This is a genomic window from Streptomyces sp. NPDC127098 (assembly GCF_042722465.1).
GTDB classification, from domain to species: domain Bacteria; phylum Actinomycetota; class Actinomycetes; order Streptomycetales; family Streptomycetaceae; genus Streptomyces; species Streptomyces millisiae.
Genome location: NZ_JBHXFJ010000036.1, coordinates 1 through 57671, shown reverse-complemented (window position 1 = coordinate 57671; position 57671 = coordinate 1). Strand labels below are relative to the sequence as shown.

The window sequence follows — 57671 nt, the reverse complement described above, 5'->3', positions numbered from 1 at the left end:
GCGGTGTCGGCGGGGAGTTCGCTCGGCGGGTGGAGCGGGAAGGTGACGGCGTCGCGCCGGCGGAGGAAGTCGAGGCGGTCGGTGCTGCGGTTGGCGAGGGTGACGGTGGCGCCGCGGGTCTGAGCGAGGGCGGCGATCAGCACGCCGGCGGTGCCGGCGCCCAGCACGGTGAGGCGGCTGCCGGCCAGGTCGCGGTCGAGGTGGCGGGCAGCGGCGGTCAGGCAGTGGTGGGCGCAGGCCAGGGGCTCGCCGAAGACGAGGCGGTGGGCGGGCGCGTCGGGCGGCAGGGTGGGGAGGGCGTCGCGCAGAGCGGTGGCCGGTCCGGCGGCCCACAGGCGGGTGGCGAAGCCGGTGGAGCGCGCGACGGGCACGTTGGGGTCGAGGCCGACGCGGCGTCCCTGGGGCAGGTCGGGGAGGGTGGACTCCTCGACGGTGCCGACGATCTCGTGGCCGAACTGGCTGACGCCGTGCCGGTTACCGACGATCTCCTTGAGGTCGGAGCGGCAGACGCCGGCCAGTTCGACGCGGACCAGGACGGCGTGTTCGCCGGCCGGGCGGGGCGGCGGGCTGGTGAGCGGCAGCGGTCCGTGCGGGCCGAGTTCGACCCTCACGCGGCGGCCTCCAGCAGTTCGAGCGCCTCGCCGAAGCCGTCGGCGATCAGGTGGGCCTCGGCGGGGGTGAGGATCAGCGGGGGGCGGAGCTCGATGACGTTGCCCTGGCCGTGCTCGGAGACGCGGGTGAGCAGGCCCCGGGAGTGCAGGGCGCGGTGCAGGGCGTGGGTCCTGGCGACGGCCTTGCCGCCGTCGGGTTCGACGAGTTCGACGCCCAGCATCAGGCCCAGGCCCCTGGCCTCCCCGATGACCGGGTGGTCCCGGGCGAGCGCGGTGAGCCGGTCGAGGAGGACGGCGCCGGCGGCGCGGACGTTCTCCAGGAACCCCGGGCGCTGGATGATCTCCAGGGTCTTGACGGCGGCCGCGGCGGAGAGGGTGTGGCCGCCGTAGGTGAAGCCGTGCAGGGAGCGGTCCCAGCCGGCCATCCGCTCCTCGGTGAGGATGGCGGCGAGCGGCAGGCCACTGCCGGTCATGCCCTTGGAGAGGGTCATCATGTGCGGGGAGACGCCGAACTGTTCGGCCGCGAACATGGTGCCGGTGCGGCCGAAGCCGGTCTGCGCCTCGTCGAAGACCAGCACGATGTCGCGTTCGTCGCAGAAGCGGCGCAGCTCGGCGAAGTAGCCCGGCGGGGGCACGATGTTGCCGCCGACGCCGCTGACCGGCTCGATCAGCAGGCAGGCGACGCTGCCGGAGCTGGCGTGGGTGATGAAGTCGTCGATGCGCTCCACGCACAGCATCCCGCAGGTGGTGGGTTCCTCGCGGTAGAAGCAGCGGTAGCAGTAGGGGTCGGGGACGTGGACGGCGCCGGGCAGCCACAGCGGGAACGGGGCGCGCATCCTGCTGTGTCCTGCGAGGCTCGCGGTGGCCATGGTCTGGCCGACCTGGCCGCGGAAGGGCACGATGACGTCGCGGCGCCCGGTGAGGTGCTGGGCGATCTTGATGGCGCCCTCGTTGGCGGTGGAGCCGCCGGAGCTGCGGAGGTTGACCCGGGTGAGCCCCGGCGGGGCGAGGGCCACCAGTTGGCGCATGACGTCGTTGGTGGGGCCGGTCTGGAAGGAGGAGCTGGCGAAGACCAGTTCCTCGGTCTGCTCGCGGACGGCGGCCATCACCTCGGGGTGGTTGTGGCCGAGGATCAGGTTGAAGGTGCCGGAGACGCAGTCCAGGTACTCGCGCCCGTCCGAGTCCCAGCAGCGCACGCCGTCGCCACGTACCAGCAGCGCGTCGCCGAGCTGGTACTGGGCGACCTGGGTGGGGTCGGCGAGGGGGTCGGGGGCCGGCTCAGGCATGGCGGTCGCGGTGGTCGGCGTCGAGCCCGTCGAGTTGGGCGCGTACCCAGCTCTCCAGGGTCCAGGGGCGGGCGGCGGCGCGCCTGCGGTGGGCGGCCTGGCGGCGCTCGTGGGGCTGCGCGGTGAGGCCCGCGGCGATGGCGTCGGCCTGCTCGCGCAGGTCGAAGGGGTTGACGGTGCGGCAGACGGGGGCCAGCACCTCGGCGGCGCCGCACATCTCGGAGAGGATGACGTCGGCGTCGCGGGTGTTGACGAGCGGGGCCTCGAAGGTGGAGAGGTTCTGGCCGTCGACCGTGGAGTTGAACATCAGCAGGTCGGCGCGTTGGAAGCAGGCGATGGTGTGGTCGACCTCGTTGTCGCAGTGCAGCCGGACGGTGTCGGCGCCGAGGCGGGCGTTGGCGTCGGCGACGGCCTCCTCGACGCGGCGCACGTAGTCGGCGTTGGCGTCGACGTAGAGCCGGTTGGGGTTCATCCGGACCAGCATCCGGGTGCCGCGCAGCCGCGGGTCGGTGCGCAGGGCCAGGACGAAGGCGCGGACGGCGCGTTCGGCGTTCTTCATCGGGTCGGTGCGGCCACTGTGCACGACGAGCGGGTCGTCGCCGGCCCATTCGGCGATGCCGTCGGGGAGCTTGGGGTCGCGCCCCTCCAGGGTGAGGGGGCTGTAGCCGAGCGGCATGGTGCGGACCCGGCTGCGGTGGCCGCGCCACTCGACGGTGCCGGCCTCGCGGTCGACGCGGGCGTCGGGCAGCAGGTCGGCGACGCAGTCGAGGAAGTTCCGGCACCAGCGGTCCGCGAAGAAGCCGATGGTGGTGGCGGGCAGCATGCCCTCCAGCAGGCCGGTGCGCATGCGCCTGGGGAGGATGCGCCAGTAGTCGGGCGAGGGCCAGGGTATGTGGACGAACAGCAGGATCGGCGCGTCGTGGCGGGCCTGGCGTAACCGGGCGGGGACGCCGACGAGTTGGTAGTCGTGGACGAGGTAGGCCGGTTCCGCGGTGTCGGCCGAGGCGTCGAGCAGGGCGCGGGCGAAGTCGTCGGTGAACTCGGCGAACCTGTCCATCGCCTCGTGGGTGGCGTCGTCGAAGGCGGGGGTGGTCCAGCGGTCCCAGCCGTAGTTGTTGGCGGCCCACAGCAGTTCGGCGGTGAGGTGGTTCTGCACGATCTCGAAGGTCCCGCGGTCGTGGCGCAGCAGTCGGATCGTGATGTCGTGCCCGGAGGGCAGGCCGAGGGTGAGCCCGGTCGGGTTCTCGGTGGCGGCGCGGTGGTCGTCGTCGGTGTCGGCGCTGGCTATCCAGGACACGTCGAGCACGCCGGCCTGTTCGGCGACGACGTTGCCGGTGCCGCCCGGGGCGAGCCAGGGGCGTAGCCGGCCGGTGTCCGGGTCGGGCGCGTAGGAGACGGCGGCCCGCTTGCTTGCCAGGAACAGGTGTCGGTCGGTCATGGCGGCTGCTCCTCTCCCGCGGCTATCAGCCGGGTGCTGGCCTCGCGGACGTCGACGGGGTCGAGTCCCGCGAGTTCTGGGATGGTGGCGGCGCGTTCGCTGTGCAGGCAGGCGTTGCGTGGACGGCAGGCGTAGGCGGTGTCGTCGCGGGGCGCGGGGCGGGCCAGGGCGGGGTCGGCGCCCTGGGCGCGGGCGATGTGGCGGGCCCAGTCGAGGCGGCTGAGCCGGGTGGGGCCGCCCAGGTGGAGCACGCCGGTCACGTCGGAGGTGAGCAGGGCGGCGGTCCAGGCGGCGACGTCGTCGGCGAGGACGGGGGTGTTCCAGTGGTCGTCAGGGACGCTGACAGGTTGTCCCGCGGCGAGGCGGAGGGCGCAGGTGGTGAAGAAGTTGGGGCGCAGGCCCGCGGTGTCCCAGCCGTAGACGAGGCTGACGCGGAGGGCGAGGGCGTCGCCGGTGGCGAGCAGGGCCTGCTCGGCGGCGAGCTTGGCGCGGCCGTAGGCGTTGGCGGGCGCGGTCGGGTCGGACTCGCCGTAGCTGGGGCGGTCGCCGGGGAAGACGTTGTCGGTGGAGATCATCAGGGCCCGGCGGCCTTCGAGGAGGGCGGCGAGGCGGCGGGCGCCGCCGTGGTGCGCGGCGTCGGCGGCGTCCGGGTTGGCCTCGCACCAGGTGATGTCGGACGGGCCGTGGACGGTGACGACGGCGTCGGGTCGCGCGGTGGCGAGGAGCCGGTCGAGGGAGTCGTGGTCGAGGACGTCGGCGGGCAGCCAGTCCAGGCCGCGGGTGCCGGGTGTGTCGGGCCGGTGTCGGGAGCTGAGCACCGGGTGGTGGCCGAGGGCGGCGAGGCGCCGGCCGACCTGCCCGGCGATGTACCCGGCGCCGACGACGAGGACCCGACTCCCGCCGCTCATACCAGCGCTCCGGCCCTGGAGTCGCTGGCCCTGGGGTGGAGGAGGCGGGTGGTGCGGGCGCCGGCGACGACGAGCAGGCCGCCGATGGCGACGAGGCCGAGCGCGGTGGGCAGGCTGAGCCAGCCGGCGAGGGAGCCGACCAGCGGCGGGCTGGAGAGGAAACCGGCGTAGGAGGCGGTGGTGACGGCGGATACGGCGGTGGCGCGCTGCCCCGGCGCGGCGGCGCGTCCCGCGGCGCCGAGCAGGGTGGGCAGCACGGGGGCGAGACCGATGCCGGCGACGGCGAAGCCGGCGAGCGCCAGCCAGGCGGTGTCGGCGAGGGCGGCGGTGGCGATGCCGAGGCCGCCGAGGGTGCCGCCGAGGGTGGCCAGGGTGCGGTCGCCGAGGCGGTCGCCGCGCCACTGGGCGAGCATCCGGCCGCCGGAGAGGCCCGCCATGTAGGCGGCGGGGCCGAGGCTGGCGAGCAGTGGCCCGGTGCCCAGTTCCTCCTCCAGGAGGATGGCGCCCCACTGTTCGACGGCGTTCTCCATGAACAGGACGGCGGCGCCGACGACGGCGACCAGCAGCAGCGGCCCGGTGAGGAACGCGCGGGTCCCCCGGGCCGGGCCCGGGTGGTTCTCACCGGGTGCCTCGGCCCGCTCCTGCCAGCCCCGCGGGTCGACGGCGAGGACGGCGCTTGCGGCGACCAGCAGGGCGATCAGGGCCAGGACGGTGAGCTTGGAGGCGCCGAGTTCGCGGCCGAGGCCGACGGCCGGCGCGGCGAGCACCATCACCAGCGGGGTGACGGCGTGCACCTTGTTGAACAGCCGGGTGCCGTCGCGCGCCTCGTGGGCGGCGGTGGTGGCGTTGAGCGCGACCTCGATGGCGCCGCTGGTGGCGCCGACGAGCAGCAGCGCGGCGGTGAAGGTCCACCGGTCGGGGGCCAGGCCGACGACGAGGACGCTCACCGCGAAGAGCGCGGTCACCGCGGGCAGCACCCGGTGGCCGAGGCGGCTGGCGAGCCGCCCGGTGAGCAGCATGGCCGGCACGGCGCCGACCGGCACCGCGAACAGGGCCAGGCCCAACTGCTGGTCGCTGAGATCGAGATCGGACTTGATCTGGGGAATGAGCGGCGCCCAGCCGCCCCAGAAGAGACCCCAGCTGCCGGCCACCGCGAGAAGTCCTAAGACCCCGCCGTTCCCAAGCCGCACTCCACGCTCCGTTCACCCCGTTGTGATCCAGGTCGCACACCACTATCGCGCAGCCCCTGGTACAAAGCCAGGCCGCCTCGTAGCGTGAGGTAATGGACATGCCACCGACGGCGGCGGAGGCACCATGGACGATCGGGAAGACGGACGGTTCTGGGCGATCGACGCGGGGGGCAGTTCCACCACCGCGGCCCTCGACGACGGGTCGCGCCTCAGACGCGGCTCGGTGAACCCCGCCTCGGTGGGGGCGGTGGCCGCGGAGCGGGTGCTGCGTGAACTGCTCGGCGAGGTCGCGGCGCGGCTCGGCCCAGAGGGGGCGCGTACGGCGCGCGGCTGGTTGGCGACGGCGGCGCTGGACGCGGGCGCGGCGGCGGCGGACGTGGCGCGGATCGTCGCGTCGGCGCGGGCGAGCGGTCTGACGGGGCCGCTGGTGGTCTCGCGGGACGTGCTGCCGCTGCTGCTCGCTCCCCCGCTGGCCGGTCGCGGGGTGGCGGTGGTGTGCGGCACGGGCTCGGGCTTCCTCGCCTCGGACGGCTCGGGGCCGCCGGTGTCGGTGGGCGGCTGCGAGTACCTGGGCAGCGACGAGGGCAGCGCCTTCCAGCTCGGTCTCGACGGGCTGCGGGCGGCGGTGCGCGCCCTCGACGGGCGCGGCGCGCCGACCGCGCTCGGCGCCGAGCTGGCGGCCGAGTTCGGCTCGCCGGTACGGGAGTTGGCCAGGGAGCTCGCGGCGCGGCCGTTCCCGAAGTCGGCGGTGGCGGCGCTGGCCCCCGTGGTGTCACGGTGCTGGCTGGCCGGCGACGAGGTGGCCGGCGCGGTGGTGACGGGGGCGCTCGACGAGCTGGTGGCCGGGGTGCGGGCGGCCCGGGACCTGGCCGGTCTCAGGGGCGAGTGGCCGGTGGTGTTGAACGGCGGGGTGTTCCGGGGCTCGCCCGAGTTCGCCGCCGCTCTTGGACGGCGCCTGGCCGCCGAGTTGGGCGCCGCGGCGCCGCCGGAGCGGGTGGCCGACCCGGCCGGGCGGGTCCTCGCGGCGCTGCGCGCGCGACCGGCCGGCCCTTCGGAGGTGCTCGCCGGCTGGGCCTGGACCGTCGAGCGGGAGGCCGGGGAAGGGGTACGCGGATGACCGGGGATACGACGGAGGTGCCGATCGAACTCGGCCTGTGCCTGGCCGCGTTGGCACCGGCCGGACTGGACGGCGCGCTGGCGGCGGCCGGCCGGGCCGGAGTGCGGGTGGTGGACCTGCCGGCCGACTCGACCTTCGGTCTGGTGGCTGCCGACCGAGCCGAGGACCCCGGCTACCACGCCGAGTTGCGCGCACGCCTGGCCGCCACCGGCGTCGAGGTGGGCTGCGTCAGCAACAGCCGGGACACGCAGCTGCTGCTCGGCCCGCACGGCCCGCACACCGACCCGGTGCTGGCCGGCCCGGCGGAGGCCAAGCGGGCGCACGGGCTGCGGGCCGCGCTGGCCACGGTGCGGCTCGCGGCCGGCCTCGGAGCGCCGCTGGCGCGGCTGATGCTGGGGGTGCCCGACCTGTCGCGGTGGCTCTCCTGGTGGGGCAGCGACGTGAGCTGGCAGGACAACGTGGACGCCTGGGCGCGGGCCGCGGAGCCGATCCTGGAGTTGGCCGCCGCCTCCGGGGTGCGGGTGGTGGTGGAGCCACACCCCAAGCAGGTGGCCTATGACCCGGCGAGCGCGCGGGCGTTGCTCGCGGCGGCGGCGGGCGTGGGGCTCTGCGTGGACCCGGCGAACCTGGCGGCGGTGGGGCACGACCCGGTGCGGGCGGTGCGTGGCTGGGGCGAGCGGCTGGCCGCCGTGCACGCCAAGGACCTCCAGTGGTGGCGCGAGCCGGGCGACCCGGCGGGTGCCGGCTGGTCGCGGTACGGCCCGGGGCCCGCGATCAGGTTCCGGGCGCTCGGCGCGGGCGAGCTGCCGTGGCCTTCGATCGTGGCGGCGCTGCTGGACGAGGGCTACCGGGGCGTGCTGTACGTGGAGCACGAGGACGCGCTGCTGCCGACCGCGCAGGGGGTGGCCAACTCGCTCGCGTTGTTGCGGGGGTTGCTGCCGCACTCCGCCGCCGAGGGGCGGACGTGGTGAGCCCCGCGACGGGTCTCCCCGGGGTGCGTGGGGCGCTGCTGGCCGGCGGTCTCGGGCAACGGATGGGGCCGTTGACCGCCGATGTGTGCAAGCCGCTGGTGCCGTACGCGGCGGCCTGCCGGCTCGTCGACTTCAGCGTGGCCAACGCGGTGCGCTCGGGCCTCGGCGAGCTGGTGCTGCTGTCGTTGCACCGGGAGTCGGACCTGGTGGACCACCTGCTTCGGCACTGGGACCACCACCCGGGCACCCGGCTGCACTTCGGGCCGCACGACGCGCTGCTGCGGTCGGGCGGCGGCCTCGGGCCCGCCGGTCGGCTGCCGGCGCGGCCGGCCGAACGCGGCACGGCGGACGCGCTGCTGGCCAACGCCGAGTACCTGTTCGCGCCGGGGGCGAGCGACCTGCTGGTGCAACACGCCGACCACGTCTACCTGTTCGACTACGCGCCGATGCTGGCGGCGCACCGGGAGTCCGGCGCGGACTGCACCATCGGGGTGCAGCGCGTCGAGCGACGCTACGTACGGCTGTTCGGCATGGTGGAGGCCGACGAGCGGTGGCGGGTGCGGGCGCTGGTCGAGAAGCCGGAACACCCCACCTCCGACCTGGTGTTCACGGCGTTCTGCCTGTTCCGGATCGAGGCGCTGCGCGAGGTGCTCGACGCGTTGGCGGGGCGCGGCGCGGACGGCTGGCAGCACGACATCAGCCGGGACGTGCTGCCGGAGATGATCGCGGCGGGCCGCCCCGTCACGGCGTTCCCGGTCGCCGACTACTGGGCCGACATCGGCACCGTCGAGCGCTACCACTCCGAGCAGCTGCGGCTGCTGCGCCGGCCGCATCCGCTGCCGCCCGCCCTGCTGCCGCGCACCCTGTCGGGCGCGGCGCCGCGCTACGCGCCGGAGGCGGACAGCCTGCTCGGCACACAGCCGCCGGCCGGCGCCACGGTGCGCGGCAGTGTGCTCCACCCGGGCGCCCGGGTGGGGCCGGGCGCCCGGGTGGAGCGTTCCGTGGTGCTGCCGGGCGCCACGGTGGCGGCCGGGGTGAGCGTGCGGGACAGCGTGGTGCTGGCCGGCGAACGGCTGACGGCGGACCGCCACGGGCTCGCCTCACTGAAGGGCTGACCTCACAGCGCGGCGACAGGTCGTAGCAGGGTCGCGGCGAACTCCTCGAAGGCGTCGGGGAGTTCGTCCGGTGGCACGCTCGGCGGGTAGACCAGGGCCCGGGTGACGCCGAGTGCCGCGAGCTCCGCCACCCGCTCCGGGGTGGCCGGGGCGGCCTCGGCGATCAGCTGGATGGCGTCCGGGTCGCGGCCGGCGGCCTCGGCCGCCGCCCGGCACTCGGCGAACAGCGGCACCGGGTCGGCCACGGCCGGGAAGTAGCCGTCGGCGAGCCGGCCGGCGCGGCGGGCCCCGGCCCGGGTGTGGCCGCCGAGGACCAGCGGGATCCGCCCGGCCGGCTTGGGGTGGCAGCGGGCCCTGGTGAAGCGGTGGTAGCGGCCGGCGAACGTCTCGTCGTCGCTCCACAGGGCGCGCAGCACCGCCACGTACTCCTCGAACCTGGCGGCCCGGTCGTCGAAGTCCACGCCCACGGCGGCGAACTCCTCGCGGAACCAGCCCATGCCGAGGCCCAGGTCGAGCCGCCCGCCGGAGAGGTGGTCCAGGGTCGCGGTCTCCTTGGCGAGCACCACCGGGTTCCGCTGGGGCAGGATCAGCATGCCGGTCACCAGGCGCATCCGGCTGGTGAGCGCGGCGGCGTGGGCGAGCCAGGTCAGCGGATCGGGGTAGGGCCACTCGGCGGGCACCGGCAGCCGGCCGTCGTCCGCGTACGGGTAGCGGGTGGTGTGGTCGGCGGGCAGCACCACGTGTTCCGGCACCCACAGCGACTCGACGCCGTGCCGCTCGGCGAGGACCGGGAGCAGGCGCGCGGCCTCGGGCGAGTGGTGCGGCGGCATGTCGGGCGAGAGCAGTCCGATCCTCATGCGGCGGCCGCCCCCGTCGTGATGCGCTCGGCCAGCAGCGAGGCCACCGCCACGGTGGTGAGGTGGGTGTTGGCGCGCGGGATCACCGGCATCAGCGAGGCGTCGGCGACATGCACGTTGGCCAGGCCGTGCACCCGGCCGTCCGGCCCGGCCACCGCCGTCGGGTCGTCCTCCGGGCCCATCCGGCAGGTGCCGACGGCGTGCCAGTAGCCGCTGGCGGCGGCCCGGACGGCGGCGGGTTCGCGGTCCGCCTCGACGGCCGGCGGAGCGGCGGCGAGCGCGGTGAGGCGCGCGGTGGCGGCCAGGTCGCGGGCGAGGTCCAGGCCGTCGAGCACGACCCGGACGTCATGGCCCTCCGGGTCGGTGAAGAAGCCGTGGTCGATCTCCGGCGAGGCGGCCGGGTCGAGGGAGGCGGCGCGGACCCGGCCCCGGGACCTGGGCGCCATCACGAAGACGTAGAGGCCGGCGGTGAGCGGCCCGTTGTAGAAGCCCTGGGCGTCCTCGGCCGGGCCGGCCGAGGGCACGATGTGCAGGTCCCAGTCCTCGTCGGCGGCCTGTCGTGAACGGGCCTTGACCAGGCTCTGCGCGAAGTAGCCCTCGGCCGCGTCCGGCATCCGCTCGGCGAGGGCGTCCGTGGGGGCCAGCATCAGACCGAGCGAGGAGTGGTCGGTGAGGTTCTCCCCCACCCCGGGCAGCGGCAGCGCCACCGGCGCGCCGATCCGGCGCAGTTCGGGCTCCGGGCCGACGCCGCTGCGCACCAGCAGCGGCGGGGTGCCGTAGGCGCCACAGGCCAGCACCACCCGGCCGGCGTGGACGGTGACGGGGCGGCCGGCGTGCACGGCGGTCACGCCGGTGGCCCGGTCGCCGGCCAGGATCAGCCGGTCGGCCAGGGTGTCGGGCAGGACCCGCAGGTTGGGGCGGTCCCGGGCCGGGTCGAGGTAGGCGAACGCGGTGTGCCAGCGGGTGCGGTCGACCGCGTTCAGCGGCACCCAGCCGATGCCCTCGCGGGCGTCGGCGGCGTTGATGTCGGGTAAGAACGGCAGGCCGAGCGCGCCGGCCGCCTCGATCACGGCGTGGTGCCAGGCGGTCTGGTCCCGCTCGGGCACCGCCCGCACCCGCAGCGTGGCCACCGCCTCGTCCAGGTGGCGACGCAGCGCCCGGTGGTCGAACGCGCCACCGGATGGCGGGCCCCAGGCGTCGTAGTCGGCGGGGGCGCCGACGGTGGCCCAGCAGCCGTTGTGGGCCGAGGAGCCGCCGACGACGCGGGCCCTGGCGCAGCAGGGCGGGGCGGTGAGGTCCCAGTCGTGGCCGCGGGCCGCCGAGCGTGCGTCGAGCAGCTCGGCCGGCCAGCGCGTCGGATCGAACGGGCCGTAGTCGGGGCCGGCTTCGAGGAGGAGCACCCGGTGCTCGGGGTCCTCGCTGAGCCGGGCGGCGACGACGCAGCCGGCGGCGCCGGCGCCGACGACCACGGTGTCGGCGGTCAGGGTGTCGGGGGTCTCTGGGGTCGGTGGGGTGTCCGTGGGAGTGTCGGTGCCGTGCATCGGGGCTCCCTTCCGGGCCGGGGGTCAGGACAGTGCGCGGGCCAGTTCCTCCTCGTCGATGAAGGAGGCGTGGGTGCCGGCGGTGGAGACGGCGTGGGCGCCGGCCGCCGAGCCGGCCCGCATGGCGGTGGGCCAGTCGGCGCCGCCGAGTCGTGCGTACAGGAAGCCGGCGACGTAGCTGTCGCCGGCGCCGTTGGTGTCGACCACCCGGCCGCCGGGGACGGGCGAGGCGGGCAGCCGGCGCAGCGGCTGCCCGGGCAGCGCGAGCAGACTGCCGTCGCCGCCGGCCATGGCGACCACGGCGGAGGCCCGGCCCTTGGCGAGGATGTCGCGGGCGACGTCCTCGACGCGGTCGCCGAGCCCGGCCGTGGAGACGAAGACCAGGTCGGCGCCGTAGGCGAAGTCGCGGTGGTGCTCGTTCTCGCCGTCCCAGTCGTGCAGGTCGGTGGAGGTGGGGAGGCCGGCCGCGACGGCGTCGGCCAGGGCGTGCCTGGCCCAGTCCATGATGGAGACGTGGACGTGCCGGGTGCGGCCGAGCGCGGGCCGGTAGAGGTCGGGGTCGACCGTCATCCCGACGGGCTGCCTGGCGTCGTAGAGGGAGAGCCGGTGGCCGTGCCGGTCGACGAGGTTGACGCTGCGTCGGGTGCCGCTGGGGTGGATCCGGTGGTCGAAGGAGAGCCCGGCCTTGGCGTAGTGGGCGGTGATCAGCTCGCCCTCGAAGTCGGCGCCGATGACGTCGGCGAGGTGGGTGCGCAGGCCCAGCCGGTGGCAACCGAGCGCGACCCCGTTGCCGGTGTGCGCGACGTACCGCTCGATGGGCGGCACCATGACGGAGTCGCGGAGCGGCAGCGGGAGTTCGGGGACGCGGACGATGGTGTCCACGCCCACTCCCCCGATCACGAACACGTCGAACGGCGGCGTCCGGTCGTCCCGGGCCTGGTCCCGATGGGTCACGTGGCGTCCCTCTCCTCGTCGCGCGCCGCCCCCGGCGCGTCCAGCACCTCCCAGCCGACCCGGCCGTCGGCGCGGGTGATCAGCAGCACGACGGCCGGCTCGGTGGCTGCCGGCACCGTACCGGTGAACGTGCCGTCGGCGTCGGCCATCAGCGGCGATGTCGTGGTGCCGCGCACCACGTCCACCGTCCTGGCGCCGGGGGCGCGGTACGCGACGTGCCATCCGGCGGCGCCGGCCGGCCGCACGGTGCCGGTGCCCGGCGCGGGCGGCACGGGTGCCGGACCCGGGCGGTGCGGCGTCAGGGTGCCGGCGCGGACGCCGGTGAAGACGGCGTGGAAGGTGGCGGCCACCCGCTCCCAGGTGAAGGCGCGCGCGGTGTGGATCGCGTTGGCCCGCAGCCGGGCCAACTCCTCGGGCGGCGCGGCGAGCAGCCGGTCGACGTCGGCCCTGATGGCGGCGGTCAGCGCGGGGTCGTCGGCGCGGAAGGAGCGGGGCAGCGCGGCGCCGGTGGCCTCGGGGTGGTCGGGGGGCCTGGTGTGACCGAAGTGGGCCATGCCGAGTTGGGCGGTGGCGACGGGCACGGCGCCGCAGGCCATGGCCTCGCCCATGGCGAGCAGGAAGGTGTCCATCTCGAACTTGGAGGGGAACAGGCAGAGTTCGGCGGAGCAGGCCAGCTCGATCAGTTCGGCCTCGGGGATCGGTTCGGTGCAGAGCCAGACGGCGTCGGGGTGGGCGGCGGCCAGCCCGGTCAGTTCGGGGTCGGTCGGCGGCAGTGGGCTGAGGCAGTGCAGCACGGCGTTGAACCGCCGTCCGTCGTCCAGGAGTCGGCGCAGCGCGCGGGCGAGCTCGCGCTGTCCCTTGTGGTGGATGGCGTACCGGGCGTTGTGGTAGATCGTGGGCCGCGCGGGGTCGAGGCCGCGGCGGCGCAGCACCGCGTCGCGGTCGACCCGGGCCCGGTCGGCGGCGAGCCAGGCCGGGCCGACGGCGCAGCCGCCGACGACCAACCGGTCCCGCGCGGCGGCCAGTTCCTCGCGCACCCGGAGCCGCCCGAAGAGGGCCTGGGCCGGGGTGTCGCGCTGGGTGGTGACGTGTTCGAGCTGCCCCGGGGAGAGGAAGTCCAGGGCGGAGGCGGTCCTGGCGACCAGGGCGAGACCGCTGACGTAGTCGTGTCCCGGACGCTCCGGGTACTCGTTGTAGAGGTGGGTGACGGGCAGGTAGGCGCGCATGGCCCGCTCCAACGGGCTGTCCAGCGGCGGGTCCTGGAGTCCGGCCACCGGCGCCTCCGAGGCGCCGAGGTAGCGCAGCAGGGCGCGGACCTCGGGGCCGTAGACCTTCTTGTTGACCGGCATGTTGCTCTGCACGGTGCAGACGGTCTCGGCGCCGGCGCGACGCAGCGGGGCCGGCATCAGGTAGTGGTAGTAGGGCTCGTGGAGGTGGACGACGGTGCCGGCCCGCACCGTCCCGGCCAGGTAGCGGGTGGCGGCGAGCTGGAAGAGCAGCGGCTTGAGGAAGCCGAGGTCGCGGCCCTTGGACTCGTAGGGCGGGTAGAAGGTCTCGGGGTGGGCGTCCAGCAGGCCGCCGGCGAGCAGCACCACGTCGATGCCGTCCACGGTGATCCGGTGGGCGGTGACCTCCGCGGTGAGCCGGGCGGCGGGGCCGTGGTCCGGCCAGACGGCGGGGTCGAGCGGGACCTCCACGTCGACGGTGTCGGCGTGGTCGAGGTCGGTGACATGGTGGTGGCGGCGCAGTTCGGGGAGGGTGCCGTGGGCGGCGGTGAGGCCGCTGACGCGTAACCCGCGAGCGCGCAGGGCGCGGCTGAGGTTCCACAGGTAGACGGAGATGCCACCCTTCACGAACCGGTGGTCGAAGCCACCGAACTCGAAGTGGCACTCGACGACGTGGATCGGCTCGGCGGCGGTGGGTCCGGTCACGCGCGCGGGCTCCTTCCGGTGGCGGCGACGAACGCCCGGAGCGAGATCCAGGTGAGGTCGGCGTAGTAGTCGGCGTCCTGGTCGCCGGCGCGTTCGCCGTGGTGGCGCAGCTCGTGCAGGGCGCGCAGCAGGTAGGGGACGCGCAGCGCGCCGGGCGCGGCGCCGGCGGTGAGCGGGGCGACGGCGCGGGCCGCCCAGTCGGCGCCCGGCGGCGGCAGGGGCCGGGCCGCGGTGACGGGGGCGAGGGCGAGGCGGCGCAGCGCGGTGGCGTACCGGTACTTGTGGTACGCGCGTCGGCGGGCGGTGCGGGCGACCTGCTCGTCGGCGGTGAAGCACTCGACGGCCCGGACGAGGGCGGCCAGGTCGTCGAGCGGGCCGGCCTCCGGCGCCGGCGCGCCGGCCGGGTCGACGAACCACACCCGGTCGTCCGCGTCGACGAGCACATGGCCGAGGTGCAGGTCCCCGTGGACGGGCCCGACCGCCTGGAAGGCGCCGGCGGCCCACCGGTCGGCGAGCGCGGCGCAGCGGTCGAGCAGCCGGGGGCGTGGCCCGGTGGACTCGGGCAGGGTGCGGCGGACGTCGGCGATGGTGACGGCGAGCCGCGGCAGCCGGTCGGCGAGCGGCGCCGGCCGTGGCGGGCGGAGTTCGGCGAGGGCGTGGTGCAGGTCGGCGAGGGCGGCCCGCACCCGCTCGAGCAGCGGGTCGAGCGGCTCGTCGGGGACGGTGCCCGCCCAGTGGGCGCGCAGCGCGGCCCGCAGCGGCACGTCGAGGGGGACGCCGGGCGCGGCGCGGGTGACCAGGGCCAGACAGCCGCCGGGACGGCCGTCGGGCGCGACGTACTCGAGGTGGCCGACGGCCTCGGGCAGCGGCGCCCGCCGGCCGGCGAGCCGGGAGAGCATGGCGAGTTCGCCGGCGCCGTCGCCGAGCGTCCGGAACACCTTGAGGACCAGCTCCTCGGGCGGCCGACCGGCGGTGACCCGGGCGACGGCGTTGGTGACGGTGGCCGTGAGCTGGGCCCCGAGGCGGGCGGCGGTCAGCGGTGGGCCGTGCCAGCGCACCCCGCCGCCGCGCGCGGTGGTCCAGGCCGGGCGGGCGGCCAGCGCGAGGACGGCGGAGAGCAGCGCCGCGTCGTCCTCGGCGAGCACGAGCACGGCGGCGGGCGCGCCGGCGCCGTCGGTGCCGTCGACAGCCGCCCAGGTGACGGTGGTGGGGCCGGCGCGCAGGTGGTCGAGCGGCCGGAGGCTCGCCGGGTCGAGGGTGGCGCGGGAGAACCAGGGGGCGCGCGCCACGGCCGCGCGCAGCCGTTCCGTCTCCGGGGTCACGGGCCCACCGCCTCGAAGCGCCGCACGCCGAGCGACCAGACGCGCAGCGCGAGGAGGGTGAGGGCGGCGCTGATCGGCACGGCGAGCCAGGTCAGCGCGGAAGGACCGTGCAGGAGGTGGTCGGCGGGCACGAAGCCGGTGAGCGCGAACGGCAGCAGGCTGGTGAGCAGCGCCCTGGCCGGCCAGGGGAAGACGTCCAGCGGGTAGCGGGCGGTGTCGGCGAGCTCGTAGACGGCGGTCATCACCTGGAGGCTGGTGGTGGTCCAGAACGCCAGCGCGGCCAGCAGGAGTTTGACGGCCGCGAGCACCAGCGCGCCGGCGAGCAGCAGCACCGCGAAGACCGCGATCCGGGTGGGGTCGAGATCCAGGTCGAGGCCGCCGGCCGCGTAGCCGATGACGGCGAGTCCCGCGACGGCCTCGCCGATGCCCTCCGGGTAGCAGAACCGCTCCGAGAGCAGGCTGAACAGCGGGTGCACGGGCCGCACCAGGTAGCGCACCAGCTCGCCGCGGAGCACCAGCTTGCGGCCGAGCTCCCACAGTTGGTCGGTGAAGGCGTGGTCGAGGCCGCGCACCAGCATGGCGACGCCGAGCAGCAGCACCGCCTCGCGGAAGGTCCAGCCGGCGATGTCGGTGACGTGCCGGTAGATCACGCCGAGCAGCAGCGCGTGGAGCACCACGCGCAGCGCGAACGCGCCGACGCCGACCAGGAAGTCGGCCCGGTAGGAGACCAGTCGGCGCAGCCCGACGCCGGTGAGCAGCGCGGCGAGGCCGGCGTACCTGCGCAGGACGCTCATCCGCCGCTCACCTCCCCCCTGCGCAGCGCGGTCCGCCAGGCGAGGGCGCAGGCCAGCACGCCGAGCGCCGTCCACAGCAGTTGGAGGCCGAGCGCGCCCCAGGCTGCGGTGCCCTCGACCCGGCCAAGGAGCAGCCGAACCGGGGTGGCCACCATGGCGGTGAACGGCAGCCACTCCAGGGTGGATCGGGCGGCGGCCGGCATCAGTTCGAGCGGCACCAGCTGGCCGGAGCAGAAGGCGACGACGGTGCCCTTGAGATAGCGCACCCCCCAGGTGCTGGTGGTGACGAAGCCGGCGAGGCCGACCAGCAGGTTGAGCAGGATGCCGAGGGTGGTGGCCAGCAGCGCGGCCGGCAGGAACCAGGCGAGGCCGGCGGGGGCGGGCGCGGCCAGCGTGACGGTGCCGAGGGCGCACAGCAGCAGCGGGGCGACGACCAGGAGCAGCCGAACGGCCAGGTACGGCAGGGCGATGGCGGCGTGGGTGCCGAGGAAGCCGATCGGGCGGAGCATGCCGGTGACGTGGTCCCCGCGGTAGATGTCGCCGGAGAGGGTGTCGTCGACCCGGTTGGACAGCAGCACGGCCAGCAGGTTGCCGGCGAGCAGGTAGGTGGTCATGCCCGTGACGTCGTAGTCGGCGATCTCCCGCTGGTCGGCGTAGACGGCCTGCCAGACGGCGAGTTGGATCACCAGGGAGAGCGCGGTGGTGAGCGCGGTGAGCAGCAGCGCGCCCCGGTAGGCGAGGGCCGTCCGCCAGCCGGCGCCGAGCAGCGCGCCGTAGCCCCTGGCCCGCGCCGCGGTTCTCATCAGCGGCCCCGGCTCAGCTCGGGGGCGACGTACAGGGCGCGCAGCACCTCGCCGAGGGTGGGCTCGGGGGCGACCAGGTCGGTGACCGCGACGAGCGCCGAGGCGGCGGCCAACACCCGTTGCGGGGTGACGAGTTCGGGCGGGCCCTGGACGGTGACCCGACGTCGCCCGGCCGCGCTGACGGTCACCGGGCCGCCGAGTTCGAGCTCCAGCAGGCGGGCGAGCGGCTCGGCGTCGAGGTCGGCGTCAGCTTCGACGGAGTACTCGAACCGCACGGTGCGGGTGGGGGCCTGCCGCAGCAGGTCGTGCAGCCGACCGGTGTGGACGACCCGGCCGGCGTCCACCACCACGACGTGCTCGCAGATGGCGCTGATGTCCGCGACGTCGTGGCTGGTGAGCAGCACGGTGGTGCCGCGCTCGGCGGCCACCCGGTTGACGAGCTGGTGCACGGCCTCCTTCAGCAGCAGGTCGAGGCCGATGGTGGGCTCGTCGAGCAGTAGCACGGCGGGGTCGTGGAAGAGCGCGGCGGCGACCTCGGCGCGCATGCGCTGACCGAGGCTGAGGGTGCGCACCGGGCGGTCGGCGAGCTCGCCGAGGTCAAGGAGCTCGTCGAAGAGCCGCAGGTTGGCCTGGGCGACGGCCGGCGGCAGGTCGTGCAGCCGGGTCAGGATCCGGAACGAGTCGGCCACCGGCAGGTCCCACCACAGCTGGGTGCGGTGGCCGAACACGACGCCGACGGCGCGGGCGTGGGCGTAGCGGTCCTCGCGCGGCTCACGGCCGGCGACCAGGCAGCGCCCGGAGCCGGGGGTGAGCACCCCGGCGAGGATCTTGATCGTGGTGGACTTGCCGGCGCCGTTGACGCCGAGATAGGCCGTGCGTTCGCCGGCCGGCACGCTGAAACTGACCCCGTCCAGCGCGCGGACCTCGGTGGTCTCTCCCGTGAACAGGCCGCGCACCGCGCCCCAGAGCCCGGGCCGGGTGGCGCGCACCCGGAACACCTTGGTCAACTCGTGTGCCTCGATCATGCCGTGGTTCATGCCCTTCCCCGGTGTACGTCGTCGATGGCCCGCCCCAACCGGCGTATCGCGTCGGTGAGTTCGTCGGGCTCGATGACGAAGGGCGGCGCGAGGCGCAGGGTCTGGCCGCCGGGCATCACCCGCACTCCGAGGTCCAGCGCGCGCCGGTACACCCGGTCGGCGGCGGCCGGGTCGGGCGCCCTGGTGGCCCGGTCGGCGACGAGTTCGACGCCCCACAGCAGGCCGAGGCCGCGCACCTCGCCCACGGCGGGGTGGTCGGCGAGCTCGCCGAGCGCGGCGGCGAGGACGGCGCCGAGCTCGGTGACCCGGGCCAGCAGGTCGTCGCGGCGCAGCACGGTGAGGGTGCTCGCGGCGGCGGCCAGGCCGACGGCGTGGCCGCCGTAGGTGGAGCCGGGGCCGCCGGCGGCCCGCCAGGTCCGCTCGTCCAGCACCCGGTTGCTGCCGGCGAGCACGGCGACGGGGTGTCCCGAGCCGACGCCCTTGGCGAGGGTGACCAGGTCGGGGCTGAGGCCGTAGTGCTCGGCGGCCAGGAAGCGGCCGGTGCGGCCGCCGCCGGTCAGCACCTCGTCGGCGATCAGCAGCACCCCGTGCTCGGCGCAGGCCCGGCCGACGACCTCCCAGTAGCCGGATGGCGGCACGATCACCCCGGCGGCGCCCTGCACCGGTTCGGCGAGCAGGGCGGCGACGTCGGGCCTGGCGACGGCCTGCCGCACGGTGAGGCGGGCGCAGAGCAGGTCGCAGGAGGGGTAGGTGGCGTCGAAGGGGCAGCGGTAGCAGTACGCGGGGTAGCCGAGCAGCGCGGGCGCCGGCGGCTCGGTCCCCACGTCCCACTGGACGGGGGCGCGGGCGCCGCGGGTCTTGCCGTGGAAGCCGCGGCGCAGCGCGGCGATCCTGGTGCGGCCCGGGGTCGCGGCGGCGTGAGCGGCGCGCAGCGCGGCCTCGACGACCTCGGCGCCGGTGGTGAAAAAACCGAGGGCGCCCAGGTGTTCCGGCAGCATCCTGGCCAACGCGCGGGCGGCGGCGAGCCGCGCCGGCGTCGGGTTGTCGTGCACGTTGACCAGCCGGGCCGCCTGCGCGGTGACGGCCCGCACCACCTCGGGGTGGCTGTGCCCGAGCGACTGCGTCATCGTCCCGGCCACGAGGTCCACGTACTCCCGCCCGTCCACGTCCACGAGCGTCGCGCCACGCCCGTAGGCGAACACCCGCCGCCCGAGCGACGTCTCCTGACTGGCCGTCGGCGGCAGATGCGCGGCCTCGGCGGCCAGGTGCGCCTCACCGGCGGCGCCGGGGAACGCGTCGTCGTGCTGTCCGCCGTCCGTCCCTTCCGGTGCTGCCGCGGGCGGTGTCATCGGGGGGTGCCCGTCAGTTCGGCGTGGAGGAGGCGGCGTTCGATGGCGGGGGCGGTGGCGGGGTCGGCGGCCGCCTTCCAGCGGCGCACGGCGGTGCGGAGGGTGGCGGTGTCGGCGTGCCGGAGCGCGGCCGTGAAGCGCGGCAGGTCCGCGCCGCGGCGGGCCGCCTCCGGGGTGGGCGGTGGTCCGGTCGGCGGCGGGTCTGCGATCGGGGGGCGGTCGCCGAGGAGCGCGGGGGCGAGCTCGGGGGAGAACAGCGGCGTGAGTTCGCGCCGCCGCTCCGTCGGGGCCAGGACGCGCAGCAGCTTGACGGCCAGCGCCTCCTCCGGATGGCCGGCGACGCCGCCCCAGGCGGCGATCGCCGCGGCCGGCAGGGTGCTGAACGCGGCGAGCAGCGCCACCGAAGCGGCCGCCGGGTGGCCGCGCAGCGCGCGGCCGGCGCGGTCGCACCAGTCGGCGAGCCCGGCGCCGGGTCCGGCGGTGGCCGTCGGGAGCAGACCGAGCAGCATCTCCCAGCAGTCCAGCTGTACTTCCGGCAGCTCGGCCGCCACTCCGGCGGGCAGCGGCGCGGGTTGGACGTCGGCGTAGAGCAGCCGCACCAGGCGGTGCGGGGTGCGCTGGACGCGCCAGCAGTCCTCGTGGGCGTGGTCGGCGAGCAACTCCTCGACGGTGACCGGCTCGGCGGACAGGTCGGTGCGCACCCGCCCGTCCCCGGTGGCCTCGAAGTGGTACAGCTCGTCCGGGTGGCTGCCGCCCCGCAGCGGGGCCGCGTGCCGCTCGATCGCCGCGAGCAGCGCGTCGCCGCGCCGCAGCAGCGCGCCGCGGCGTTCCCCGGTGAGCGGGCCGGCGTACCGCTTGAGCCGCAGCAGTTCCTCGGAGAACGCCTGCACCAGGAAGGGGGTGGTCAGCCGGTGGCTCATGGCCAGGCCCAGGTAGGGGAAGACGGCGCAGGAGCGGCAGCCCGGACGCCGCCCGACCTCGTGGTCGCGGACCCGGATCAGTTCGGGGTCCTCGACGAGCTGACGATAGGGCCGGTCCCAGGGCAGCGAGGCGTCCCACTCGTGGTAGCAGGGCAGCATGACCCGGCCGTCCGGGCCGACGGTCAGGATCCGCGTGTTGGCGCCGCAGTGGGTCTCGGTGGTCGGGTCGAGGGTCCGCAGGTGGTGCAGGAAGGCGAGGCTGACGACGGTGTACGGCTCGTAGCGCAGTTCGCCGACGCGGCGGGCCAGTTCGGCCGTCGGCAGGCTGGGCGGCGGCGGGGTCGCCGGCTCGGCGGCCGGGTTGGCGCGGCCGTTGACGGCGGCGAGCTTGAGCATCCGGACCGAGCCGGCCGGGCGCAGCTCGCGTTGGGCGGCGAAGTAGCTGAACATCGGCGACAGGTAGACCGGCACCCGCGCCCGCTGCGCGTAGGAGACGATCTCGGGCAGCTCCGCCGCGTTCTGCCCGGACACGACGCAGATCAGCTTGAGGTTGTCGGCACCCGCCGCGCCGAGGTCCCGGACCAGGTCCAGGGTGCGGTCGAGCGTGTCGGTGCCGCGGATGCCGTGGTAGCGCTCGGCGTCGAGGGTGTCGAGCGAGATGTTGACGGTGCCGAGCAGCGGCACGATCTCGCGGGCCGCGGCCGGGAAGCGGATGGCGTTGGTGGTGAGGTCGACGGACATGCCGAGCTGGTGGGCGTGGCGGACGGCGGCGGTGACCTCCCGGTGCAGCGCCGGCTCGCCGCCGGTGAGGTCCACGTAGGTGACGCCGAGTTCGGCGAGCTCGTCGAGGCAGCGGCGCAGCCCGTCCGCGGTGAGCTCCCGGTGGCCGTCGAAGACCGGGTCCTGCCAGACGTTGCAGTAGCCGCAGCGCGCGTTGCACCGGAAGGTGAGGTAGAGCCGGGCGTGCCGGAACCGGCTGGCTGCTGGCGCCATGCGGACCTCCCAGGTGTGCGGCCCCCGGCTGAGCGGGCGCGGCGCGGACGCGGTGGAGCGGTGTGCTCGCGGGTCAGCGCGGCTCGGTGGTCAGCGCCGTGTGGATCTCGGCGTCGCTGACGTCGTCGGCGATCACCGTCTCCCCCAGGTCGACGGGGAGGACGAAGCGCAGCCGGCCGTCGCGGATCTTGCGTATCTGGCCGAGCGCCGCGACGGTGGCGGCCGGGTCGACGGGCGCGGGCAGCGCGCCCAGCGTGACGGGCAGGCCGACGGTGGCCAGCAGGGCGGTGATCCGCCGCAGGGTCGCCGGGTCGAGCAGGCCGCGCCGCTCGGCGATGCGGGCGGCGCAGGCCATCCCGAAGGCGACGGCCTCACCGTGCAGGACGGGACCGTAGCCGGTGACGGTCTCGACGGCGTGGCCGATGGTGTGCCCGAAGTTGAGGGGGCGGCGCAGGTCGTTCTCGTAGGGGTCCTTGGCGATCAGCCGGCACTTCACGGCGCTGGCGCCGTGCACCAGCGCGGCGCTGGCGTCCGGGTCGGCGGCCAGCAGCTCCCGGTACCGGGTCTCGATCAGCTCGAAGAGGGCGGGCGAGGCGATGACGCCCTTCTTGATGGCCTCGGCGAGGCCGGCCCGCAGCTCGCGCTCGTCCAGCGTGGCGAGGTAACCGACGTGTGAGACCACGGCCTTGGGCTGGTGGAAGGCGCCGATCAGGTTCTTGGCGGTGGCGTGGTCGACGGCGACCTTGCCGCCGAGCGCGGCGTCGACCTGGGCGAGCAGGGTGGTCGGCACGTTCACGTACGGGAGGCCGCGCATGTAGGCGCTGGCCACCCAGCCGACGGTGTCGGTGATCACCCCGCCGCCGACGGCGAGGATCACGTCGCGCCTGGCGAGGCGGGTGCCGGCCAGCCAGTCGAGCAGGGCGGCGGCGGTCGGCAGGCTCTTGCTGGCCTCGCCGGCCGGGATGGTGGTCGAGGCGACGTCGAGGCCGGCGGCGGCGAGGCCACCGGCGAGCCGGTCGGCGTGCAGCGCGGCCACGTTGTCGTCGGTGATCAGGGCGACGCGGCGGCCGTCGATCTCGGTGCGTAAGCGGTGCACCGCGGCGGCCTCGTCCTGGCACACGTGGACGGGGTAGGTGTCGTGCCGGGTGGCCGCGCCGATGATCGGGTCGTCCGGGTCGGCGGGCAGGTCGAGCCGCTCGGATACGCGGACATACGTGGTCATGTATCCCCCAGACTCGGTGGTCAGGGCCGCCTCATCGCAGCCACCAATTCTCACCTGAGAACGTTCCGGGGGCAACACTGCGGGCGTGCGCGCACCCGGCGCGCGCTGACCGGCCGTCAGTTCGCGGCGTCCTCCGCCTCCCCGGCGAGCTCGGCGAGCGGGACGGGGACGGCCAGCGGACGGGAGGCGGTGGCGCGCGCGTCGCCCTCGTCCGGCGACCGCCCGTCGAGGGCGGCGGTGAGGCAGGCGGCGGCGAAACCGCAGACCCGCCCCTGGCACCAGCCCATGCCGAGCCGGGTCAGCATCTTGACGGTCCTGGCGTCCGCCGCGCCGAGCTCGGCGTGCGCGGCGCGCACCGCGGCGTGCGGGACCTCCTCGCACCGGCACAGCAGCGTGTCGTCGGTGAGCCAGCGGTGCCAGCCGGCGGGGACCGGGTGGGCGCGGTGCATCGCGGCGGCGAACGCGCGGTGCGCGCGGATGGTGGCGCGCAGCCGGCGGACGCCGGGCTCCTGGGGGCCGGCGCCGGCCAGCACGTGCCCGGCGAGCCGGCCCTCGGCCAGGCTGAGGGTGGCGCCGCCGACGCCGGTGGCCTCGCCGGCCACCAGGACGCCGGGCACGTCGGTGCGTTGGTCCCGGTCGACGTCGACGACGAGCGAGCCGTCGACGTCGAGGCGGGTGGCGACGCCGAGTTGCAGCGGGAGTTCGAGGGCAGGGGTGAAGCCCCAGCCGAGGGCGACCAGGTCGACCTCGACCTCGCCGGGCACGGGGCGCGGCACGCCGTCGCGGCCGACGACGGCGCGGCGGACGGCGCGCACCCGGTCGGTGCCGAGGATCTCGGCGACGGCGGTGCGGGGGCGGTACGGGACGCGGTGCCGGGCGAGGGCGGCGGCGTAGCCTGCGGCCTCGGCGAGCTTGCCCGGCACGGGGAGCACGGCGCGGGCCTGCCGGGCCCAGCGGAGCGGCGAGTTGGCCTCCCAGACGCCGACGACGCGGGCGCCGGCACGGGCAAGACCGGTGGCCACCGGCAGCAGGAAGGGGCCGGTGCCGGCGACCACCACGCGCCTGCCGGCGACCGTGCGGTGCCCCTTGAGCAGCGCCTGCGCGCCGCCGGCGGCCACCACACCGGGCAACGTCCACCCGGGCACGGGCAGTTGCCGGTCGGCACCGCCGGGGCACAGGACGACGGCCGCGGCCTCGACCGGCCCCGGCAACGGCCGGACGCCGTCGTGCACGGGCGTCGTCTCGACCCGGAAGCGGCCGTCGTCCTCGCGGGTCACCAGCCACACCTGTTGCCCCGGCCGGTAGTCGATCCGCCCCGCGGCCACCTGCGCGCGCAACCGCCGCCACCAGCCGGCGAACGGACCGCGGACGTCGTCGTCCGCCGCGTGCCGCCAGTACTGCCCACCGGGCCGCTCCCCCGCGTCCAGCAGCACCACCGACACCCCACGCTCCGCGGCCGTCACCGCGACGCCGAGACCTGCCGGCCCGGACCCGACGACCACCACGCCCGCCGAAGGCGGGCGATCGGCGACCGGCCGGTCCCCGGCCAGGGCCTGCGGCGCGGAGGTCAGCGGCGCTGCGCCCGCACCCGCCCCTCGCCGGTGGCCGGCGGCCGGCATCCGCGGCGCTGCGCCTTCGGCGCAGGCCGGTGCCGCCGGCGGGCCGGAAGCGGCGTTGGCGTGCTCCTTGAGCGTGTCCGCCTGAGGCCCGGCGGGCTCGTCCGCGACAGCCTCGGCGTTCCCGGCCGGCGCGCCAGCGCCGGCGGGCGTCTCCGCCTGGGGAGTACCGCCCCCGGCGGCGCGCCGCGGCGCGCCGCCTCCGGCGAGGGCTGAACCGGAAGCGACGCCGGCGTCATCCGGGGGCGCGGCCGGGCCCTCGCCGCCGCGGGCTCGCGGATCGGCGGCGGAACGCGCCGCAGGCGGACCGGCCGCCTCGCCGGAGGTGGACGGGCTGGCGGGCGAGGGCCGCTCCGGGGTGCCGGCGTCGGCGCGCGCCGTGGCAAGCCCGGCCGCACCATCCGCCGGTGGCGGGGACGGGGCCGCAGGCCCCGGAAGTTCAGGGACGGGGGTCGACGAGACCCGCATGCCGTCCCGCACAGGGACCACGCAGGTGCGTTGGGGTGGGGCATCGTCGATGGTGGCGAGGCAGTCGTGGCAGGAGCCGATGCCGCAGAAGAGGCCGCGGGGGCGGCCCGCGTGGCGGGTGGTGCGCCAGGCGGGGATGCCGGCGGCGATGAGCGCGGCGGCGACGGACTGGCCGGGGCGGGCGGGTAGTTCGCGGCCCTCGTAGAAGATTCTCACGCGACGGGCTCCCAGCGTTCGGGCGCGAACGGCGCCAGGTCGAGGGTGGGTTCGGCTCCGGTGAGGGCCTGGGCGAGCAGCTGGCCGGTGCCGGCGGAGAGGCCGATGCCGGCGCCCTCGTGGCCGCAGGCGTGCCAGAGTCCTGGCAGCCGCGGGTCGGGGCCGATGACCGGCAGGTGGTCGGGGCAGTAGGGGCGGAAGCCGTGGTAGGCGCGCAGGGCGCGGACGCCGGCGAGGACCGGGAAGAGGCCGACGGCGCCGCGCGCCAGCAGGGCGAGCGCCTGGCGCGAGGGGCGGCGGTCGAAGCCGACGCGCTCCCGGGTCGAGCCGATCAGCACCGTGCCGGCCGGGGTGCCCTCGACGACCGGCGAGGACTGGAGCGCGGCGTCGGAACTGCCCACGTCCCCCACGTACTCCGCCGCGTAGACCTTGTGCCGGATGACCAGCGGCAGCGGCTCGGTGACCAGCACGAAGCCGCGCCGCGGCAGCACCGGCAGGTGGACGCCGGCGAGGGCGGCGACCTCGCCGGCCCAGGTGCCCGCCGCGTTGACCACGGCGGGGGCGTCCAGCCGCCGGGACGGGGTGGTGACGCCGACCACCCGGCCCCGGGCGCTGCGGATCTCGGTGACCGGGGCGCCCGTCAGCACCTCGGCGCCCGCGGCGCGGGCGAGTCGCAGCAGGTGGGCGACCAGCAGCACGGGCTGCACCTGGGCGTCCTCCGGGTAGTACGCCCCGCCGGCCAGGTCGGGGCGCAACAGCGGCTCGACCGTGCCGAGTTCGCCGGCACCGAGGTCGTCCACGCGGACGCCGGCGGCCCGTTGGCGGTCGGCCAGGGCGCGCAGCGCGGATAGGGAGGCGTCGGTGGCAGCCACCACCAGGCCGCCCTTGGACTCGAACTCCCAGTGGTGGCCGTGCTCGGCGAGCTCCGCGCGCCACACCCGCTGGGAGTGGCGCGCGAGGTCGAGCTCGGGCCCGGCGTCCTTGTCGGAGACCAGCACGTTGCCCTCGCCGGCGCTCGAGGTGCCGCCGCCGATCGGGCCGCGGTCGACGACCAGCACCCGCAGGCCGGCGTGGGCGGCGAAGTAGGCGGTGGCGGCGCCCACCGCGCCGGCGCCCACGACGATCACGTCGTACGACGATGCGGGAGACGTCACGTGCCGCCGGCCCACTTTCCTCTGACATGGCCGATGTGGCGCTCCATCAGCTGCTGCGCGCCGGCCGCGTCGCCCGCCTCGACCAGGTCGAGCAGCTGGTGGTGTTCGAGCGCCGACTCCTCCAGGCGGCCGGACTCCAGCAGCGGGGTGAGGCCCAGCAGGCGGGTGCGGGAGCGGAGTTCGGAGACGATGGTGGACAGCTGGGTGTTGCCGGCGTAGGCCAGCAGCGCCAGGTGGAAGACGCGGTCGGCGTTGATGTAGGCGACCAGGTCGCCGTCCCTGACCGCGTCCACGATGGCCTGGGCGAGCTCGCGCAGCCGCGGGAAGTCGGCTGCCGGGATCACCGGCACCACGTCCCGCACGGTGGGCGGTTCGAGGAGGAGCCGCACGTGGGTGACCTCGTCCAGCTCCTCGTCCGGCACCACCCTGACCCGGTAGCCCTTGTTGGGCAGCGCCTCCACCATGCCCTCGCGGACCAGGTCGAGCATGGCCTCCCGCACCGGCGTCGCGGAGATGCCGAACATGGTGCCGAGCGTCGGCGCCGAATAGACCGCGCCCGGCTTCATCTCCCCGGAGATGACGGCGGCGCGCAACGCGTCGGCCACCATCTCGCGCAGCCGCTCGCGCTTGTTCAGTGGTTGCAGACCGGCGATGGGCGCCGTCTCCATGTCTCGTCTCCTCGTCGGACCCTGATCGGGTGTGCCACTCGCCGCGGGGCGAGTTCGCGAAATCGCGTACTGCCGTTCTTACATGAGGAACCCCGCGGGGAACGGATCGGTCGGGTCCAGAAGGTACTGGGCGGTGCCGGTGATCCAGGCACGGCCCGTGATGGTGGGCACCACGGCCGGCAGTCCGCCGACGGTGGTGGCCGCCACGAGCCGGCCGGTGAACGTGGTGCCGATGAAGGACTCGTTGACGAAGTCGGTGTCCAGCGGCAGTTCGCCGCGGGCGTGCAGCTGGGCCATCCGGGCGCTGGTGCCGGTGCCGCAGGGTGAGCGGTCGAACCAGCCGGGGTGGATGGCCATGGCGTGCCGCGAGTGCCGGGCGGTGGAGCCCGGTGCCTCCAGGTAGACGTGGTGGCAGCCGACGATGTCGGGGCGCTCGGGGTGGGTGGGCGGGTGCCGCGCGTTGATGGCGGCCATCAGGTCGAGCGCGGTGTCGATCATCCGGGCGCCGGCGGCCCGTTCGAAGGGGATGCCGAGGTCGTCGAGGCGGACGATGGCGTAGAAGTTGCCGCCGAAGGCCAGGTCGTGCCGGACCTGGCCGAGGCCCGGCACGTCGACGACCTGGTCGAGGGCGACGGCGAACGAGGGCACGTTGCGGATGGTGACGGAGGTGGCGGCGCCGTCCGCGACGGCGACCTCGGCGACGACGAGGCCGGCGGGGGTGTCGAGGCGGACGGTGGTGACCGGCTCGGTCACCGGCACCATGCCGGTCTCGACCAGCACGGTGGCCACCCCGATGGTGCCGTGCCCGCACATCGGCAGCACGCCGCTGACCTCGATGAAGAGCACGCCCATGTCGGCGTCGGGGCGGGTGGGCGGCTGGAGGATGGCGCCGCTCATCGCGGCGTGGCCGCGCGGCTCGTACATCAGGAAGGTGCGCAGCTCGTCCCGGTGTTCGATGAACCAGGTGCGCCGCTCGGCCATGGTGGCGCCGGGGAGCACGCCCACGCCGCCGGTGACGACGCGGGTGGGCATGCCCTCGGTGTGCGAGTCGACGGCGTGCAGGACGCGGCTGCTCCTCACCGGTGCCCCTGGGCGAGGAGTTCCTCGGTGAGGCGGGTGATGGCGGCGACGGCCTCGGCGGACAGCGGGCTGCGCGGCGGCCGGCAGGCGCCGCCCTTGCGACCGGCGGCGTCCATGGCGACCTTGATGGCCTGCACGAACTCGGTCTTGGAGTCCCAGCGCAGCAGCGGGTGCAGCGCCCGGTAGAGGGGGAGCGCCTTGGCCACGTCGGCCGGGTCGCCCGAGGTGGCGAGGCGGTAGAGCTCGACGGTGCTGGCGGGCAGGGCGTTGGTGACGCCGGCGATCCAGCCGACGGCGCCGGCGAGGCCGAGTTCGAGGACGACGTCGTCGGAGCCGATCACCAGGTCGAGTTCGGGCGCGAGCTCCCGCAGTTCGTAGGCGCGCCGCACGTCGCCGCTGAACTCCTTGACGGCGACGATCAGTCCTTCGGCGTGGAGCCGGGCGAGCAGCCGCGGCGTGAGGTCGACCTTGGTGTCGATCGGGTTGTTGTAGGCGACGACGGGCAGGCCGACCGCCGCGACTGCGCGGAAGTGGTGGACGACGGTCTCCTCGTCGGCGCGGTACGAGTTGGGCGGCAGCAGCAGCACGGAGCCGGCGCCGGCCTCGGCCGCGGCCTCGGCCCAGCGCGCCGACTCCAGGGCGCCGTACGCGCTGACGCCCGGCATCACGCCGAAGCCCTCGGGGGCGGCGGCGACGGCGGTGGTCACGACGGCGGCGCGCTCGGCGTCGGTGAGCGTCTGGTACTCGCCGAGCGAGCCGTTGGGGCAGACGCCGTCGCAGCCGCCTGCGGCGAGGAAGGCGATGTGGTCGGCGTAGGCGTCGTGGTCCACGTCGCCGGCCGCGGTGAACGGAAGGGCGGCGGCGACGTGCACGCCGCGCCATGCCTCGCGCGGGGTGGTGGGCACGGGGTGGTCTCCTGTCGGGTCGGGGAGCCTTCCCCCTCAGGGTGGCTCAGTACAATGTCACATGTCAAAAGCGGTCCGGGGAATGGGCGGTTGACCCGCCCGCCGCTCACAGCAGGCCCCGCACCCACTCCTCGACGCCGCCGGCCGAGATCGGCAGCGCGCCGGACAGCACCTCGGCGCCGTCCTCGGTGACCAGCAGGTCGTCCTCCAACCGCACGCCGATGCCGCGCAGTTCGGGCGGCAGCGTGAGGTCGTGCGGGTGGAAGTAGAGGCCCGGCTCCACGGTGAGCACCATGCCGGGCGCCAACGGCGCGCCCTGGTACGCCTCGTAGCCGGAGCGGGCGCAGTCGTGCACGTCCAGGCCGAGGTGGTGGCCGATGCCGCAGACCAGGTAGCGGCGGTGCTGCTGCCCGGCCGGCGACAGCGCCTCGTCGACGGAGACCGGCAGCAGCCCCCAGTCGTGCAGGCCCCGGGCGACCGCCTCCATGGCCGCGAAGTGGAAGTCGGCGTAGGTGCGGCCGGGAGCCACCTGGGCGAGACCGGCCAGGTGCGCGGCCTCGACCAGGTCGTGGACCCGCCGCTGCGCCTCGGTGAACCGGCCGCCGGGCGGCACGGTCCTGGTGACGTCGGCCGTGTACAGCGACCTGGTCTCCACGCCCATGTCGAGCAGCAGCGGCTGGTCGGGCAGCACGGGACCGTCGCAGCGCACCCAGTGCAGGGTGGCGGCGTGCGGTCCCGAGCCCACGATGGTGGCGTAACCGGGGCCGTTGCCCACGGTGCGGGCGTGCCGGTCGAAGGTGCCCTGGAGCCACCGCTCGCCGCCGGCGGCGACGGCCGTGGGGATCTCACCGACGACGGCGGCGAAGCCCGCCACGGTGTGGTCCACGGCCTGCCGGAGCTGCTCGATCTCCCAGGCGTCCTTGACCATCCGCAGGTCGGAGAGGGCGGTGGCGAGTTCGGGGTCGGCCTTCAGGCCGTGCCGGCGGACGAGGTCGGGTTCGGTGCCCGGGGTGGCGCCGGCGCCGGCGACCCGGGAGAGGGCGGCGTCGAGGTCGGCGAGCGGGCGGACCTCGACGCCGAGCGCCCGGGCCCAGTCGGCGACGCCAGGGGCTGGGCCGACCCACAGCTCGCCGTGGGCGGCGTCGGCGAAGAAGCCGGTCTCGCCCGGCCTGGCGGGCGGCGGGAGGTAGAGGGTGGCGGCGTGGTCCTGGGGGTCGCCGCGGCCGGCGGTGAGGACCAGCACGGCGTCCTCGACGGCGCATCCGGTCAGCCAGACGAAGTCGCTGTCGGCGCGGTAGTCGTAGGCGGTGTCGTTGCTGCGGACCGGGGCGCGGCCGGCACCCGCGACCACGGTGCCGGGGCCGAGGCGGGCGACGAGCCGGGCGCGGTGGTCGGCGGCGGCCTCGGCGGCGCCGGGCGGCAGCGGCACGGGGGTGTCCACCTCGGCCCAGCCGGTGCCGATGGCGGTGGTGAAGGCGGACACCTCGGTGAGGCGTGGGGGTCGGGTGCCGGCGTAGGGGGGCCGGCTCGTGGTCGGTTCCGTCATCTCCGTTCTCCTCCTCGGTCGCGCATCAGCTCGCGCAGCCGGGAGAAGACCCGGCCCGAGGCGAGCCCGTCGTGTTCGTGCTCGTTGGTGATCCACACCTGGGTGTTTCCGAGCCGGGCTGCGGTGGCCAGTTGGAGGTGGAAGTCGACGTACAGGTCGTCGTGGTAGAGGGCGGCGACCACCGGCACCTCGTTGGCGGCCAGCCGGTCCAGGTCGTACAGCGGCGGCCAGTCGGTGCGGGCGGCCAACTCCTCGCAGGCGGCGTGGAACGGGCGCAGCGCCCTGATCTCGGTCGTCATCCAGGGGTAGGCCATCTCGCCGGTGAAGAACAGCGGCCTGGCGTCCGGCGCGAACTCGGGGTGGTGGGCGCGTTCCCGCTGGGCGGCCCAGCCGGTGGGGCCGCCGCCCGCGCCGTGGGCGTAGATGGATTCCTGGAGGGTCCAGAACAGCGGGCTGCCGGTGTTCGAGGTCCGGACCATGACCTGTTCGAGGAAGGTGTCGGAGAGCCGGCCCGGCGCGGCGAAGGCGTCCTCGAGCAGCCAGTGCAGCCGTTCCGTGCCGGGCTTCATGCCGAGGTCGAGACCGAGCGACTGGAAGCGGTGGACGGTGAGCCGGTCGCCGTCCGGCAGCCGCACGTCGTCCTCGCCGAGCAGGTCGGCGACGGCGGCGGCGATCTCCGCGTCGCCCGGGTGGCGCCGGTAGAACTCGCGGTTCCTGGCGGCCACCCGGGGATAGGTGCGGCGGTACACCTCGGCCGCGTCGGGCGGCAGCCCGGGCAGCCCGCCGGTGACATAGCAGCCGGTCAACGCCTCGGGGGCGCGGGAGAGGTAGGTGAGGGTGACGAAGCCGCCGTAGCTCTGGCCGAGGGTGGCCCAGCGCCGGCCGCCGTAGACGGTGCGCCGCAGGTGTTCCGCGTCGGCGACGATCGAGTCGGCCCGGTGGAGAGCGAGGAGTTCGGCGCCGGCCGCGCCCGAGCCGAGGGCCGTCATGACGGCGCCGTCGATCGGGCTGGAGCGGCCGGTGCCGCGCTGGTCGAGCAGCACCACCCGGTAGTGGTCGAGCGCTTCGCCGAGCCAGCCGGACCGGTCGAGGGGGCGCGGCGAGCGCCCGCCGGGCCCGCCCTGGAGGAAGAGCAGCAGCGGCAGCTCCTCGGCGCGCCGCTCCGGGGCGACGACCTCGCGGGCGAAGACCTCGACGGTGCGCCCGTCGGGCGCCGACCAGTCGAGCGGGGCGGTCACCCGGTGCTCGGTGATCCACAGGCCGCGCAACGGGTAGCCGGGGTCGGGTTCGGGGTCGGCCGTCATGCGTCGTCTCCTCGGTCACGGGCGCGGGCCCGGCGGGCGGCCTCCCACTCGGGGCGGATCCGCGGCACGGCGGCCAGCAGGGTGCGGGTGTACTCGTGTCGGGGGGCGCCGAACACGGCGTCGCGGTCGCCGCTCTCGACGACCCGGCCCTGGTGCATCACGGCGACGCGGTCGGCGAGTTGGCGGACCACGGCGAGGTCGTGGGCGATGAACAGGTAGCCGAGGCCCTCCTCGCGTTGCAGCCGCCGCAGCAGGTTGATCACCTGGGCCTGGACGGACACGTCGAGCGCCGAGACGGCCTCGTCGCAGATCACCACCTTCGGTCCGACGGCCAACGCCCGGGCGATGCCGATGCGTTGCGCCTGCCCGCCGGAGAACTGCGCCGGGTAGCGGGTGGAGTGGTCCGGGTCGAGGCCGACGCGCTCCATCAGGGCGCGGGTGAAGGCACGGGCGCCGCCCGGCACTTCGCGGCCCTGGTAGGTGAGCGGCGCGGTCACGATGCGTTCGACGGTGTGCCGGGGGTTCAGCGAGGAGTAGGGGTCCTGGAAGACGACCTGGACGCCGGAACGGAAGCGGTGCAGGGCCGCGCCGGTGCGGCGGGTGACGTCCTCGCCCTCGAACTCGACGGTGCCGGCCGTGGCGTCGAGGAGTCGGGCGACGAGCCGGGCGGTGGTGGACTTCCCGGACCCGGACTCGCCCACCAGGGCCAGGGTCTCGCCCGCGCGCAGCTCCAGGTCGACGCCGTCGACGGCGCGCAGCACGGGCCGCCGGGCGAAGGGGGCGCCGCCGCGCAGCGTGAACTCGCGGACCAGGCCGCGGGCGGTGAGCAGGGGTGCGGTGCCGGTCATCGTTCGCCCTCCCGCGGGGTGTCGGGCGCCGCCGCCTCGACGGTGCGCAGCTCGCCGACCTCGTCGTCGAGCCGGGGCACCGCGTCCAGCAGGGCGCGGGTGTACGGGTGCCGTGGGTCGGAGAACAGCCGGGCGACCGGGGCGCGTTCGACGCAGCGGCCGGCGCGCATCACGACGACGTCGTCGACCATCTCGCTGACCACGGCCAGGTCGTGGGTGATGAGCACAAGACCGGTTCCGGTGTCGCGCTGGATCTCCTTGAGGAGCGCGAGGATCTGCGCCTGCACGGTGACGTCGAGCGCGGTGGTGGGCTCGTCCGCGATCAGCAGGTCGGGTTCCGTGGAGAGCGCGATGGCGATCATGACGCGCTGCCGCATGCCGCCGGAGAACTGATGCGGGTAGTGGCCGGCGCGGCGGGCCGCGTCGGGGATGCGGACGCGTTCCATGGCCTCGACGGCGACCCGGCGCGCCTGCCGCCGGGTGACCCCGGCGCGGTGGGCGCGGTAGGCCTCCTCGATCTGGAAGCCAACGGTGTAGTAGGGGTTGAGCGAGGAGAGCGGGTCCTGGAAGACCATGGCGATCCGGTCGCCGCGGATCCCCCGCATGCGACGCTCCGGCAGTCCCGCGATCTCCTCGCCGGCCAGCCTGATGTGGCCGGTGAGCCGGGCATCGGGCGGCAGCAGGCCCATGACGGCCAGGCTGGTCATGGACTTGCCGGAGCCCGACTCGCCGACGATGCCGAGCGAGCCGCCGGGTGGCAGGGCGAAGCCGAGGCCGCTGACCACCTCGGTGCCGCCGCCGGCGGGGGTGGGAAAGGCGATGGTGAGGTCCTGGACCTCCAACAGGGGCGTGGTCATGCGACGGTCAGCCTCACCCTCGGGTCGAGTGCCGTGTAGACGAGGTCGACGACGACGTTGCCGACGACGACGAAGGCGGCGGCCAGCAGGGTGACGCCCATGATCACCGGCTGGTCGTTGCGGCCGATGGCGTCGGCGGTCATCTTGCCGATGCCGTTGAGGCCGAAGACGGTCTCGGTGATGAGGGCGCCGCCGAGCAGCCCGGCGAAGTCCATGCCGAAGATGGTGGCGATCGGGGTGAGCGCGGGCCGCAGCGCGTGCCGGCGGATCACCTGTTGCCGTGGCAGGCCCTTGGCGCGGGCGGTGCGCACGAAGTTCTCGGCCAGGGTGTCGATGACGTTGGCCCGGGTGAGTCGCGCGTAGACCGAGGCGTAGGCGAAGGCGAGCACGATCCAGGGCATCAGGTAGCTCTGGAACCAGAGCGCGGGGTCGTCGCCGAAGGCGACGGCCTGCGGGAAGGGCAGCCATTCGAGCTCGACCACCAGCACGTACTGGAGGAGGAGCGCGAACACGTAGTTGGGGATGGAGAGGCCGGCCAGGGCCACCATCATGGCGCTCCGGTCCCACCAGGTGCCCTGCTTCAGGGCGCCGATCAGGCCGCCGGCGACGCCGGCGAGCAGCCACAGCACGGCGGCGCCGACGGCGAGGGTGACGGAGACCGGGAGGCGGTCGGTGATCATCTCCCAGACGGGCTGGCTGGACTGGAACGAGTAGCCGAAGCAGGGCGCGGCGCAGTGCACGGCGCCCTCGCCCGTGCCGTAGGTGCGGCCGGCGAAGAGGCCGCCGAGGAAGCCGGTGAACTGGGCGAACAGCGGCTCGTCGAGTCCGAGGTTGGTGCGGATGCGGTCGATCAGCTCGGGGGTGCAGTTCTTGCCGCAGATCTGTACGGCCGGGTCGGGCGAGAGGACGAAGAAGACGCCGAAGGTGAACAGGCAGACCAGCAGCAGGATCAGCAGGACGCCGGAGAGGCGCACGAACAGGTAGCGGGTCATCGGCGGGCCCCTCCCGGGTCGAGGACGGCGCGCAGCCGGTCGCCGAGGACGGTGAAGGAGAGCACCAGGAGGAAGAGGAAGGCGCCGGGGATGGCGAAGTAGCTGGGCACGACCGTGTACCAGTTGACGGAGGAGGCGATCATCTGGCCCCAGGAAGGGGTGGGTGGGACGACGCCGATGCCGAGGAAAGACAGGCCGGCCTCGGTGCCGATGTAGCCGGGGATGGCCAGCGTGGTCAGCACGATGATGGTGGAGCGCAGGTTGGGCAGGATCTCGCGGAACACGATGGTGGCGGTGGAGGCGCCCGAGGCGCGGGCGGCCTCCACGAACTCGCGCTGGGCGAGCGACATGGTCTGGCCGCGCACGACGCGGGCCAGGTAGGGCCAGCCGAACAGCGAGATGACGACGACCAGGGCCACCGAGCGGTTGCTCGCGGGGAGCGCCGACAGGATGGCGATCATGAAGATCAGCGCGGGGAAGGCCATCAGGAAGTCCATGACGCGGGAGATCACCCAGTCGACGCGGCCGCCGAGGTAGCCGGCGAGCATGCCGAGGACGACGCCGAGCAGGGTGGTCAGCGCGGTGGCGGAGAGCGCGATCAGCATGGAGACGCGGGCGCCGTAGACGATGCGCGCGAAGATGTCGCGGCCACTGCCGGGTTCGACGCCGAACCAGTGGTCCGAGCCGGCGCCGCCCCAGCCGCCGAGCGGCACGCCGGCGAGGTCGGGGTCGATGGCCTGCTGGTCGAACTCGTAGGGGCCCCAGCCGCTGAGTCTGACGATCAGCGGTGCGAACAGGGCCATCAGCACGATCAGCAGGATGTAGCCGCCGGCGAGCAGGGCTCCGGGGTCGCGGGTGAGGGCGCGCAGGGGTCGGGCGCCGGGCGCGCCGCCGGCCGTCGCCGGCGGCGCGCTCTGCTCCACGACCTCCAACTCGGTGGGGAGGACGGTCATCTCAGCCCCGCTCTGGGTCCCGCAGGCCGACGAGGACGAAGTCGATGCCGCCGCTGGCTGAGCCGGGGTTGGCGTAGATGCCGGTGATGTTCTCGCCGGGCAGGGTGATGCCGGACTCCACGGCGAGCGGCACGATGGGGGCGAGTTCCATGATCTCCTCGTCGAGCAGACCCCACTGCTCGTTGGCCGCGTCGAGGTCGGTCATGGCGCGGATCTCGTCGATGCGGGCGTTGATGTTCTCGTCGTTCAGCTGGGCGAGGTTGGGGTTGCCGACCTCGGTGATGCCGCGGCCGTCGAAGAGCGGCGGCAGGAAGGTGCTGGCCGAGGAGGCCCAGTCGGGGCACCAGCCGGTGATGGCGGCGTCGTGCTGGAGGGCCGGGGTGCCGATGGTCTCGTAGTAGGAGGAGACGTCGATGACGTTGAGCTCGATGTCGATGCCGAGCGGTTCGAGGGACTGCTGGATGGCCTCGGCCTGGGCCCGCATCTTCGGCTGGGAGCGGATGTCGAGGGTCATCTCGAAGCCGTCGCCGTAGCCGGCCTCCTCCAGCAGGGCGCGGGCGGCCTCCGGGTCGCCGCGGTGGCCCTCGCTCGGGTAGAGGTCGTACTCGCGGTACCCGGCGACGGTCGCGGGCAGGATGGTGGTGGAGATGTCGGCGAACTGGGTGCCGCCGCTGGCGTTCTGCACGGCCGCGCGGTCGACGGCGTAGTTGATGGCCTGCCGCACCCGGACGTCGTCGAACGGCTCCCTGGTGGTGTTGAGGCCCATGTAGGTCTGGCAGATGCCCTCCATCCGCTGCAGCCGGTCCTGGAGTTGGGGCGTCTGGACGCGGGGCAGGGTGGCGGGCTGGATGGTGAGGGAGATGGCGTTGGCGTCGGCGCCCTGGCCGGCGAGCAGCCGTTCGTCGATGGTGGCCGGGTCGAGGCCGATGACGAACTCCCAGCGGTCGGGGTAGGCGGCGCGGACCTCGTCGGTCTCGGGGTCCCACTCCTCGTTGCGGACCAGCCGGATCTCGCTGCCGGGCGTGTAGGAGTCGAGGCGGTAGGGCCCGGAGGCGATGATGTCGTTGATGAACTCGTCGCCGGCGCCGGTGCCTTCGGGGAAGGGCACGAAGCTGTTCTGGGCGACGACCGAGCCGAACTCGGGGTACGGCTCCCGCAGGTGGAAGACGATGGTGCGCTCGTCCGGGGTCTCGATGGTGTCGAGCGGGCCCGAGCGGTAGGGGCCCTCGTAGCCCTCGGGCGCGTCGATGACCTGCCGGGCGTAGGGCGAGCCGATGCCGATCTCCGGGTCCCAGGCGCGGGATATGCCGAACTTGACGTCGGCGGAGGTGATCGGGGTGCCGTCCTCGAAACGCACGCCCTCCTTGAGGGTGAAGGTCCAGGTGAGGCCGTCCTCAGAGGGGGTGCCCAGGTCGGTGGCGAGGTCGGGGACGATCGCCGAGGGGTCGTCGGCGTTCCCGGGGGCCGGGGTGGTCAGGGTGCGGTAGACGAGGCGGTAGAAGTTGTTGACGCCGCCGTCGAAGCCGCGGGCCGGGTCCAGGTAGGAGAAGTCGGCGTTCTGCAGCACGCGGACGGTGCCGCCGCGTTCGGGGGTGTCCGTGTAGGAGACGGAGCCGCCGTCGGAGTCGGCGGCTCCGCCGCCCGGGCCGCCGTTGGAACAGGCGCCGAGGGTGAGCACGGCGGCGGTGATGGCCGCGGCCGTGGCGAGGTGGGTTCTCTTCACTCGGGTTCCTTTCGCAAGCCGCTGGCGCCGGGGCGTTCCAGGGGGCGAGGGGGATCGGTCGTCTGGGGGTGTGGTGCTGGGGTCGTCAGAACCGGCGCAACCAGACGCGCATGGCGTCGGGCTCGCGGTTGCCCCACAGGAAGTAGGGGACGAGGCGGACGGGCGCGCGGGGCGCCGGGGTGGGCCGGGGGTCTGGCCCGGGGTCGGGGGTGAGCTCGGGGTAGAGCTCTCGGCCGGCCGGCGGCGCGGTGGCCAACTCGGCGGCGAGGGTGGTGACGTCAGGGCCGAGGTCCGGGTCGCCGACGCCCTCGTGGAAGGACGGCAGGTCGTCCGGGGCGAGCAGCAGGTCGTCGACGGGCGCGCCCGCGTCCTGCTGTTCGAGGCAGTAGACGAGGGGGCCGCGGAGCAGGGCGAGGGTGCCGCGGGTGGCGTCGAGGTGGGGGTGGGAGGCGACGGCGCGGACCCGCAGCGGCAGGTCGAGGACGAGGCGGTCGCCGGGCCGCCAGACGCGGGTGAGCCGCAGCCAGCCGGGGTCGGCGGGCGCGGCGGGGTGGTCGCCGAGCGTCGCGCTGGCGCCGCGCGCCCAGCCGGGGACCCGCAGCGCGAGGGTGACGGGCCGGTCGGCGGCCGCGTCGACCTCGACGGTCACCCGGCCGTCCCACGGGTAGTCGGTGGTGACGGTGACGGCGAGCGGCTCGGCGCGCAGCCGGGCGGCGGCGTAGAGGCCGATGGTGAGGGTGTCGGCGTCGGCGGTGGCGAGGTGGTCCTGGAGCTGCGCGTTCCAGCGGATGATGTTGGGCGGGCAGCAGGGGCAGCCGAACCAGGCGCGGCGCAGGAGTTCGCCGCCGGACTCGGCGCCGCTGCGCTGGTCGTGGTCGGGGCGGCGCTGGAGCGGGTTGTCGTAGAAGAAGGCGCGCCCGTCGAGCGAGGTGCCGACGGCGTAGGCGTTGAACAGCACCCGTTCGACGGTGTCGAGGACGTCCGCCCTGCCGGTGGCGAGGAAGAGCCGCCAGCCCCACTGCATGGTGCCGATGGCGGCGCAGGTCTCGGCGTAGGCGCGCTCGGGCGGGAGTTCGTAGCGGTCGCCGACGGCCTCGTCGGAGTGGCGGCTGCCGAGCCCGCCGGTGAGGTGGAGCTTGGTGTCCACCATGTCGTCCCACAGCGCCTGGAGGTGGGCCAGGAGTTCGACGTCGCCGGTCTCGACGGCGAGGTCGGTGGCGCCGGCCGCCAGGTAGGTCATGCGGACGGCGTGGCCGGTGGCGGACGGCAGTTCGCGCAGCGGGAGGTGGTCCTGGAAGTAGGAGGGCGGGAAGACGCTGTGCTCCAGCCGGCCGGCACCGCGGCGGTCGACGAAGAGCTGGGCCTGCCGCAGGTAGGCGGGCTCGCCGGTCTCCCGGTGGAGCTCGACCAGGGCCATCTCGACCTCGGGGTGGCCGCAGTAGAGGGGTTCGCCGTCGTCTCCGTAGCGCTGGACGACGAGGTCGGCGAAGCGGCGGGCGACGCGCAGCAGTCGGTGGTCGTCGAGTTGGCGGGCGGCGGCGACGGCGGCCTGGGTCAGGTGGCCGAGGTTGTACAGCTCGTGGCCCCAGGCCAGGTCGGACCAGGGGGACTTGGCCGGTTCCGGTCCCTGGAAGTAGCTGCCGAGGTAGCCGTCCTCGGCCTGGGCGCGCTCGATCAGCCGGACGCTCTCGGCGTAGAAGGCCTGGCTCTCGGCGTCCGCGGTGCCCCTGGCCAGCTCGTAGGCGAGGCCCTCCAACGTCTTGTACACGTCGGTGTCGAGGAACGGGTAACGACCGTGGTAGGGCTCGTCGTCGGCCGTCTCGCCCGCCACCCGACGGAGGTTGGTCAGGTTGCCGGCGCGGGTGATCTCGCGGACGGCGTGCGGCAGGGTCGCCTCGGCGTTGCGGCGCTGCCACGCGGCGAGGAGGCCGCCGGTGAGCCGCGCCTCGCCGACGCCGAGCGGCCGGCCCGCGGGCGTGGTCGCGAGCACCGCGGGGGCGGGCGAGTGGGGACGGTCGGAAACGGGCATGGGGCTCCCGTCGGAAGGGGTGAGGGGGCCGCCGCGACGGCCAGTAGCGGGTGACATTGTACTGTCACAGGCTATTTCTGCACCGGGTCGTGCGGGAAACTTCCGCGTTACGGGCGGCGGCGTGCGCGAGCGTGACAGTATGGACAACGGGGCGTGGCGTTCCGGCAGTTCAGCCGGGGGCGTGCGGCCCGAGGTCACTGACGGTTCGGAGGGGAGTTTCCGTGGGCGGTGCAAGCGGCGGCGCCAGCAAGGGCATCGGCAAGGTCGAGGTGGCAGTCAGGTGGGATCCCGCGCCGCTGGGCGCCCCGGCCCTGGACGTCGACCTCATCGGCGCGACCTACCGGGCGAACGACCCCCACGGTCAACCGGCCTATCTGGTGCACTTCGACAGCCGCTCCCCCGACGGCACCATCACCCTCAGCCGGGACAGCCGCACCGGTCAGGGCTTCGGCTACGACGAGGTGATCGTCCTGGAACTGGACCGCCTGGCACCGGAGTTCGTCCGGGTGGTGGTGGGCGTGGCCGTCCAGCAGCGGACCGGCCGGGTCACCTTCGGCGACCTCTCGGGCGCCGGCTTCCGGGTCCGCGAGGGCTACACGGTACTGGCGGAGAGCGACTTCGCGGCCGTCGCGGGCTCGACCGCCGCCACCGTCGCCGAGTTCACCAGGGACGCGCTGGGCGCCTGGTCGTTCCACGCGGTGCTGCGCGGCTTCGACGCCGAACCGGACGCGTTCACCCGGCTGATGGGCGGCGAGCCGGCCGCCGGCTGAGCGGCGGGGCCCCCGACTCTTCGTCCTCCTCCCCCACCAACAGCTGGGACGCGGCCAGTTCGCGGTAGAGCGCGTCGGAGGCGACAAGATCCTCGTGGCCGCCCACGGCGCGCACCCGGCCGTGTTCGAGGACCACGATCCGGTCGGCCCCGGTGACCGTGGAGAGCCGGTGGGCGATGAGGATGACCGTGCAGCGCCGGGCCGCCGAGTCCACCGCCTCCCGCAGCGCCTGCTCGTTCCTGGCGTCGAGTTGGGCCGTCGCCTCGTCGAGCAGCAGCACCTCGGGCCGGCGCAGCAGGGCCCTGGCGATGGCCAGGCGCTGCCGTTCGCCGCCGGACAGGGTGACGCCCCGGCTGCCGACGGGGGTGCGGAGCCCCTCGGGGAGCCGCGCCACCAGCGCGTCGAGGCGGGTCAGCCGCAACGCCTCGGCGATGTCCTCGGGCGGGGCGTCGGGCTGGGCGTAGCGCAGGTTCTCCTCCAGGGTGCCGGCCATCACCGGCGCGTCCTGCTCGACATAGGCGATGCGCCGGCGGACCTCGGCACGGCCGAGCTCGGCGATGTCGACGCCGCCGATGCGGATCCGGCCCGCGGTCGGCTCGTAGAAGCGCTGGAGCAGCGCGAAGGTGGTGGTCTTGCCGGCGCCCGAGAGCCCGACCAACGCCGTCTGGCCGCCGGCGGGGGCGGTGAAGGAGACGCCGCCGAGCGCGGGGCCACGGCCCGGGTAGGAGAACCGGACGTCGGCGAACTCGACGGCGGGCGGCGGGCCCTGGACCGGTCGCGGGGCGTGGTCGACGTCCTCCTCCACCGGCATCCGGCCCACCTCCTCGACGCGGCCGACCGCGCCGAGACCGAGTTGGAGGGTGCCGAGCCCCGCGACCAGCGAGCCGATGGGGCCGGCCAGGTAGAAGACGTAGAGCAGGAAGGCGATCAGCGCCGGGGCGGTCAGGTCGCCCGCGGCGACCAGCGCCCCGCCGACGCCGAGCACGGCGAGGAAGGCGGCCTGGACGGAGACGCCGGACAGCACCCGGACCCAGGCGGCGTAGCGGGCGCCGGTGAGGCCGGCCAGGTAGGCGCCCTCGATCGCCTCCTCGGCGGCGGCGGTCTCCCTGGCCTCGGCGCCGTTGGCCTTGACGGTGCGGGCCGCGCCGAGGGTGCGGTCCAGGGCGGCGCCGACCGCGCCCACCGACTCCTGGGCTCGGGACACGGCCCGCCTGATGCGTGGCAGCACCACCGTGAGCAGGGCGGTGACGGTCCCCAGCACGGCCACGGTCACGCCGAGCAGCCCGGCGTGCACGGTGCCCATCAGGACCAGGGCGCCGGCCATGCTGAGCGTGCCGTTGGCGACGTTGACCAGGCCCTCGGTGGCGGCGTTCTGCAGCAGGGTGCTGTCCGAGGTGACCCGGGCGATCAGGTCGCCGGGGGCGCGGCGGTCCAACTCCGGTACGCGCAGCCGGATCAGCCGGAAGACGAGATCACGGCGCACCTGGCGGACGACCCGCTCGGCGGTGCGCTGCTGCCACCAGGACTGCAGCCCGGTGAGGCCCGCGCCGGCCACCACGAGGGCGGCCAGCCATACGATCGGTCCCGTGGCGCTGTCCCCGGCCGCCAGGGCCTCCAACACGCGCTGGGCGACGAGCGGTTGGACGAGGCCCGAGACGCTGGCGGCCAGCACGAGCAGCAACGACGCGGCCAGCACCAGGCGGTGGGGGTGGGCGTAGCCGAACAGCACCCGCAGCGGGCCGGGTTCGGCGGCCGGCGACGGGGCGGGGGCGGGTGGTGGGGACGAGGGCGGTGCGGTCACGGACGCGGCCGTTGTCATCTGTGGTCCCGGGGTCGCGGTGGGGGCGCGGATCAGTGGGGCGCCGGAACACCGGCGCGGTGGGCGGCGATCGTCTCCAGGTGGTCGGCGGCCGCCGTGGCGCCGCCGGCCGCGCGGAAGCCGCGGCCGATCGCCGCCGCAGTGGCCCGGTGGCCGCCGGCGGGGTCGAGGACGGCGGCGATCGCGGCGCCGACCCGGGCCGCGTCGGCCCGGCCGAAGCGCAGCCGTACGCCGGCGCCCGCGGCCACCACCTGTCCCGCGACCAGGGGTTGGTCGTCCCTGATGGGGGCGACCACCAGTGGGACGCCGTGCCACAGCGACTCGCAGACGGTGTTGTGCCCGCCGTGGCAGACCACCGCGTCCAGGTGCGGCAGCAGGTCGAGTTGCGGCACCCGGTCGAGGACCAGCGGGTCGCCGTGCCCGTTTCCGAGCTCGGCGGGCAGGGTGTGGCCCGGGTCGAGGACGATGCCCTGGACCCGCTCGCGGGCGGCCCGCAGCGCGGCCAGTGACTCGGCGAGGAAGCGGCCGCCGACGTCGACGTTGGCGGTGCCCAGGGTGACCAGCACGACCCGGCGGCCCGGGTCGAGCCGGTGGAACGGGAAGGCGCCGGCCGCCGGTCGGGGCGCGATGACGGGCCCGACGAGTCGGACCCGGCCGTGCGGCAGCGGCGCGTCGCCGAGGAGTTCGCGCCCGGTGAAGGCGACGACGCCGTGCGGCGAGAACCGGGGGTCGCCGGTCGCGGCCGGGTCGCCGATCCGGTCGCGCAGCGCGCCGAGCAGCCGGGCGAGCCAGGCCCCGACCTTGGGCAGGCCGGCCAGCGGGTCGGCGAGTTCGGCCGAGGTGGTGGCCGAGGTGACGTACGGGATGCCGCGCCGCTCGGCGACCAGCGCGCCGGCCACCGCGTGCTGGTCGGTGACGACCAGGTCGGGCCGGAAGGCGTCGACGGCCGCGTGCACGCCGGGTGCCATCAGGTCGGCCAGCGGCACGAAGACGTCCCGCCACAGGAAGCGGAACGCGGCGGGCCCGGTCAGCTCGGGCGGCCGGCGCAGGTCGGTGCCCGGGAGGTCGCAGTCGTAGGCGACGGCGTCGGCGCCGACCAGCCGGGCGAGCTGGCCGGCGTGCCCCGCCCAGGCCACCTCGTGACCCTGCCGGCCCAGTTCGGCGGCGACGCCGACCAGCGGGTTGACGTGCCCGACCAGCGGCGGCACCACCAGCAGGAAACGCGTCACCGCACCGCCGTCCCGGCCAGGGTGTGCTCCCTGACCCAGTCGAGGATCAGCTCGCGGGTCTCCTCGGTGCGCTCGACCAGCACCGAGTGCCCTTGCTCGGGCAGGACCACGGCGCGGCAGTCGGCGACCTTGGCCGTCAGTTCGGGGACCTGGGCCGCGAGCCCGGACTCGTCGCCGAAGATGGCCAGCAGCGGGCGGGTGAGGGCGCTCAGGTCGTCCGCTATCACCCGGCCCGCGGGGACGTCGTCGGCCAGGGTGGTGGTCTCCAGGATGCGGCTGGCACCGCGCGAGAGGCGGGCGGTGTGCGCGCCGTGGTGGGCGGCGATCCAGTCGATGACCTCCTCCCTGGCCAGCCGCTCGCGCGCGTCGCCGAGCCCCGCGGCCATGTGCCGGGTCCACTCGGCGACCGGCGGCTCAGACTCGATCATGGTGACGGTGGCCACCCGCTCCGGGTGCCAGGCGGCCAGCGCGGCGGCCACGGTGCCGCCGAACGAGTTGCCCACCACGTGGACCGGGCGCCGCTCGCTCAACGCGTCGAGCAGCCCGGTGAGATCGCCGACGAACGACTCCAGCCGGTAGCCGGTGCGGGGCCGGTCGCTGCGGCCGTGGCCGCGCAGGTCGTACATGACGACGTCGACGCCGGCGGCGGCGAAGGCCGGGCCGAGGGTGAAGTAGTAGCTGGCGAGGCTGTCGGTGAGGAGGCCGTGCACGAAGACGACCACGGGGGGTTCGCCCGTCGCGTCGGCCCGGCGCGCGGCGTCGAGCCGCTGGACGTGGGTGGTGATCTCGCCGGTCGTGATCCTGGTCATCGGTCCGGTCAGCTCCGCTCGGTGGCGCGCAGCGAGCCGACGACGTGGTCCACGAGCTCGCCGACGGTGAGGGCGATGATCTCGTCGAGTTCGAGCTCGGCGATGAAGGTGGCGAAGTTGACGCGGTCGCCGTAGCGCTCGCGCAGCGCGCCGGAGAGCGTCACCAGGTCGATGCTCTCCAGCTCCAGGTCGTCGTGGAAGGTGGTGTCGCGGTCGATCTCGGCGTCGTCGAGGCCGGCGTCCGCCAGCAGGTTCCTGAGCATGTCGGCGATGTCGGCCAGCACCTCGTCGGGCTTCGGGGCGGTGGCCCGGGGGGTCCGGGTGGTGGTCATCTCACTCTCCAGTCGGGTTGTCGCCGGTGGTCCAGGCGACGGCGTACCGGCGCGGTGGCAGCGCCGGTGGATTGCGCACCTCGGCCACCCGCACCTGGTGGGTGGCGTCGCCGACGCCGACCAGCAGCCGCTCGGGCTCGGCGGCCAGCACCCGGTAGTCGGCCGGTCGACCGCGCAGGCCGGTGCCGCGGGCCTTGGCGACGGCCTCCTTGGCGGCCCAGAAGCGGGTGAACCAGGCGTGGGCGTCCGAGCCCGCGGACACGCGGTCGAGCAGGGCGCGCTCCTCGGGACCGCAGGCCGACTCGACGGTGGCGCGCGGGCGTTCGGTGATCTCCTCGATGTCGATGCCGCACGGGCCGCGTCCGGCGATGGCGACGCCGGCCTCGGCACGGTGCGCGATGGACACGGTGAGGCCGGCCACGTCGCGGCCGTGGACGCCCACGGGGACCGGCCGGCCGGCCGCGTCGTTGCGGACGGCGATCTCGGCCGGGTAGATCTCGCCGGCGCCCTCCGCCCACAGCACGCGGCGCAGCGCGTCCTTGGCGGCGATCCGGCCGAGCAGCCACTGCCGGCGGCGGACCGGGGGCAGCGCCGCGTAGGCGGCGCGCTCGGCGCCGCCGAGGACGTTCCGCATCAGCAGCTCGCGGGTCGCCAGGTCGGGCCAGCGCTCGTGCACCAGCGTCCAGCCGCCGTCCGCCGGCGTGGAGAGGATGTGCCGGCCCGGGTAGCGGTCGACGGCCCTGATGCCGGGGTCGGTGTCGAACCGCCGGTCGGTCCAGCCGGTGAACTCGGCCCAGACCCGGCCCTGGTGGACCAGCTGCATGTCGGCGGTGAGGGTGGACTCGGTGACGGCGCCGATCCTGATCAGGCAGTCGAAGCGGGTGCCGGCCGCCGGGGGCGGGCCGTGGAAGGTGACGCGGTCCATCCGCACCGGGAACACGGTGGTGCGCTCGGTGCGGCTGGCCATGATCCAGTAGCCGAGGAGCTGGCCGACGTTGTCCAGCAGGGCGCCCGGCGCGGCGGGGGCGGTGATGACGCCGCGCAGGTGCCGGTCGCCGATGGCGGTGAGCTCGGTGACGCCCTGGAACGCCGGGCCGTGGAACATCCACCGCTCGCGGTACAGCTGCTCGGCCCGCATCGCGGGCACCCGCTCGGTCGCCGGGTCGAAGCGCCACGGGGCGGGCGGCGCGGGGTACTCGGCCGCCAGGCCGACGGTGGCGGCGGCGAAGCCGGTCAGCCCGACCTCGATCTCGCCGGCCCCCGACCGCCGGGCGGTGACGGGAAGTTCGACGGCCGGCACGGCCTCGATCCACTTCAGCAGCCGCACGTCCCGCACCGCCACGGCCCGCGCCGCGGGGCCCGCGGCCCGCTCGGCGACCGTCATGAGGTGCGAGACGGCGGTCGTCGCCGGCACGACCGGCCACCGGTCCCCGTCGTCCGGCCACCCGGGCCGCTGCCGGAAGAAACAGTGGTCGAGCAGGTACGGCATCTCCGCGACGTCGACCCGCCAGACCGCCGGCCCGGCGACGTCGGGCCTCGGGGCCAGCGAGCCAGCACCCCCCGACCCAGGGCGCGAGGGCGGGTGGGTGGGGGGCGAACCGCCGGCCGTCGTCAGCACGGCGGCGGCCGTGGACGCCGTTTCGGCGAGGAACGCGGCGAGTTCGGCCGCCACGGGGTGGTCGACGGCGGCGAGCGCGCCAGTGGTCAGCAGGCCGCGCGTGGTCGGGGGGAGGGAGACCAGCGGGCCGCCGAGGGCGAGGCGGACCCCGCTTCGGCGGCGGGCGCGGAGCGGTGTGCTGTCGGGCTCCGCGCCGCCCACCCACAACGCCGTGACGACCCGGCTGAGTTGGGCCAGGCAGTCGCGGACGGGCGCGTGCGCGGCGACCACCACGCGGTCGCGGCCGGCGAGCGTGTCGTCGATCAGCGAGCCGAGTTGGCCCGCGCCCAGTTGCACGAAGGCGCGGAAGCCGGCGTCGTGGAGGGCGCCGATCAGCGGCCTGAACCGGACCGGTTCGAGCAGGTGGCGGACGAACAGCTTCCGCACGGCCGCCGGTTCCGCCGGGTAGGGGGCGGCGGTGGTGGCCGACCAGACGGGCGTGGTCGGGACGTGCGGCGTGTAGACCTCGGCGGCGCGCCGGATGGGGCCGAGGTAGGGGGCGAGCATCGGGGTGTGGAAGCCGGAGCGGAACGGCAGGATCCCCGCGATGACGCCGCGCTCGCGCAGCGCGGTGACCAGTTCCTCGACGGCCGGCTCGGGGCCGCAGACCATCGACTGGTTGGGGGCGTTGTCGTGGGAGAGGACCACGTCCCGCCGGCCGGCCAGTTCCTCGCACGCCCGCTCGGCCGGCATGCCGAGCACCGCGAACGCCAGGCCCGGCACCCGCAGCGCGTCCGGGTCGAAGTCGGCGAGGAAGGCGTCCACTTCGGCGGCGGCGTGGATGCCGCCGCTGACCATCGCGGTCCACTCCCCCACGCTGTGTCCCGCTACCGCGTCGGGGACGACGCCGACCCGGCGCAGCGCCACGTCGAGCAGCCGGCCGAGTTGGAGGACGGCGGCGCCGTGCCGCCCGAGGTCGCCGACCCTGGCCCGGGCGGGCACCGGCCGCCCGAGCCAGGCGGCGAGCGCGTCGGCCCTGGGCTCGAACTCGGCCTCCAGACCGGGGAAGACGAAGGCGATCCGGCCTCCGGCGGGGCCGAGCAGCGGGCGCGGCCCGAACCAGACGTCGCCGCGGCCGCGCCAGGGCGCGCCCCTGGCGACGGCCTTGCGGGCCAGCGCGAGCCGGCGGGCGGTGGGGTCGACCACGCCGAGCCTGGCCGGGCCGGCGTCGCGCGCGGTGTCGTCGAGGCCGGCCGCGAGCACCGTGGAGTCGTCGGCGGCCAGCAGCGCCGCGAGCGCGTCGGCGTCGGGGGCGGCGAGTCGCAGCACGCGTTCGGGTTCCGTGACGGTGACGGCGGGCGGGCGGCGCGCCGAGGTGGTGGCGGGGGCCTCAAGGACGACATGGGCGTTGATCCCGCCGAAGCCGAAGGCGTTGACGCCGGCCCGCCGGGGGGCGCCGTCGGCCGGCGGCTCCCATGGCGCGGCCTCGGCGAGCGGCGCGAACCGGGTGGCGGCGAGGGCGGGGTTGGGTTCCTCGCAGTGCAACGTCGGCGGCAGCACCCCGTGGTGGACGGCGAGCGCGGCCTTGATCAGGCCGGCGATGCCGGCCGCCGGCATGGTGTGGCCGATCATCGACTTGACCGAGCCGACGGCGGCCCTCCGCCCGTCGGGTGGGCCGAACACCTCGGCGAGGGTGGCGAGTTCGGCCCGGTCACCGGCCGGGGTCGCGGTGCCGTGCGCCTCCAGGAGGCCGAGCGCCCCCGGGGCGCGCGGGTCGAGACCGGCCGCCGCCCAGGCCAGCCGCACGGCGCGGGCCTGGCCGCCGGGGTCGGGGTTGAGCAGGCTGGCGGACCGGCCGTCGCTGGCCACGCCGGTGCCGCGCACCACGGCGTAGATCCGGTCGCCGTCCCGCTCGGCGTCGGCGAGCCGCTTGAGGACGACGACGCCGGTGCCCTCGCCGATCAGCACACCGTCGGCGTCCCGGTGGAAGGGGCGGATGCGCTCGGTCGGCGAGAGGGCGCCGAGCTGGCTGAAGACGCTCCACAGGGTGATGTCGTGGCAGTGGTGCACCCCGCCGGCCAGCATCAGGTCGCAGCGCCCGGTGGTGAGTTCGCGCACCGCGTGGTCGACGGCGACCAGCGAGGAGGCGCAGGCGGCGTCCACGGTGTAGGCGGGGCCGCGCAGGTCGAGGCGGTTGGCGACCCGGGACGCGGCGAGGTTGGGCACCAGGCCGATGGCCGACTCGGGCCGCTCGGGGCCGAGTCGGTCGGTGAACGAGGCGCGGACGCGGTCGAGCCGTGCCTCGTCGAGCTCGGGCGCCAACTCTCGGAGGGTGTGGACCAGTTGGCTGGCGGTGCGGACCCGCTGGTCAAGGCGGACCAGGCCGGGGGTGAGGTAGCCGCCGCGGCCGAGGACGACGCCGGCCCTGGTCCGGTCGGCGGGCAGCGCCGACCCGCCGCCGGCGTCCCCGACGGCCCGGTGGGCCACGTGCAGGGCGATCAGCTGGTCGGGCTCGGTGCCCGGTACAGAGGCCGGCATGACGCCGAACCCGGCGGCGTCGAACTCGGTGGCCGCGTCGACGAAGCCGCCGCGCCGGCAGTAGACGCGGTCGGCGCGCCGCGGCCCGGCCGGCCGGTAGTACTCGGCGTCCCAACGGTCCGCCGGGACCTCGCCGATGGCGTCGACGCCGTGGGTGATGTTGTGCCAGTAGGTGTCGAGGTCGCCGGCGCCCGGCAGGAGCACGGCCATGCCGACGACGGCGACCGGGGGCTGTTCCGGCACGCGCGTCACCACCCGGACGCCGCGTAGACCACCGCGTGGGTCTCGGAAGCGCCCCAGGCCAGCTCGCGGAGCAGGGCGAGCGGGCCCTCCTCCGGGTCGATGAGACCGATGCCGCGGGCGGCGTAGGAGCGCGTCAGCTCGGGGGTCACCATGCCGCCGCCCGTCTCGCCCGGCGCCCAGGGACCCCAGTGGACGGTGAGGCCGCGACGTCCCGGCGCCGACCACTGGCGGCCGAGCTCCTGCAGGGCGTCGTTGGCCGCCGCGTAGTCGCTCTGGCCGCGGTTGCCGAGGGCGGCGGCGATGCTGCCGAAGAGCACGGCGAACCGGGGGGATCTGGGGAGCGCGCCGACGGCGTCGAGCAGGGTGCGGGCGCCGTCGACCTTGGTGGAGAAGACCCGCCGGAAGGACTCGGGCGTCTTCTCGGCGATCAGCTTGTCCTCGATGACGCCGGCCGCGTGCACGACGCCGTCGATCCGGCCGTGTTCGGCGTGGATGTCCTTGACGGTGGCGCGCACCGCCTCGGCGTCGAGAACGTCGACCGAGTGGTAGCGGACCGGGCTGCCGAGGGCGCGCAGCTCGACGAGGGTGGCGCGGACCTCGCGTTCGGCGAGGGTGGCCGCGACGGCGCGCTCGACGGCGGCGGGCGAGGTGTGGCCGGCGGCGAGGTAGGCGGCGCGCAGCGCGGAGCGGTCGGCGGCGCCGGCGGTGGCCGGGTCCTCGGTGGCCGCGGGCACCGGGGTCCGGCCGAGTAGTTCGAGGCGGCACCGGCCGACGGCGGCGACGGCGCGGGCGAAGCGGGCGGTGATGCCGCGGGCGCCGCCGGCGAGCAGCAGCACGGAGTCGCGGTCGAGGCCGAGGGCGGCGGCCTCGGCGGCGCCGTCGCCGGCCGGTCCGGCGCCGGTGGCGGCCAGCGGGCCGAGGTCGGCGGGGGTGAGGCGGAGGGCGCGACGGCGGCCGCCGTCGGCGAGGACGACGGGTTCGCGGTCGGTCGCGGAGAGTTCGGCGAGTACGCGGTCGGCGAGCGCCTCGGTGGTCTCGGCCGACCCGACGCGCAGCAGGGTGGCGTGCAGCTCCGGGTACTCGCGGGCGATGGTGCGGAACAGGCCGCGTAGCCCGGTGGCAGGGCCCGTGGCGCGCTCGACGGCGAGCAGTCGGCGGGGGGCGCGGGCGAGCAGGGTCTTGAGCAGGGGGAACGCCTCGGGCAGCGGGGACTCGGTGCCGTCGTGCGGGTCGAGGGCGTCGAGGTAGAGGACGGTGTCGGCGGCGCCCTCCGGGAGCCGGCCGGTGGGGGCGGCCTGGGCGGTGGCGCCGGCCCTGGTCAGACGGGCGGCGAGCGCGGTGGCGAGGTCGCCGCCGCCGACGAGGTGGACGGTGGTGCCGGGCGGCGGACCGCCGGTGGGCTCGGGCAGTTCGTGTTCGGTGAACTCCAGGCGGCGCGGGGCCTCGACGCGGGGCGCCGGGGCGGCGGTCGCCCCGGCCGCGGGCTCCGCGACGGGGGCGGGCTCCGGTGCCGGTTCCCGGGCCCCGCCGCCGAGGCCGGTCTCCAGCAGCGCGGCCAGGCCGGCCGCGGTGCGGGCCGTGCCCAGCTGGTCGAGGTCGGCGGCGGCGCCGGCAGGGAGGCCGAGCCGGGTCGCCAACTCGCCGGCGATCTCGGCCCGTTTGATCGAGTCGACGCTGAGGTCGGCCTCCAGGTCGAGGTCCGGCTCGATCATCTCGGCGGGGTAGCCGGTGCGTTCGGAGACGACGGCCAGCACCGCGCCCAGCACGTCGCGCGGCGCGGCTGGTGTGTCGGGCGTGGCGGGCGTGGCGGGCGCGGCCGGCCGGGCGGCGGTGCCGGACGCCGTCGCGGCTTCGAGGGCGGCGGTGGGTGGGGCGGTGGGGCCCGGTGGGGCCGGCGGCGACGCGGGGGCCGCGCCGGCGCCGAGGTAGCCGAGCAGGACGTCGCGCTGGGCGGCGACCAGTTCCCGGCTGGTCCGCAGGAACTCGGCTATCAGGGCGTCGGGGCCCGACGGGTGGGCCCCGTGCTGCTGGGGGTCCTGGGGCATGATGCGCTCCGTGACGAGGCGTGGGGGTTGGAGGGCGCCGGGCACGGGGGTGCCGTCGGCGCGGCGGACGACCCGGCCGTCGACGGTCCAGCCGGGTGGTGTGGGGGTGGCGGCGGTCTCGGGGTCGACGGCGTCGCGACCGGTCAGGAGCCGCCCGGCGCGCACGTCGACGCCGGCGACGGCGAGTCGGGCGAGCGCGGTCAGCAGCCCCGGCAGTCCGGGGCTTCGGTGGTCGTCCAGGGCGACGGTGGTGTGCGGGCGGTCCTCGAGGATGGCGTCGACCAGGCGGCCGAGCACCCGTCCTGGACCGACCTCGACGAAGACGCTGGCCCCGGCGGCGTACATGGCCTCGATCTGTTCGGTGAAGCGGACCGGGGCGCCGATCCCCTCGGCCAGCCCGGCGATGACGGCCTCCGGGTCCCGGGGGTAGAGCGTGGCGGTGCGGTTGGCCCAGACGTCGAACGCGGGCGCGCCGACGGCGAGTCGCGACAGATGGCGGGCGAAGACGGCTCCGGCGCCGGCGACCCGGGGACTGTGGAAGGCGCAGGCCACCCTGAGGGGCTTGGTGGCGAAGCCGGCGTCGCGCAGCACCGCCGTCGCCTCCGTCAGGGGGGCGGTGGGGCCCGAGATCACGGTCTGGCGTGGCGCGTTGTGGTTGGCGACGACGATCTGCTCGGCGGCGGCCGAGCCGCGCAGCGACTCCTCGATCTGGGCGGGGGTGGCGGCGATGGCGGCCATGCCGCCCGGGTCGCCCGAGCTGACCTGGGCGAGGATGGCCTCGGCCCGGGCGGCGCTCGCGGTCAGCACGTCGGCGGGGGCGAGGGCGCCGGCGACGCCGAGTGCGACCAGCTCGCCGTAGCTGTGCCCGGCCGCCATGTCGGGCCGCACGCCGAGCTGGGCCAGCAGTTCGGCCGCCGCCGACTCGACGAGGCCGAGGGCGGGTTGGGCGACGGCGGTGTCGGTGATCCGGTCCTGCCGCAGCCGTTCGCCCGCCTCGTCGAAGGCGGCGGGCGGGTAGATCCGGTCGGCCCAGCGGGCGCCGGCCGTGAGGTGGCGCTGGAGTTCGGGGAAGGCGACCAGCAACTCGGCGAGCATGCCGGGGCGTTGGCTGCCCTGGCCGGGGAAGAGGAAGGCAAGCTTCCCGGGTTCGCCGGCGTCGGGCGGGGCGGTGTGGATGCCGTCGGCCGGCGCGGACTCGCCGTTCGCGGCCCGGCGCAGCAGGGTGGGCAGGGCGTCGAGGCGGTCCACGACGAGGGCGAGGTGGACGGGTTCGCCGCGGGCCGCGGCGAGGTCGGCGCGGCGGGCGGCCTGCCGGGCGTGGTCGCGCAGCCGCCAGGGTCCGCCGCGTTCCACCAGGGCGAGCAGCGAGGCGGCGGCGGCGCGGGCGGTCGCGGCGTCGCGGCCGCGGAAGAGCAGCAGTTCGGCTGGCCATTCGTCGAGGGCGTGCGCGGCGGGCGGTTGTTGGTACGCGCGTAGCACGACGTGGAAGTTGGTGCCGCCGAAGCCGAAGGCGCTGACCCCGGCGATCCGCCGGTCGGGTGCGGCGGCCCAGGGCAGTGCCTCGGTGTGGAAGGCGAACGGGCTGCTCGCCGCGGACCACGCCTCGTTGGGCCGGGTGAGGTGCAGGGTGGGTGGTCGCACGCCGTGGTAGAGGGCGAGGGTGGCCTTGATCAGGCCGGCGAGCCCTGCGGCGCACTTGGTGTGCCCGATCTGGGACTTGACCGAGCCGATGACACAACTCCCGGGCACGGCCCCCGCCTCCTCGAACACCTCGGTGAGGGTGGCGAGTTCGGTGCGGTCGCCGACCACCGTGCCGGTGCCGTGGGCCTCGATCAGGCCGATGTCGGCCGGCGACACGCGGGCGTTGGCGTAGGCGCGGGTGAGCGCGGCGCGCTGCCCCTCAGGGCGGGGCGCGGTGAGGCCGAGGGCGCGGCCGTCGCTGGCGCTGCCGACGCCGTCGATGACGGCGTAGATCCGGTCGCCGTCGCGCTCGGCGTCGGCGAGCCGCTTGAGCACCACGCAGGCCACCCCCTCGCCCAGCGCGATGCCGTCCGCGGACTGGTCGAAGGTGGCGGAGCGGCCGCTGGGCGAGAGCGCGTGCACGGAGGAGAAGAGGAGGTAGTCGTTGATGCCGTTGTGCAGGTCGGCGCCGCCGCAGAGCACCAGGTCGCTGGTGCCGGCGAGCAGTTCCTTGCAGGCGGCGTCGACGGCGGTGAGCGAGGAGGCGCAGGCGGCGTCCACCGTGTAGTTGGCGCCGCCGAGGTCGAGTCGGTTGGCGATCCGGCCGGCGATGACGTTGGCGAGCATCCCGGGGAAGGAGTCCTCGGTGAGGCGGGGCAGTTGCTCGTCGAGCGCGGCCGGGACGGTGCCGAGGTAGCCGGGCAGCACGCTGCGCAGGGCGCTGGCGTTGGAGAGGTCGCTGCCGGCCTCGGTGCCGAAGATCACCGAGGTGCGGCGGTGGTCGGCGTCGGGACCGGCGTAGCCGGCGTCGGCCAGGGCGCGGCTGGCGGCCTCCAGGGCCAGCAGTTGGACGGGCTCGATGGCGGCGAGCGAGGCGGGCGGGATGCCGTAGCGGAGCGGGTCGAAGGGGATGGGTGGCAGGAAGCCGCCCCACCTGGACGGGGTGCGTTCGCCGTCGCCCTCCGGGTCGTAGTAGAGCTCGGGGTCCCAGCGGTCGGGTGGGACCTCGGTGACGCAGTCCCGGCCGGCCAGGACGTTGGCCCAGAAGGCCGACAGGTCCTGGGCACCGGGGAACATCCCGGCCATGCCGACGACAGCCACCCGCAGCGGCTCGGGCGCGCCTTCCGGCACGTCCCGCTCCGCCCGCCCGGGCGCGGGCAGCCCGAGGCGGTCGCGCACCTGGGCGGCGCGGGCGCGCAGCCAGCGTTCCGCGCCCTCGGAGACCGACGCGTGGAGGTCGGCGAGGGTGGTGACCCGGTCCCGCAGCGCGACGGCCTCGCCGGCCATGAACATGCCCTCGGCGGCCTGGCGGCGTTCGTCGACGGCGCGCAGCTCGGCGCCGACCCGTTCGACGCCCTTGCTGGCGAGCCGGAGTCGACCCACGTTGAACCGCTCGAGCCGCTCCCAGATCTCGCGCTCGGGGACGCCCTCGGCCCGCAGCTCGGCGCGCAGCCGTGCGAAGTCGGCGCCGAAGGCGCTGCGGGCGCAGCGGGTGGCGTGTCCCGGCGCGGTCTCCAGCAGCTCGGTGTCCTCGGCGGCGACGACGTGGCGCTGGAACAGCGGCCTGATGGCGCCGGCCGCCACGGCCTCCTCGGTGAACAGGTAGGCGGTGCCCATGAGCACACCGGTGGCGACGCCGGCGCGGGTGAGCGGGGCGGCCAGGGCCGCGGTCATGGCGGCCGACCGCTCGTCGTGCACGCCGCCGGCGAAGAGCACGGAGAGCCGGGCGCCGTCCGGCTCGCCGGCGAGGTGGTCGAGCAGCACCTCCAACTGCGCCTCCCAGAGCGGGAAGCTGTTGCGCGGCCCGACGTGGCCGCCGCACTCGGCGCCCTCGAACACGAACCGGCGGGCGCCGGCGGCGAGGAACTGCCGCAGCAGCCCGGGCGACGGCACGTGCAGGAAGGTGGTGATGCCCTCGGCCTCCAGGGCGGCGGCCTGGGCCGGGCGGCCGCCCGCGACGATGGCGTGGGTGGGGCGTACCCGTCGCACGACGTCGAGTTGGGCGGTCCTGACGGCCTCGTCGGCGAAGCCGAGGATGCCGACGCCCCAGGGCGCGTCGCCGAGGGCGGCGCTGGTGCGCTCCAGCATGTCGCGGGTCCGCTCGGCGTCGGAGAGGGCCAGGGCGAGGAACGGCAGGCCGCCGTGGGCGGCGATCTCGGCGGCGAACTCGGGCTGGTCGCTGACCCGGGTCATGGGCCCCTGCACGACCGGGAGGCGGGTGCCGAGGACGCGGGTGGCGGGGGCGCCCGTGCCGAGCGCGGTGGCCGGCCGCTCGTCGCGCACCGCGTCGGCGACGGCCCGGCGCACGCCGCGCACGGCCTCGGTGACGGTGGTCCAGCGGCGGGCGAAGGCGGCGGCCAGCGGCGCGTCCTGACCGACCGGCAGCAGCCCGGTGCGTGGGTCGGCGCCCACCCGGGCGAGGAACTCGGCCGGGTCGTCCGGCAGTTCCGGCGCCCCGGGGCCGCGCCGCCGGAGCACCCGTACGCCGTGGCGGCGGACGGTCTCGGTGCCGTCGAGGGTGGCCAGGGTCTCGGTGACGTCCAGCGGCAGGGCGGCCTCGTCGAACAGGGCGAGCTGGGTGTCGAGCACGACGCCGGCCGCGCCGCCGACGACCGCGGCGGCGGCCGTGTGTGGTCCGATGCCGCCGGCGGCCCAGACGGGCAGGGCGTCGCCGAGGCCGGCCAGCACCTGTTGGAGCAGCACGAAGGTGCTGGCGCCGCCGGACCTGCCGCCGCACTCCGAGCCCCGGACGATCAGCCCGGCGGCGCCGGCGTCGGCCGCGGCGCGGGCCTGGTCGAGGTCGGTGACCTCGACGAGCACCCGACGCCCGGGGAACTCGGCCGGGGCGCGCCCGGGGTCGGCGAGCAGCACGGTGGCGGCGGCCTCCGGCAGTGCGGCCGGGGCGAGGGGGCAGCCGGGCCGCACCCGGACGCCGAAGGGCGCGCTCGACCAGCCGACGGTGCGGTCCAGCGCCTCGACGGCGCCGCGCGCGTCGCCGTCGGGCAGTTCGAGGACGCCGAGCGCCCCGGCTCGCGCGGCGGCGACGGTGAGCCGCGGCGAGGGGCGGTGCAGGGGGTTGACCACGACGACGAGACACGACTGCGGGGGCTGGGGCGGGGATGGGTGCGGGGTTTGGGGGGACATGCCGGGCTCCGGCATCCGCATGGACTCTCCCGACTCACGATCATGAGACAAGCAGACGTCCGCATTACACGCAGCCCGTTTCGCCCAGTCAACCGCCCGCCCAGGGGGGAAGGTGACGGTGTGTGAGCGACTGATCGGGGCGCGCGGGATACCGTCGGCGGGCCGTCGGAGCGCGAGCTGGCGCTTCTCGCCGCCTTCACTCTGAGACAACGTCGATGACACAGCGCTGCCACGGCCAGGCAATCTACGCGGATCACCGATCCGGCGCCGCTGTGGGCCATGTCACAGCCTTGCACGCGGCACTCCCACGGCGCTGAACGCACCCAGCGGCGCACACATCCGGCGCGCACGCCGCCTCCAGGGGCGCACACGAAATACGAACGCCCCATCGAGGGGCTTGGCAACCCTCAATAATTAACATTTAATATCATCGAGCTTCAGGTCATGTGCCCGGGACGGCACCCGAGGAAGACACCGGAGGACGACGTGCCCACTCCCCCACCCGCCGCGGGTCGGTTCGCCGGCCGTTGCGTCCTGGTCACCGGGGCCGCCTCCGGGATCGGCGCGGCCACCGCGCGGCGCCTCGCCGCCGAGGGCGCCGGGGTGCTCGTCGCCGACGTGGCGCGGGAAGCGGGCGAGGCGCTGGCCGGGGCGATCACCGAGGCCGGCGGCCGAGCCGCGTACCAGCACTGCGACGTCTCCGACGAGGCGGCCTGGCAGGCGGCGGCACACGCCGCGGAACGGCACTTCGGCCCGGTCACCGGGCTGGTCAGCAACGCCGCCACGGCCACCATCGCCCCCGCCGACGCCACCGAACTCGCCGACTGGAACCGCCAGCTGTCGGTCAACCTCACCGGCGCCTTCCTCGGGTTCCGCGCCTGCCTGCCTGGCCTGCGCCACACCGGCGGCGCGGCCGTGCTGGTCTCCTCCGTGCACGCCTGGTTCGGCCTGCCGGGACGTCCTGCCTACGCCGCGGGCAAGGCAGGACTCACCGGCCTCGCCCGGCAACTCGCCGTCGAGTACGGCCCCGAGGTGCGGGTCAACGCGGTGCTGCCAGGCCCCGTCCTGACCCCGGCCTGGGAGCGCGTCGGCGAGGAGGACCGGCGCGCCACCGCGGCCGAGACCGCCGCCCGCCGCCTCGGCCGGCCCGAGGAGGTGGCGGCCGCCGTCGCCTTCCTCCTCTCCGACGACGCCTCCTTCGTCACCGGCGCCTCGTTGGCGGTGGACGGTGGCTGGAGCGTGCTGAAGAACAGTTCCTAGGAGTACCGGAGTAACGCCTTGAAGATCACCCGCGTCGAGACCTTCGCCGTCCCGCCCCGCTGGCTGCTGTGCCGCGTCGAGACCGACGACGGCGTCGTCGGCTGGGGCGAGCCGGTCGTCGAGGGGCGTGCCGCCACGGTGCGCACCGCCGTCCACGAACTCGCCGAACTCCTCGTCGGCAAGGACCCGTCCCGCATCGAGGACCACTGGCAGCTGATGACCAAGGGCTCGTTCTACCGCGGCGGCCCGGTGCTCTCCAGCGCGGTCGCCGGCCTCGACCAGGCCCTGTGGGACATCGCGGGCAAGACGCTCGGCGTGCCGGTGCACGTGCTGCTCGGCGGCCCCGTCCGGGACCGGGTGCGGGCCTACAGCTGGGTCGGCGGGGACGACCCGGCCGAGGTGGCGGACTCGGTGACGGCCCAGGTCGAGGCGGGCTTCACCGCCGTCAAGATGAACGCCAGCGGGCGGATGAACCGCCTCGCCACCGTCACCGACCTGAACCGGATCGTGGGGCGCGCCGAGGCCGCGCGTGAGGCACTCGGCCCGGACCGGGACTTCGCCATCGACTTCCACGGCCGCTTCACCGCGGCCAACGCCCGCAAGGTGCTGCCGCGACTCGCCCACACCAACCCGCTCTTCGCCGAGGAGCCGGTGCTGCCCGAGTACACCCACCTGCTGGGCGACCTGGTGGCCGCCTCGCCCGTGCCGATCGCCACCGGCGAGCGGCTCTACTCACGCACCGACGCGCTGCCGGCCGTCCAGGCCGGGGTGGCGGTCCTCCAGCCCGACCTCTCGCACGCCGGTGGCATCTCGGAGGTTCGCCGCATCGCCGCGCTCGCCGAGACCTTCGACGTCCAGATCGCCCCACACTGCCCGCTCGGCCCGGTCTCGCTGGCGGCCAGCCTGCAGATCGCCTTCGCCACGCCGAACTTCCTGATCCAGGAGCAGAGCATCGGCATCCACTACAACACCGGCGCCGAGGTGCTGGACTACGTGGTGGACCGGGAGGTCTTCCGCTTCCACGAGGGCCACTTCAACCGCCCCACCGCACCCGGCCTCGGCATCGAGGTCGACGAGGCCGCCGTCCGCGCCGCGAACGACTCCCAGCCGTCCTGGCACAGCCCGATCTGGCGCCACCAGGACGGCTCCCACGCGGAGTGGTGACCCGTCGCCCTGGCGGGCTGATGGCCCTCGAAGGGGCAGGTTGTCCCCGGACCCGTCCTCCGGATCCTCGTGGCCAGGGCTGGCTGGGTGGATTGCCCTGTGCGGTTGGGGACGCGGCTGGCGGGTGGTCACAAGGCGCCGCACGCGGCGGAGCCGCACGCCGGCAGCGGCGCAGCTCGCACGTGGCCGTACTCGCGCGCACCGTCGATATGCCGCTCCGCGGCGTGAGGCGACGCAGCCCGGGGGCACCTCCCGGACGGAGTCCGGGAGCGCGTCACCAGCCCGCGAGAAGCTGGCGGCTCGCCCCGGCCGAAAGGCCGGGG

General features: G+C 75.6%; 41 protein-coding genes (1 of these 41 running past the window's edge). 6 read left to right on the top strand and 35 right to left on the bottom strand.

Annotation, left to right across the window (positions count from 1 at the left end; translation table 11 throughout):
• The 5 genes in view from ACFWI8_RS22235 to ACFWI8_RS22215 are tightly spaced (each overlapping or abutting the next) and all read right to left on the bottom strand, a layout consistent with a single transcriptional unit that may run on beyond the window.
• On the bottom strand, positions 1–611 hold the 5' portion of the coding sequence (locus tag ACFWI8_RS22235; RefSeq protein WP_387094334.1) for an alcohol dehydrogenase catalytic domain-containing protein. Its footprint begins 385 nt before the window's first position; the window shows 611 of its 996 coding nt (coding positions 1–611); its start codon is at positions 609–611; its stop codon lies off the left edge, out of view.
• Positions 608–1897, bottom strand: a complete 1290-nt coding sequence (locus tag ACFWI8_RS22230; RefSeq protein ID WP_387094331.1) for an aspartate aminotransferase family protein — start codon at positions 1895–1897, stop codon at positions 608–610. The genes ACFWI8_RS22235 and ACFWI8_RS22230 overlap by 4 nt, the downstream gene beginning before the upstream one ends.
• Positions 1890–3335 carry a trehalose-6-phosphate synthase gene (locus tag ACFWI8_RS22225; RefSeq protein ID WP_387094328.1) on the bottom strand — a complete coding sequence of 482 codons (1446 nt, stop codon included), beginning with the start codon at positions 3333–3335 and terminating at the stop codon, positions 1890–1892. Before ACFWI8_RS22225 ends, ACFWI8_RS22230 begins: the two co-directional genes overlap by 8 nt.
• Positions 3332–4243: an SDR family oxidoreductase gene (locus ACFWI8_RS22220; RefSeq protein ID WP_387094326.1), complete on the bottom strand. Its 912-nt coding sequence runs from the start codon at positions 4241–4243 to the stop codon at positions 3332–3334. The genes ACFWI8_RS22225 and ACFWI8_RS22220 overlap by 4 nt, the downstream gene beginning before the upstream one ends.
• Complete coding sequence (locus ACFWI8_RS22215) at positions 4240–5394, bottom strand: MFS transporter (protein ID WP_387094323.1); 1155 nt, start codon at positions 5392–5394, stop codon at positions 4240–4242. The genes ACFWI8_RS22220 and ACFWI8_RS22215 overlap by 4 nt, the downstream gene beginning before the upstream one ends.
• A gap of 163 nt (positions 5395–5557) precedes the next feature.
• Between ACFWI8_RS22215 and ACFWI8_RS22210 the strand changes: the two genes are divergently transcribed.
• Genes ACFWI8_RS22210 through ACFWI8_RS22200 form a run of 3 tightly spaced genes read left to right on the top strand, consistent with a single transcriptional unit; the run spans position 5558 to position 8636 of the window.
• Positions 5558–6550, top strand: a complete 993-nt coding sequence (locus ACFWI8_RS22210) for a BadF/BadG/BcrA/BcrD ATPase family protein (RefSeq protein WP_387094320.1) — start codon at positions 5558–5560, stop codon at positions 6548–6550.
• Positions 6547–7521 carry a sugar phosphate isomerase/epimerase family protein gene (locus ACFWI8_RS22205; RefSeq protein ID WP_387094317.1) on the top strand — a complete coding sequence of 325 codons (975 nt, stop codon included), beginning with the start codon at positions 6547–6549 and terminating at the stop codon, positions 7519–7521. Before ACFWI8_RS22210 ends, ACFWI8_RS22205 begins: the two co-directional genes overlap by 4 nt.
• A complete protein-coding gene (locus tag ACFWI8_RS22200) occupies positions 7518–8636 on the top strand; it encodes a sugar phosphate nucleotidyltransferase (protein ID WP_387094314.1) in 1119 nt (372 codons plus the stop codon). The genes ACFWI8_RS22205 and ACFWI8_RS22200 overlap by 4 nt, the downstream gene beginning before the upstream one ends.
• A gap of 2 nt (positions 8637–8638) precedes the next feature.
• Here ACFWI8_RS22200 and ACFWI8_RS22195 read toward each other — a convergent pair whose 3' ends face one another.
• From ACFWI8_RS22195 to ACFWI8_RS22080, 24 genes are all read right to left on the bottom strand, one after another.
• Complete coding sequence (locus tag ACFWI8_RS22195; RefSeq protein ID WP_387094311.1) at positions 8639–9493, bottom strand: TIGR03619 family F420-dependent LLM class oxidoreductase; 855 nt, start codon at positions 9491–9493, stop codon at positions 8639–8641.
• On the bottom strand, positions 9490–11034 hold the full coding sequence (locus ACFWI8_RS22190) for a GMC family oxidoreductase (protein ID WP_387094308.1): 1545 nt from the start codon (positions 11032–11034) through the stop codon (positions 9490–9492). Before ACFWI8_RS22190 ends, ACFWI8_RS22195 begins: the two co-directional genes overlap by 4 nt.
• 24 nt (positions 11035–11058) lie before the next feature.
• A complete protein-coding gene (locus tag ACFWI8_RS22185; RefSeq protein ID WP_387094305.1) occupies positions 11059–11988 on the bottom strand; it encodes a carbohydrate kinase family protein in 930 nt (309 codons plus the stop codon).
• Positions 11985–13919, bottom strand: coding sequence for a glycosyltransferase (locus ACFWI8_RS22180; protein WP_387094302.1), 1935 nt, complete (start codon positions 13917–13919; stop codon positions 11985–11987). Before ACFWI8_RS22180 ends, ACFWI8_RS22185 begins: the two co-directional genes overlap by 4 nt.
• Positions 13916–15241 carry a hypothetical protein gene (locus tag ACFWI8_RS22175; RefSeq protein WP_387094299.1) on the bottom strand — a complete coding sequence of 442 codons (1326 nt, stop codon included), beginning with the start codon at positions 15239–15241 and terminating at the stop codon, positions 13916–13918. The genes ACFWI8_RS22180 and ACFWI8_RS22175 overlap by 4 nt, the downstream gene beginning before the upstream one ends.
• The gene (locus tag ACFWI8_RS22170; RefSeq protein WP_387094297.1) at positions 15238–16035 is read right to left on the bottom strand and encodes an ABC transporter permease; all 798 of its coding nucleotides are present in this window, start codon (positions 16033–16035) and stop codon (positions 15238–15240) included. The genes ACFWI8_RS22175 and ACFWI8_RS22170 overlap by 4 nt, the downstream gene beginning before the upstream one ends.
• Positions 16032–16838, bottom strand: a complete 807-nt coding sequence (locus tag ACFWI8_RS22165) for an ABC transporter permease (RefSeq protein WP_387094294.1) — start codon at positions 16836–16838, stop codon at positions 16032–16034. Before ACFWI8_RS22165 ends, ACFWI8_RS22170 begins: the two co-directional genes overlap by 4 nt.
• Complete coding sequence (locus ACFWI8_RS22160; RefSeq protein ID WP_387094291.1) at positions 16838–17875, bottom strand: ATP-binding cassette domain-containing protein; 1038 nt, start codon at positions 17873–17875, stop codon at positions 16838–16840. Before ACFWI8_RS22160 ends, ACFWI8_RS22165 begins: the two co-directional genes overlap by 1 nt.
• Complete coding sequence (locus tag ACFWI8_RS22155) at positions 17872–19224, bottom strand: aspartate aminotransferase family protein (RefSeq protein ID WP_387094288.1); 1353 nt, start codon at positions 19222–19224, stop codon at positions 17872–17874. Before ACFWI8_RS22155 ends, ACFWI8_RS22160 begins: the two co-directional genes overlap by 4 nt.
• A complete protein-coding gene (locus ACFWI8_RS22150; protein ID WP_387094285.1) occupies positions 19221–21137 on the bottom strand; it encodes a radical SAM/SPASM domain-containing protein in 1917 nt (638 codons plus the stop codon). The genes ACFWI8_RS22155 and ACFWI8_RS22150 overlap by 4 nt, the downstream gene beginning before the upstream one ends.
• Before the next feature lie 73 nt (positions 21138–21210).
• A complete protein-coding gene (aroB, locus tag ACFWI8_RS22145) occupies positions 21211–22359 on the bottom strand; it encodes a 3-dehydroquinate synthase (RefSeq protein WP_387094282.1) in 1149 nt (382 codons plus the stop codon).
• Positions 22360–22475: 116 nt separating this feature from the next.
• Positions 22476–24659: a 2Fe-2S iron-sulfur cluster-binding protein gene (locus tag ACFWI8_RS22140; RefSeq protein ID WP_387094279.1), complete on the bottom strand. Its 2184-nt coding sequence runs from the start codon at positions 24657–24659 to the stop codon at positions 22476–22478.
• Positions 24656–25813 (bottom strand): NAD(P)/FAD-dependent oxidoreductase, encoded by a 1158-nt coding sequence (locus tag ACFWI8_RS22135; RefSeq protein ID WP_387094276.1) that lies wholly within the window; start codon positions 25811–25813, stop codon positions 24656–24658. The genes ACFWI8_RS22140 and ACFWI8_RS22135 overlap by 4 nt, the downstream gene beginning before the upstream one ends.
• On the bottom strand, positions 25810–26481 hold the full coding sequence (locus tag ACFWI8_RS22130) for a GntR family transcriptional regulator (protein WP_387094273.1): 672 nt from the start codon (positions 26479–26481) through the stop codon (positions 25810–25812). The genes ACFWI8_RS22135 and ACFWI8_RS22130 overlap by 4 nt, the downstream gene beginning before the upstream one ends.
• A 78-nt stretch (positions 26482–26559) precedes the next feature.
• Positions 26560–27561: a proline racemase family protein gene (locus ACFWI8_RS22125; RefSeq protein WP_387094270.1), complete on the bottom strand. Its 1002-nt coding sequence runs from the start codon at positions 27559–27561 to the stop codon at positions 26560–26562.
• Positions 27558–28466, bottom strand: coding sequence for a dihydrodipicolinate synthase family protein (locus ACFWI8_RS22120; RefSeq protein WP_387094267.1), 909 nt, complete (start codon positions 28464–28466; stop codon positions 27558–27560). The genes ACFWI8_RS22125 and ACFWI8_RS22120 overlap by 4 nt, the downstream gene beginning before the upstream one ends.
• 106 nt (positions 28467–28572) lie before the next feature.
• On the bottom strand, positions 28573–30012 hold the full coding sequence (locus ACFWI8_RS22115) for an aminopeptidase P family protein (protein WP_387094264.1): 1440 nt from the start codon (positions 30010–30012) through the stop codon (positions 28573–28575).
• Positions 30009–31316 carry an alpha/beta fold hydrolase gene (locus tag ACFWI8_RS22110; RefSeq protein ID WP_387094261.1) on the bottom strand — a complete coding sequence of 436 codons (1308 nt, stop codon included), beginning with the start codon at positions 31314–31316 and terminating at the stop codon, positions 30009–30011. Before ACFWI8_RS22110 ends, ACFWI8_RS22115 begins: the two co-directional genes overlap by 4 nt.
• The gene (locus ACFWI8_RS22105) at positions 31313–32164 is read right to left on the bottom strand and encodes an ATP-binding cassette domain-containing protein (RefSeq protein WP_387094258.1); all 852 of its coding nucleotides are present in this window, start codon (positions 32162–32164) and stop codon (positions 31313–31315) included. Before ACFWI8_RS22105 ends, ACFWI8_RS22110 begins: the two co-directional genes overlap by 4 nt.
• Complete coding sequence (locus ACFWI8_RS22100) at positions 32161–33021, bottom strand: ABC transporter ATP-binding protein (RefSeq protein WP_387094255.1); 861 nt, start codon at positions 33019–33021, stop codon at positions 32161–32163. The genes ACFWI8_RS22105 and ACFWI8_RS22100 overlap by 4 nt, the downstream gene beginning before the upstream one ends.
• Positions 33018–34013, bottom strand: coding sequence for an ABC transporter permease (locus ACFWI8_RS22095; RefSeq protein ID WP_387094252.1), 996 nt, complete (start codon positions 34011–34013; stop codon positions 33018–33020). Before ACFWI8_RS22095 ends, ACFWI8_RS22100 begins: the two co-directional genes overlap by 4 nt.
• A complete protein-coding gene (locus ACFWI8_RS22090; RefSeq protein ID WP_387094249.1) occupies positions 34010–34966 on the bottom strand; it encodes an ABC transporter permease in 957 nt (318 codons plus the stop codon). Before ACFWI8_RS22090 ends, ACFWI8_RS22095 begins: the two co-directional genes overlap by 4 nt.
• Position 34967: 1 nt before the next feature.
• Complete coding sequence (locus ACFWI8_RS22085; RefSeq protein ID WP_387094246.1) at positions 34968–36689, bottom strand: ABC transporter substrate-binding protein; 1722 nt, start codon at positions 36687–36689, stop codon at positions 34968–34970.
• An 85-nt stretch (positions 36690–36774) separates the two neighbouring features.
• On the bottom strand, positions 36775–38718 hold the full coding sequence (locus ACFWI8_RS22080; protein WP_387094244.1) for a glycoside hydrolase family 127 protein: 1944 nt from the start codon (positions 38716–38718) through the stop codon (positions 36775–36777).
• A gap of 221 nt (positions 38719–38939) precedes the next feature.
• Here ACFWI8_RS22080 and ACFWI8_RS22075 point away from each other — a divergent pair, with 221 nt between their 5' ends.
• A complete protein-coding gene (locus ACFWI8_RS22075) occupies positions 38940–39488 on the top strand; it encodes a TerD family protein (RefSeq protein WP_387094241.1) in 549 nt (182 codons plus the stop codon).
• Here the strand turns inward: ACFWI8_RS22075 and ACFWI8_RS22070 are convergent.
• From ACFWI8_RS22070 to ACFWI8_RS22045, 6 genes are read right to left on the bottom strand one after another with little or no spacing between them, the layout of a single operon-like run.
• On the bottom strand, positions 39451–41289 hold the full coding sequence (locus ACFWI8_RS22070) for an ABC transporter ATP-binding protein (protein WP_387094239.1): 1839 nt from the start codon (positions 41287–41289) through the stop codon (positions 39451–39453). The genes ACFWI8_RS22075 and ACFWI8_RS22070 overlap by 38 nt on opposite strands.
• Before the next feature lie 50 nt (positions 41290–41339).
• Complete coding sequence (locus tag ACFWI8_RS22065) at positions 41340–42536, bottom strand: glycosyltransferase (RefSeq protein WP_387094236.1); 1197 nt, start codon at positions 42534–42536, stop codon at positions 41340–41342.
• On the bottom strand, positions 42533–43345 hold the full coding sequence (locus ACFWI8_RS22060; RefSeq protein ID WP_387094233.1) for an alpha/beta fold hydrolase: 813 nt from the start codon (positions 43343–43345) through the stop codon (positions 42533–42535). The genes ACFWI8_RS22065 and ACFWI8_RS22060 overlap by 4 nt, the downstream gene beginning before the upstream one ends.
• A gap of 8 nt (positions 43346–43353) precedes the next feature.
• Positions 43354–43677: an acyl carrier protein gene (locus ACFWI8_RS22055; protein WP_387094230.1), complete on the bottom strand. Its 324-nt coding sequence runs from the start codon at positions 43675–43677 to the stop codon at positions 43354–43356.
• Between the two features lies 1 nt (position 43678).
• A complete protein-coding gene (locus tag ACFWI8_RS22050; RefSeq protein ID WP_387094227.1) occupies positions 43679–48064 on the bottom strand; it encodes a beta-ketoacyl synthase N-terminal-like domain-containing protein in 4386 nt (1461 codons plus the stop codon).
• Positions 48061–54924: an SDR family oxidoreductase gene (locus ACFWI8_RS22045; protein WP_387094225.1), complete on the bottom strand. Its 6864-nt coding sequence runs from the start codon at positions 54922–54924 to the stop codon at positions 48061–48063. Before ACFWI8_RS22045 ends, ACFWI8_RS22050 begins: the two co-directional genes overlap by 4 nt.
• A 444-nt stretch (positions 54925–55368) precedes the next feature.
• Between ACFWI8_RS22045 and ACFWI8_RS22040 the strand changes: the two genes are divergently transcribed.
• Positions 55369–56184 carry an SDR family NAD(P)-dependent oxidoreductase gene (locus ACFWI8_RS22040; protein ID WP_387094222.1) on the top strand — a complete coding sequence of 272 codons (816 nt, stop codon included), beginning with the start codon at positions 55369–55371 and terminating at the stop codon, positions 56182–56184.
• Between the two features lie 18 nt (positions 56185–56202).
• Entirely contained in the window at positions 56203–57348 is a 1146-nt protein-coding gene (dgoD, locus tag ACFWI8_RS22035) for a galactonate dehydratase (RefSeq protein WP_387094219.1), read from the top strand.
• Positions 57349–57671 lie beyond the last annotated feature (323 nt).

Coding starts and splice junctions, on each gene's coding strand:
- ACFWI8_RS22230 (WP_387094331.1), bottom strand. CDS start 1,897: ATGCCTGAGCCGGCCCCCGACCCCCTCGCCGACCCCACCCAGGTCGCC.
- ACFWI8_RS22225 (WP_387094328.1), bottom strand. CDS start 3,335: ATGACCGACCGACACCTGTTCCTGGCAAGCAAGCGGGCCGCCGTCTCC.
- ACFWI8_RS22220 (WP_387094326.1), bottom strand. CDS start 4,243: ATGAGCGGCGGGAGTCGGGTCCTCGTCGTCGGCGCCGGGTACATCGCC.
- ACFWI8_RS22210 (WP_387094320.1), top strand. CDS start 5,558: ATGGACGATCGGGAAGACGGACGGTTCTGGGCGATCGACGCGGGGGGC.
- ACFWI8_RS22205 (WP_387094317.1), top strand. CDS start 6,547: ATGACCGGGGATACGACGGAGGTGCCGATCGAACTCGGCCTGTGCCTG.
- ACFWI8_RS22195 (WP_387094311.1), bottom strand. CDS start 9,493: ATGAGGATCGGACTGCTCTCGCCCGACATGCCGCCGCACCACTCGCCC.
- ACFWI8_RS22190 (WP_387094308.1), bottom strand. CDS start 11,034: ATGCACGGCACCGACACTCCCACGGACACCCCACCGACCCCAGAGACC.
- ACFWI8_RS22170 (WP_387094297.1), bottom strand. CDS start 16,035: ATGAGCGTCCTGCGCAGGTACGCCGGCCTCGCCGCGCTGCTCACCGGC.
- ACFWI8_RS22165 (WP_387094294.1), bottom strand. CDS start 16,838: ATGAGAACCGCGGCGCGGGCCAGGGGCTACGGCGCGCTGCTCGGCGCC.
- ACFWI8_RS22160 (WP_387094291.1), bottom strand. CDS start 17,875: ATGAACCACGGCATGATCGAGGCACACGAGTTGACCAAGGTGTTCCGG.
- ACFWI8_RS22155 (WP_387094288.1), bottom strand. CDS start 19,224: ATGACACCGCCCGCGGCAGCACCGGAAGGGACGGACGGCGGACAGCAC.
- ACFWI8_RS22150 (WP_387094285.1), bottom strand. CDS start 21,137: ATGGCGCCAGCAGCCAGCCGGTTCCGGCACGCCCGGCTCTACCTCACC.
- aroB (WP_387094282.1), bottom strand. CDS start 22,359: ATGACCACGTATGTCCGCGTATCCGAGCGGCTCGACCTGCCCGCCGAC.
- ACFWI8_RS22130 (WP_387094273.1), bottom strand. CDS start 26,481: ATGGAGACGGCGCCCATCGCCGGTCTGCAACCACTGAACAAGCGCGAG.
- ACFWI8_RS22115 (WP_387094264.1), bottom strand. CDS start 30,012: ATGACGGAACCGACCACGAGCCGGCCCCCCTACGCCGGCACCCGACCC.
- ACFWI8_RS22110 (WP_387094261.1), bottom strand. CDS start 31,316: ATGACGGCCGACCCCGAACCCGACCCCGGCTACCCGTTGCGCGGCCTG.
- ACFWI8_RS22105 (WP_387094258.1), bottom strand. CDS start 32,164: ATGACCGGCACCGCACCCCTGCTCACCGCCCGCGGCCTGGTCCGCGAG.
- ACFWI8_RS22100 (WP_387094255.1), bottom strand. CDS start 33,021: ATGACCACGCCCCTGTTGGAGGTCCAGGACCTCACCATCGCCTTTCCC.
- ACFWI8_RS22095 (WP_387094252.1), bottom strand. CDS start 34,013: ATGACCCGCTACCTGTTCGTGCGCCTCTCCGGCGTCCTGCTGATCCTG.
- ACFWI8_RS22090 (WP_387094249.1), bottom strand. CDS start 34,966: ATGACCGTCCTCCCCACCGAGTTGGAGGTCGTGGAGCAGAGCGCGCCG.
- ACFWI8_RS22080 (WP_387094244.1), bottom strand. CDS start 38,718: ATGCCCGTTTCCGACCGTCCCCACTCGCCCGCCCCCGCGGTGCTCGCG.
- ACFWI8_RS22060 (WP_387094233.1), bottom strand. CDS start 43,345: ATGACCAGGATCACGACCGGCGAGATCACCACCCACGTCCAGCGGCTC.
- ACFWI8_RS22055 (WP_387094230.1), bottom strand. CDS start 43,677: ATGACCACCACCCGGACCCCCCGGGCCACCGCCCCGAAGCCCGACGAG.
- ACFWI8_RS22045 (WP_387094225.1), bottom strand. CDS start 54,924: ATGTCCCCCCAAACCCCGCACCCATCCCCGCCCCAGCCCCCGCAGTCG.
- ACFWI8_RS22040 (WP_387094222.1), top strand. CDS start 55,369: ATGTGCCCGGGACGGCACCCGAGGAAGACACCGGAGGACGACGTGCCC.